This window comes from uncultured Erythrobacter sp. (assembly GCF_947502395.1).
Taxonomy (GTDB): domain Bacteria; phylum Pseudomonadota; class Alphaproteobacteria; order Sphingomonadales; family Sphingomonadaceae; genus Erythrobacter.
Map to the genome: position 1 here is coordinate 1 of NZ_CANMZM010000003.1, position 57671 is coordinate 57671.

The following is a 57671-nucleotide window of genomic DNA, read 5'->3' on the forward strand; positions in this document are numbered from 1 at the left end:
GCCTCTTCATGGAGTCTGGAAGGCCGCCGTGAGTCGATTCAACCTGCGATGCCGAGTCATTCGTGATGCCACCGCTACTTCAGTCCCATCTCCATCCAAAAAAAGCATCCAAAAGCGCCAATGAGAAAGGCAAGTCCGGGCACACTGGCCCATCCATATCTTGCAAGCGCGGGGCGCTCAGATCCGCCAACGAGCCGCCAGACACGCCTCCCGTCTGGCACATCCTCCGTAAACATGGGACCACGGAACTCTGATAATCATTGGGTGCGTTCATCCATCCGCTCCAACAGCTCATCGCGCCGGGCAATGCCGTTGAGCTAGCTTACCAATCGAGCATTCTCACTATTCCTGTTTGCGACACGGCTCGGCAGACGCGCTCCTGATCGTTACTAGACAAACCAGCAAAGGCGCATTTTAGCTCGCTAAGGCACTTCCCCTGATAGCGGAATACGGGCTGGCTAAAGATACCGCCGTAGATATGCGCGTCAAAGCGTTCTTCTCGGCGGTCCATCGCGGCCGCATTGGCTGTCATGTAAGGAGCGTAAGTGTTGCCGATTTCGAGGAGAAGCGGCCTTAATCGCTCCGCCACCGTTTCCAGGTCAATCCAGGCATCGACGGGCTCGAACCCTGAAAGATCATCCGTGAAATCAGTCCACGCACGAAGTCGGGGCGAGACGGCATCCGCAAGCGCTTTGGAAGCATGGTCGATACCGACGAGCTGAGATAATTGTCCCTGAATCGCAAAGTCGGCGCTTGAGGGGCGCTCGCCAAACAGAAACAGTCCAGTCTCCAAGACCAAGTCGAAAACACGCAGGAATTCGCGGTAGCTGCGCTCGATTGTGGGCGTATTGGCGGAAGAGGCACCTACGAGCGGCATTCTTGCAATCTGCCGCTCTGCGAACGATTTTGCACGACCTCGCCCCTCATCGGACGGTAGGGCGGGGTTATCCCAATATGTCAGAAGGCCTGATATCCAGTCGACGTGCTCATCATACGACCAGCGAAAATGAAAGACGGGCTTCGCGAGCCATTCATCCGCATAGTCTTCGATGAGGTCGTTGAGGAATGCCAGTGCCGGATCTGGAGGAATAACGGATCGACCCTCGAAAAGGTTTTCGGTCCGCCGAACGATTGGCGTTGAATCGATTGCGGGAGAGTTGGCCTCGCCAGGATCGAAATAGACGATTGGCAAAAGCGGAACTTTCGGCAGCACCCTGCCCGTTTGGCGAGCGGCCGGGTCGATCCAACGCACGCGATGCGGAACGCGCCGATAGCGCAAAACCGAGATAAGCTTGCGTGTGTAGGGCGAGCCCGGCGTGCCGGCCACCAGCATCGTGTCCACCTCGGCGTCGGTCGACGTGCTCTCGGATGCATCTGTCATGGCAATTCCAAACCGTTCATTGGCACTGAATACAGGAATTATCTACAAATGCGACTCTTTGATGCTTTAAGCCTTGCCATGGCTCTGGCAGCCATCTAAAGCGACATCATGTTGCATTAAACTGCGGAGGGTTAATTGGCGAAGGCCGAACTGACATCGAGAGCGAACCGGACCTTGTCGGACATTGACCGGCAGTCCTTTCTGCACCCCTTCAGTTCGATTGCGGATCAGAAGGTGAAGGGCGCACATGTCCTGGCCCGCGGCTCGGGAGCGACGGTAACGGGCGCGGACGGTCGGCGTTTTCTCGACGGTGCGTCTGGCCTGTGGTGCGTAAATGTGGGGCATGGTCAGGAAAGCATCATTGAGGCAATGACCAAGCAGGCCCGCGAACTGGCCTTCTTCCATAATTTCAATGGCAGCGCGACGGAATCCGTTATTCGTCTGGCGGACAAGATCATCGATCTTGCACCCGACAACATTGCACGTGTGTTCTTTGGCAATTCCGGGTCCGATGCAAACGACACCAATATAAAGCTGATCTGGCTCTATAATAACCTTTTGGGCCGGCCGCAGAAGAAGAAGATAATCGCTCGTCGGCGCGGTTATCACGGCGTCACGGTCGTGGCGGGCAGTTGCACGGGGCTGGCCAATGTTCACGCCCGCTTTGATCTGCCCATTCCGGGCATATTCCATGTGTCCGAGGCCGATTGCTATCACAATGTCGATGCCGGTGATGAAAACAGCGAAGCGCAATATCTTTCGAAGCTGCTCAGCGAACTCGAAGATCTGATCGAGCGCGAAGGGCCAGAGACAATAGCAGCGTTTATTGCTGAACCCGTCATGGGGACGGGCGGGGTGCTCATCCCACCGACGGACTATTTCCCGCAGGTCAAAAGGTTGCTCGATAAACACGATATTCTTCTTGTGCTGGACGAGGTCATCTCCGCCTTCGGTCGGCTTGGAGACTGGTTCGGTGCAGATCGTTTCGGAGTTGAGGCCGATCTGATCACGACTGCAAAGGGCTTGACGAGCGGCTATGTGCCAATGTCGGCTTCGCTGATCGGCGAGAAGATCTGGAACGTATTCGACGAGGCGGCGGACGAGCTAGGCGCTCTAGGGCACGGCTTTACCTATTCGGGGCATCCCGTCGCAGCGGCGGCCGCGCTGGCCAATCTGGAGCTGATTGAGACACATAATCTCGTGGACGCGGCTCGTATCCAGGGCGACAGGATGCTCCGGACGTTGCAAAGTTCAATCGCAGGCCATCCCCTGGTTGGCGACGTCCGGGGGGCTGGGCTGATGATCGGGGTCGAACTCGTCGCCGACAAGTGCTCACGTCGCAATTTCGAACCTGCGCTAGGCGTCGCGAAGCGCGTGCAACTGGCCTGCCTCGAGCACGGTCTTCTGGCAAGAGCTCTGCCCACGAACGATGTGTTGGGTTTTTCCCCGCCATTCATCGTATCGGATGCCGAAATCGACGAAATGACTGAGGCTCTCAAGCAGGGCCTCGATATTGTCGCGTCCGATCTTGTCGCAGAGGGGGCTTTGTAACATGGCGGATCGGCTCAGTGGAAAAGTTGCGGTCGTCACCGGCGGCTCGCAGAACATCGGCGCAGCATTTTCCAGGCGACTGGCGGATGAGGGTGCGCGCGTTATCATCGCAAATAGAACGCGGTCGTCGGCGCTTCGGATCCTCGAAGAGATCGAGGCGGTCGGCGGTGAAGCGCACTCGGTCGAGTGCGATGTCTCCGATCCGGAGGCCATCGAACGGGCGGCGGCGGACATTGAGGCGCGGTTCGGCGGGATCGACATCCTCGTCAACAATGCCGGGATCTATCTTCACGATCACCTCAATGACGTGACGGTCGAACAGTGGAGGACGCAGGCCGACATCAATTTGGCGGGCGTGTTGTTCTTCAGCAAGGCGGCCGCTGATCAAATGAAGCGAAAGGGTCGCGGTCGAATCATCAACATCGGCTCCGCTTTCGGGCAGGACGGGTTTCAGGGTGCGAGCATCTATGCGGCAACGAAGGCAGGGGTCGCGCAGATGACCAAAGTGCTGTGCCTGGAGCTTCGCGATTTCGGCATCACCGTAAACTGCATAGCGCCGGGCTGGATCGCCACCGACATGAATGCCGCCATGCGCGCGGATCCCGAAGGGGAGTTTTCCCGCCGCGCCCGTGAGCGTTTCGGAGGCGACGGAGTGTGGATGGAGCCTGAGGAGTTGGCTGGCGCACTGGTATTTCTCGCGTCGGACGACGCCGCTTCGGTCAACGGAGTGGTCTTGCCGGTCGACAAAGGTTGGGCGGCGTACTGACGATGCGGCTTGCGACCGATACCGGAGGCACGTTCACCGATCTGGCGGTAGAGGAAAGTTCGGGCGATGTTCGGCTTTTCAAAGCCCCGACAACGCCTGATAATCCCGCCCGCGGGGTCATCGATGTGCTGGGCAAAGCGGCGGAGAGTTTCGACTGTTCGCTTGCCGCTTTGCTGGCGAATACCAAGTCCTTCGTGCATGGAACGACCCATGCGCTCAACGCGCTTGTTACGGGCAACACCGCGCGAACCGCTCTTATCGTTACGAAGGGCCATCCGGACATCCTGACTTTGCGCGAGGGTGGCCGGAGTGACCCATTCGACTTCTCGATCGCTTATCCCCGCCCGTTCATACCTCGATCGCTGACATTCGAAATCGCCGAACGCATCGGGCCGACCGGAGACATCGTGGGGCCCCTCGATCTGGATCACGCCCGCGCGACTATCAAAGAATTGTCGGGCCGCGACGTCGAAGCGGTCGCGGTTTGCTTCCTTTGGTCGGTCGCCAACGGAAGCCATGAATGCGCTGTCGAGAGCATGTTAGCGGAGCAACTTCCGGGCATTCCAGTGTCGCTTTCGCACCGGGTGAATCCCATTTTGCGCGAATATAGACGCGCAGTCGCAACAGCTATCGACGCGTCACTCAAACCCGTGATGTCGACCTATCTTGGAGACCTTGAGAGCGCACTAATTGAGGCCGGCTATCACGGGCCGATCCACGTTCTGACCTCGCAGGGAGCGATGACGGATATCGGGGAGATGGTCAGCACCCCGATCCTTTCGGTCAATTCGGGTCCTTCTATGGCTCCAGTGGGAGCGCGGGCGGTCATCGCCACGGAGTATCCAGATCAAGAAGGCGACACGGTCATCTTCGACACAGGCGGGACCACCTGCGATGTGAGCCTGATCCGATCGGGGAGAATTCCGCGGACTCAGGAATGCTGGCTCGGGTCGCCCTTCCGCAGCGACATGACCGGGTTCCCTTCGGTCGATGTAAGGAGCGTCGGGTCCGGTGGCGGATCTATTGCCAGTGTTGACGGCGGTGGCGTGCTTCGCGTCGGTCCGCAGAGCGCCGGCGCAATCCCTGGTCCAGCCTGCTACGGGCTCGGCGGCGAGAATGTCACGGTGACCGATGCCGCCCTGCTTCTAGGTTATATTGACCCCGCCAATTTTCTCGGCGGCGCTCGGGCGCTCGATATCGCCGCGGCGACGACCGCCTTGGAGGAGAAGGTTGCGCGCCCGCTGGGTCTTGACAATGACGCTGCTGCCTTTGCCATTCTGGAGGTTGCGACCGAACATATGGTTCAGGCCATCAACGACATTACGACTAAACAGGGAATCGATCCGTCCAAAGCGATATGTGTTGGTGGCGGTGGTGCGGCGGGACTGAACGCCGGGGCAATCGCGCGCCGTCTGGGCTGTCGCCGGTTGGTCCTCCCGATGGCTGGCGCGGCGCTCAGTGCGTTCGGCGCAATTGAGGCGAGGGTATCAAAGGAGTTTCGCCGCGTCTGGCGCGCGCACACGAGAAACTTTGACCAAGCGACTGCGTCGGTGCTTCTTGCCGATCTGAAAGGGGCGTGCATTTCGTTCGTCGACAAAGCGAGTCCGGGTGCAAAGCCCGACATCTCTTTCAACGTGCAGGCGCGATATCCCAACCAGATTTGGGAAATCGATGTCGAGATTGATGCGGATTCTATTTCATCGGGCTCGATCGATCAATTCAAGTCAGCCTTCCACGAAGAGCACGAGCGTCTCTTCGCCTATTGCGAACCCGAATCTCACATCGAAATCCTGTCATGGAGCGCCCTTGCTGAGATCCCGAATGATCGTGCCGACAGCGACACATCGCTTGCTTCAAGTCAGCCGCAGATGCAGCGGCGTTCGGTTTTCATCCCGGAATCCGGCCGCACCCTCATTCCGGTTTTAGCGATGACGGCGCTTCCCCCGCAGGAAACAATCGAGGGTCCCGCGATCGTCGAGACCGACCTCACGTCGATCTATATCGAACCTGGCACTTCCTATTTCCGCTCTGCGGCGGGGAACCTTGTCGTATCGCCGTTCGGTTTGCAGGATACCGTTTGATGACCGCTAGTCCCGTAGAGCTACACGGAGCACAGCTGGCGGTGCTCATTGCGCGCCTCGAAGGCATAGCGCGCAAGATGACCAACACCCTGTTCCGCACCGGACGCTCGGGCGTGTTGAACCGAGCCCGCGATTTTTCATGCTGCATAGTGACGGCCAATCATGAGTTGATCGCATCCGCCGACGCGCTGCCGATCCATGTCTTGATCGGTCCGGACATGATGTCCGTGGCGACCAAGGAGTTTCATCCGAATTTGGTGCGCGGCGACGCCTTTCTGAACAATTCTCCGTATCACGGTTGCTCGCATGCAGCCGATCACACCATCTTGGTACCGGTTTTTGACGACACCGAAACGCATCGGTTCACCGTACTCGTGAAAGCGCACCAGGCCGATATCGGTAATGCCGCGCCTACCACTTACCGGGGTGATGCCCGGGACATATACGAAGAAGGCGCGCTCATCTTCCCATCGGTGAAAGTTCAGTCTGGCTATGAGGACATAGACGACATCGTCCGCATGTGCCGGATGCGCATCAGAGTGCCGGATCAGTGGCATGGCGATTTCCGGGCAATGATGGGTGCCGCGCGCATCGGCGAGCGCGAAGTTGAGGCTATGGGACGCGACGTTGGATGGTCCGTCCTGCAAGCGTTCGCCGAACAATGGCTCGATTACAGCGAAACGCTCATGAGCGAGGCTATTGCGCGTTTGCCGGCGGCGGAAAGCACTGGTGCCAGCCGACATGACCCGATGCCCGGAACGCCTCCCGAAGGTGTGGAGATAAAAGCGCGGGTGGCTATCGATCCGGCTGAGCGTCGCATCGCCGTCGACCTTCGCGAGAATCCCGATTGCTTGCCTTGCGGACTGAATCTCAGTGAAGCTTGCTCCAGAACGTCGGCTTTGGTCGGCATCTTCAACTCTATCGGCGGCGGTGTCCCACGCAATGCGGGAAGCTTTCGGCGTGTCGACATTCAGTTGCGAGAGAATTGTGTCACCGGGATCCCGCTTCATCCGACAAGTTGCTCGGTGGCAACGACCAATATTGCGGATCGCGTGACGCACGCTGTGGAGTTAGCGATTGCGAGGGTCGCCGAGGGTCATGGGCAAGCCGAGTGCGGCGCCGCCCAGCCTCCGTCTTGCGCGGTCGTGTCTGGGACCGACCCCAGAACCGGCACAGCGTTCATCAACCAGCTTTTTCTCGGCTGCACTGTCGGCGCCGGTACCCCCTGGGGCGATGCTTGGCTCACATACACGCATGTAGGCAACGGTGGCATGAGCTTCATCGACAGTGTCGAGATCGACGAGCTTCATCACCCCATCTGCGTGTTCGAACGTCGCTTGATGCCTGATACGGAAGGTGCGGGTACCTTTATTGGCGCGCAAAGCCTGAAGGTCGCCTTTGGTCCCGTCGGGTGCGATCTGGAGGTCAGCTATGTGAGCGACGGCGTCCACAACCCTCCCATGGGGGCAAGAGGCGGTGGAACGGGAGGCGCGGCTGGCCAATACCGGATCGACGCCAACGGGAACCGGCATGAATTGGACGGCTGCGCTAGCGTCGTTCTGGGTGACGGCGAGCAGATCGTCTCGATTAGCGCGGGAGGCGGGGGATATGGCGACCCGCGCCGACGGGAGACGGGCCTTGTTGAGCGCGATGTCGAAGAGGGGCTTCTCAGCCCAGAACGGGCGCGCCGAGTCTATGGCTTCTGCATCGATGACGCCTCGACGGCCTCAACCCCTGCTGCAGCTCATGAAATTTCGGGGGAGAATCAGGAACAAGGTGGCGGAAATGTATGAGAAGTTCGGGTTGTATATCGCCGGCGAGTGGCGACAGACTGTCGAGTCATTCGAGGTGTTCGATCCTGCCACCGAAGAAGCTCTTGGCACCGTCCCTTCCGCGTCCGAACAGGATATCGAAGCGGCGATAACGGGTGCCGTGTCGGCAGCCAGCAGCTGGCGAGCGACCGCTCCCCGGGAGCGGAGCGCACTTCTTCGCAATGCCGCAGGGTTGGTCCGCGCAAGGCTTGACGACTATGCAAGGATCATGACGTTGGAATCGGGCAAGCCGCTCGATCAGTCGAAAGCAGAATTCGCCGGCGCCGCCGACTATTTTGATTGGTATGCCGAAGAAGCAAGGCGGATCTATGGGCAAGTGATCGATCTCGGCGCTGGCAACGCTCGCGTCTCGGTCCGATACGAACCGGTTGGTCTCGTCGCGGCGTTCACCGCCTGGAATTTCCCCGCACTCCTGCCGGTCCGCAAGATCGCAGCCGCTCTTGCTGCCGGGTGTCCGGTCATCCTGAAGCCGGCGTCGGAATGTCCTGGGTCGGCCATGGCATTGGTTGAGGCGCTCCACGAGGCGGGATGTCCGCCAGGGGTGGTGGGTCTTCTAGCGGGATCGTCCGCCCTTATTTCGGGAAAGTTGATTGACGACCCGCGGGTTCGCAAGATTTCGTTCACCGGTTCCACCGAGGTAGGCAAATCGATCCTCAAGCGGGCCGCCGGAACCGTGAAGAAGGTTTCGATGGAACTCGGCGGACACGCGCCGGTTATCGTCTGCAGTGACGCGGATCCCGAGTTCGCAGGGCGGATGGCCGCGCAGGTGAAATTTCGCAATGCAGGCCAGGTCTGCATTTCACCTAGCCGATTTTACGTACATGGCTCGCTGCACGAGAGGTTCAGCCGCTCGTTCGCCGACTATGCGCGCGGTCTTGTCCTCGGGCCGGGTATGCAGGATGGCGCTGAAATGGGTCCGCTCGCCAGCAAACGGGGTCTAGCCCATGCCGAGCGGCTGGTCGACGACGCGGTTTCGGGTGGCGCTGATCTCCTTGCGGGTGGTGGACGGCCGGCGCGCTTCAACAAGGGTTGGTATTTCGAGCCAACGGTTCTGGACAACGTGCCGGACGATGCGGCGGTCATGCGGGAGGAGCCCTTCGCTCCCGTCGCACCGATCGCTCCCTTTTCGGACCTCGACGAAGCCTTGGCTCGTGCGAACGATACACCTTACGGACTGGCCGCATATGTCTTCACGCAATCGCTCTCAACGGCCAATCGGGTATCGGAGGAACTGCAGGCTGGCATGGTCGGCGTGAACGACCTCTTATTGAGCACCCCCGAGGCGCCTTTTGGCGGGATCAAGGAGAGCGGTATTGGCCGCGAAGGCGGCGCACTTGGAATCTATGATTACCTCGAACCCAAATATGTGAAGACGGCTTTGTGAGATGACCACACCCACTGCACCGCAAGGTATCGATGGCGGACTGACCGATTACGGTGACAAGGAATTTTCGAGATATCTGAGGCGGTCTTTCGCCAAATCGATGGGCTATTCGAACGAAATGCTCGATCGCCCGATTGTCGGCATCGCGAACACCGAGAGCGGTTTCAACAGCTGCCACCGGCACTTCCCTGAACTGCTCAAGGCTGTCGAACGCGGGGTGCTCGCTGCGGGCGGACTACCGATCGTGTTTCCAACCATCTCCTTAGGGGAAATGTACCTCGCTCCGACCAGTATGCTCTATCGAAACCTCATGGCGATGGACACCGAAGAGATGATACGCGCAAGTCCGATGGACAGCGTGGTGTTGATGGGTGGGTGTGACAAGACTGTCCCGGCCCAGGTGATGGGAGCAATCTCTGCCGGGAAACCGGCGATCCAGCTCGTAGCTGGCCCAATGTCTACTGGCCGTCATCGTGGGGAACGCTTGGGCGCGTGCACGGACTGCCGCCGGTTTTGGGCGCGATACAGAGCGGGAGATATTACTGCAGAGGAAATCGACCAGGTCGAAGGGCGGTTGGCGACAACACCCGGAACCTGCGCGGTAATGGGAACGGCCAGCACGATGGCTTGCCTTGTCGAAACTCTGGGTCTTATGCCCGCCGGCAGTGCATCCATCCCAGCGGTACATACCGATCGACTGCGTGTCGCCGAGGAGACCGGGCGCCTTGCAGTGGGTCTAACCGAAAGTGGTGTACCGTTCAGAGACCTCATTACCGACGCTTCGATAGAAAATGCCTTGACAGTCCTGCTCGCGATCGGCGGGTCCACGAATGCGATCATCCATCTCACGGCAATCGCGCGCCGCGCTGGATGCGAAATCTCGCTGAAGCGTTTCAATGAGCTGTCCGAGACCACCCCCGTACTCGTCGATCTCAAGCCGTCAGGCGATCATTATATGGAGGACTTTTTCGCGGGTGGAGGTGTTGGAGCAGTTCTGCGAGAGCTCGAACCGCTTCTCAATCTCGAGTGCCGAAATGTGTTCGGCGAAACGCTCGGTGATCGCATAGAACGCGAAAAAGACAATTATGTTGATCGTCGCATGGTCCGCGCGTTCGACGATCCGATCTCGCATGTAGGCGGGTTAATCGCTCTTTTCGGTTCTCTTGCTCCCGATGGCGCTATCATCAAACGCGCTGCCGCCGATCCAACGCTTTTCGAGATCGAAGCGCGAGCATGCGTGTTTTCGTCGCTCGAGGATCTCGCGGATCGGATCGACGATCCGAATCTGGATGTGCGGCCCGATGATGTCCTGATCTTGCAGAATGCCGGCCCCAAGAGCGCCGCCGCCATGCCCGAAGCGGGATGCCTTCCGATACCGGCAAAGCTTGCTGCCTCCGGTGTCAAGGACATGGTCCGAATCTCGGATGCGCGCATGAGCGGCACGGCATACGGCACCGTCGTCCTCCATGTATCGCCCGAGGCGGCGGTTGGCGGGCCTTTGGCGCTGGTTAAGTCGGGTGATCGTATAGCCATGAGCGTCGAGAAGCGGCGTCTCGACCTGCTGGTCGACGAGCGAACCCTTGCGGTTCGGCGGGATGCATTGGCACGCTCGTCCGCGCTCGAAGCAACCGAGGAATTCGGGTATCGAACGCTTTATCGGCAAAAGGTGCAGCAGGCCCATCTGGGTTGCGATTTCGACCTTTGGTAACGATGTTCTCGCGACCAAATGGTGCGCAGGATGTGGCTCGTTTTCCGAGTGTCTCGGCAAATACTCTCGCTATCGAAGCCACATTGGCTGAACGTTAGAGATCACGGCTGCCGCCCGGCGTGTTTCCCATGCAATTGGGGCCGGGCGAGCAGCCGAGACGGACCTCAGAATCGATAGCTCAAACTAGCGCCGTAGGTGGGCGGGTCATTGACGAAGGTATTGAACGATCCTGGCTGCAGCGGGGAATCGAAGATGACGTTGAAGATCTCTTCGTCGGTGATGTTTTTGCCCCAGACCGCGATATCCCAGCCATTCGCATCGCTGAGCAAAGTGATACTGGCGTTGAGAACGAAGCTGTCTCCCTGACGGGTGTTCGGGTCGAGGTTCTGGCCGATCAGATAATCGTCGCGGAATCTGTAGTCGGACCGAAATACGAGTTCCAGATCATTTCCAACCGGCTGCACATACTCGATCGTGCCGGTCACTGTCACATCGTTGGCAAAGTTCAGGCTTCGTCCAGTGAGGTCCTGAGTAATCGCGCCGGCCTGGGCCTGCTCCAGGGTTGGCTCTGCCGTCGTGAAGGATCCATAGGTGATGTCCTGGAGCGTAAGCCCTCCGGAAAATGTCAGTCTTTCCGTCGGGCGAAAGATATATTCGAACTCCATGCCGATGCCCTCGACCTCGGCGGCGTTGCGGATCGTGAAAAAGATCCCATCGAAACTGTTCGCCTGAAAATTTTCAAGCTCCTGATAGAATGCAGCCACGTTGAGAACGAGACGGTTGTCGAAAAACTGGCCTTTCAACCCCGCCTCGTAGGAGTCCACCGTTTCAGGTTCGAAAACGGCGAGCGAAGGGTCTGAAACGGGATTGGTCGCTGTCTGCCCTCCGGCGGTTTGGCTGAGATTGATGCCGCCCGATTTGTAGCCCCGGGCGTAACGCAGATAGGCGCTGGCATCGTCGCTGATTTCATAGGAGAGGTTGGCGGTTCCTGTGACAACATCATCATCGAATGCGGCCGTGTAGGGCGTACCGGGCGGAAAAACCTGAAAGCCGGCGAGCGGCGCGAAGGGCGCCAGTGGACCCGCGAGCGGTACGGTTGCGAACGTATCCGAGGAGGCAGGATCGGTATCAGACGACTTGCTTTCGTTCGTGTATCGCAGACCGCCAGTTACACTCAACTGCTCAGTGATATTCCATGTCGCCTGCCCGAAAAATGCGAAGCTTTCGGAAGAATAATCGTAGGTGGAGAGATCACCTTGTCCGTCGCCGAAAAAGGTTCCCGGCGGCGTCCCGGTCACGAATTCGAGGATATCCAGATTACCTTCAGAAAGAACGTCCGCGTAGGCGCGGAAGTCAGAACCGAAGAAGCCCGGGTTGGAGGCGTCGATCGACTGATCGAAATAATAAAAGCCCATGAGCCAGTCGATCGTTTGTCGCCCGGTGCTTGCCAGCCGGAGTTCAACAGAAGTTTCTTCGATGTCCTGGGTCTGGCCAAAATTACGTAAGAGATCGAGTTGCCCGAAATCAGCGTCTACGTCAGGCGTCGTGTCGAATTCGCGATGGGCAAGGATTGCGTTGAATTCGACGTTGTCGAAATCCCATTGCAGGTCCGCAGAGATCCCCCAATCAGTGAAGCTGTTGTCATATCCTTGACCAGGCGTGACGGCGACTTCGCGCTCGAAAGGATCCGTGATCCCGTTGGTATTGGGTTGCAGGGTTCCGCCGAGCGCCTCGATGATCCCGGCGGTAGGGCCGTACAGCGCATAGGGCGCGGCGCAACAAGACTCGTTCGCCTCGGCATAGTCGCCGATCAGCCGCAGACTGACGTCCTGCGAAATATCCCAAAGCAGCTGCCCGCGAACCGTCACGCGATCGAGATCGTTAAAGTCCTGACCGGTAACGAAGTCTTCTATGAAGCCGTCGCGTGCCTGATATTGGGCGGCGATGGAGCCTGCCAAAACATCCTCAACGATAGGACCTGTAAGTCGGCCGCGGACCTGGACCAGATCATCGGAGCCATAGGTCAGTGAGAGCAGGCCGCCAAAATCATGACTCGGCTCATTGGTCCGTATCGAAACAACTCCCGCCGAGGTGTTCTTGCCGAACAGAGTGCTCTGCGGGCCGCGTAGAATCTCGATCTGTTCGACGTCGAGGAGATCAACGAATGCGGAACCGATGCGACCTCGCGCCACGCCGTCGATTACTACGCCGACCGATTGTTCGAGACCACTGTTTTGGCCAGCGGTCCCGATCCCGCGAATGGTGAGAATCTGCTGACTGCTACCGGTTGTGCCGTTAACGAGGAGAGAGGGGGACAATTGCTCGAGATCGCGGAGGTCGCGCACCTGAGCGGCTTCGATATCTGCCCCAGAGATCACCGAGACTGCAACAGGAACGTCGATAAGGCTCTCGGAGCGCTTCTGAGCGGTTACAACGATGGTGTTCTCGGGAGAGATTTCATCTTCGTTTGCGCTTTGAGCCCATACAGCGGACGGCATTGCCGCACTTGCCAGCAGCGCGCCTGCCAGCGATTTGTAAATCGTCTTTTCCATTGGTCCTACCCTCTGTTTGTTTCGTCTGCTGATTGGTGATTTGGCATCACGCGGTCATTTGAGATGGCTTAGAATTGCGGCGACGCAGTCATCGGCCGCGTCAAACTGCACGAAGTGGCCTCCGCCATCGATTCGATCCAAGGTCGCGTGCGGGATCATGGCGGCCCAGGTTTCCGCCCACTCCCAAGGATAAACCTCGTCCGCGTCGCCGAAGATCAAGTGGACCGGGCAGGACTGCCATAATTTTAGTGTTTCGAAGATGCGGTTGTGGTCTGAACCGGTTTCCGCGTTTTCTCGCAGTCCGAAGGGAATCAGGTATGGGAAAGCTTGTGCGCCAGCCTTCGATTCAGGCGTGGTAAACGGAGCGTCGAAAGCGCTGCTGACCAGCGCGGGATCATGGCCGCCTCGCTTCATCGCAGCGAAAACGATCTGGCCGACCGGCATGTCATGTCCGAACGATTCAGGATCGTCGCATTTCTTCATCCATTCCCACAGGCGAGGGGAGTAGGTCACTCCTTCATGCCACACTGTCGTATTAAAGATGAACAGGCGCGCGAATCTTTCGGGTTGGTCGACCGCTTGTCGCAGGCCGATGGCGCCACCCCAATCCTGCACTACGAGATGGATGTCGCGCAGGTCGAGCGCGTCAATGACGGCGCGCAGCGCACCGCAATGGCGTTCATAAGTATACCAGTCTCGGGATGTAGGCTTGTCGCTCTTGCCGAAGCCAGGCAAATCAACCGCAATGCAGCGATATCCCGCTTCGTTCAGCGGCCCTATCCAGTCTCTGTAAAGATACGACCAGCTCGGCTCGCCGTGACCAAGCAGGAAGGTGCCCTTGGGGTTCTCAGGGCCTTCATCGACATAATGTATCGAAACGCCATCGTATTCGATGAAATTCGGCTGAAATGGGAAGTCGCGTATCTCCGCGAATTGCGTTGCATCGGCCTTTATTACGTTCATTACTTCCCCATCCCCTAATCAGCATCAAAGAGCATTAAAACAACATTTGTCGCTTTTGTGGTTAGGGCAAGCGATATTGGTTCTCTGCGTAGGTCGAGAATCATTGGCTAATCTCTGCTTCGAAAGACCGTGCCGGGCCCTAAATGGACTTGCGTGGACGAATTCCGATAGCCCCCGACCGGTATCGGGAGCCGATCATGAGTCGTAGAGCCCCTCAGGGGCACTCGGCTCGATTCGGCCATGATGATAGAAGCGTCCATACTCAAGGGTTAGCACCTTCCATCTCCTAACGCAACATAATGTCGCATTAAAGGCGATAGTCTAGCACAAATGTGGCGCCAGCGCCCGATCGACGAGCTGTTCGACCTCAGTTTTAGATGGCCCGGCTCCTGTGCGCAGGGACAGCAGGTAGAAGGGGCCAAAAGTCTGATCGATCAGTCCGTCGAGATTGTCGATCGGAGTGAGTTCCTTGCGCTCAATCCCACGCTTCAGGATTTCGCGGGTGAACTCGAAACGTTGTTCCCAAAAGTCGCGCACTGCTTCGCCGACTTCAGGGTCCTTGCGGGCCTCAACACCCATGACCTGCATAAAACTCGCCGATAGGGGCGTTTCCATGAAATCGCTGAGTTCGGTCATTAGTTCGACGAGATCGGTCTGAACGCTGCCGGTATTGGGAGTAGGGGCGTTGACATGCATGAATTCAAGCATGGCAGATGCGACCAAGCGGGGTTTCGACTGCCAGCGTCGATACAAAGTCGCCCGATTGACACCCGCGCGATCGGCAATTTTTTCGAATGTGATATCCGCGTAGCCGGTTTCGCGTAGAAGCTCGAGCGTTGCCTTCGCGACCGCTTTGCCGACACGCTCGCTTCGCCCAAGCGGACGTTCCATCGGGGTCGCTTCAAGTTTGTGCAGTGCATTCTTGCTCATCCGCCTCTTTTACGCGGTGCCATCAAAGATGTCTGCCCGTAATTTCTACTGCCCTGGCAGCGAGACTTGCGGGCACAAAGACCCCGACAGATTCATAAGTAAAGCTTTAAAGCAACAACATGTTGCATTAGCATGATTGGGATGATAGCGATGGCAACGTCGTCCGGCATGAGCGTTGCGCTGACGCGGAGAACAGGACGGCCGACGATCGGAGGGGTAATCAAGGAATGCTTATCGACCCGCGAGGATATCGCCAGTTTCACAACGATGACGGGCTCAACTACATGTTGAATCGGCTTGCCTGGGTCATACCGGTCGAAGATCTGCACGACGTCGCGTCCCGCATCGAAACGCTCGAGGATTGGGTTCGCGAAATGACACGGGAGGCGCTCCGCGCGGAAGCCGACGGCCGCAATGCAATCGCTTCCAAATATTATCAGGGCGCCGAATTCTACATGGCGCAACAGACACCGGGCAAGCTCGAAGCTTACGAGAAGTTCGTCGAGCTCCACGATCTTGCCTACCCGGAAATTGCTGCGCTTCGGGCGTCGGTTCCTTTTGGCGATGGTGCGTTGCCTGCGCTGGACAGGCCGGCCGAGGGGCAGGAGCGCGGCGTAATTCTCGCTCACAGTGGCTATGATGGGCTGGTTGAGGAAATGTATCCCACCCTCGAACCGCTTGCAAAAGCGGGCTATAGGGTCATCGCCTTCGAAGGGCCGGGACAGGGCGGCGCGCTCCGCCGGCATCATTTGAAAATGACCCGTGATTGGCACCGCCCCGTGGGCGCTGTCCTGGATCATTTCGGACTTTCGGAATGCACCCTTGTCGGCGTGTCGCTTGGCGGGTGTCTCGCGCCTCGCGCGGCGGCCAAAGAGCCAAGAGTGAAGCGTGTCGTTTCCTGGGGCGCGATGTATGATTTTTTCGATACATTCGCGCAGCGAATGGGGCACACGAAACTCGAAATTCTGAGGCAACTGACCCTTCTGGGAGCCGCACCGATTATCAATGCAGCGGTCAAATCAGCCGCGAAATCTGACCAAACGATGCGATGGGGCTCAGCTCATGGCCTGCATGTTACAGGCATGAATTCCCCGTATGAGTTTATGAAGTGGGCGATGGGCATCAACCTGCACGATGTTCACGACCAGATCTGGCAAGATGTCCTGATTATCATGGGGACGGATGATCACATCGTCCCGATTGGCCAGCTTCACGATCAATCCAGCGCGATGATGCAGGCGCGATCCGTCACCACTCGCCTGATGACTGCCGAGGAAAATGGCGCGCAACATTGTCAAGTTGGAAATCCGTTTCTGGCAACGGACGAGATCAGGAGATGGCTTGAAGGCCTGGACCTGCGAAACAGTCAATTACCTAGACTGGCCAACGCCGACGGACCGACTGATCACGAAGATTCACGCACAGCCACCCTACAGGCACCTGCGCCGTTCCCGCCAAACGGCGTGTTGCCGTAGGCCACCTCGCCGCTTCAGCTTAATTTTCCGGAGACCAAAATGCGCGTAGGAGTTCCAAAAGAAGTCAAGGATCAGGAAAACAGGGTTGGACTTACTCCCGGAAGTGTTGAAGCATTTGTCAGCGAAGGTCACACGGTTTTGGTAGAGACCGGTGCTGGCCTGAACCGCCAAACGTCCAGCGCGGTGGCGCGGACATCAACTTATGCCCTCAACAACGCCACACTCCCTTACGCACTCAATCTCGCCAAGTATGGCTGGCAAGAAGCAGCCGCGCGTGATCGCCATCTGGCCGCTGGTGTATGCATCATCCGTGGTGAGCTCGTGAGCAGCGCAAATGGCGGCGCGGTGATGGTGTCAGACTAAAGTGGCAGGAAACGGTGCGGGTCGTTCGTTGCGGCAGCCTCGTCAGACACACTGCGCCTCTTGTGGAATGCGGCTGCGAGGATAGGGCGCACGCATGCCAAAGCGCCGCATACCAGCTAGCCCATTCAAGCGCTTTAACTCATCGCCTGAGGTCATTCGGCTAGTGATGATGATTATGTTCGCTTTTCTCTAAGCTTGCGAAACATTAAGGACCTTCTGGCCGAACGAGCGCTCGACATTTGTCAAGCGCGAGAGGCATTCTACCGAGCACCTGGCCTACGAGGTCATCAAAGAGGCCGGCTCAACAGGCATATTGTGGGAGAAACTATGGCCGCAAGTCCCAAAGCTTTGGCTGATCCGGTGCACTGAGCTGGGTCGAACAATGGCTCAATGGCATAAGCTGGGGCGGATAAAATTTGATGTTTGGGGGCCAAATCGGCGCTCGGCCAGAGATGGAGACCTCATTCGCGTCGCAAGCCTTACCGAACCGAATGCGTAAATTCGGCTGTCACGTTGTGCTGATTGTTGGTGCCGCAAGCGCTGATAGCGCACATTCCGCAATCGGCCCAGCTTGCATCTTAGTCCAATGGCATGGATTGGGGTCGAGCGCGGATCGTCTGATCGTAGCAGGAAACCGTAGCAAGCGGAATGTTTGTCTTGGACAGATTCGATTGGTTGGAATTGCACGGTCCGCGATTGGCCGAGATGGTGTGGTTCGGCCCATAACATCAAGTTCAGTTAAGAGGTGCATAAACGAGCGTGTCATGTGCCAGACCCAACTGCGGCTCGCGAAGCGACAAGCAGGCCTAGCGGTTCGGCGAACAGCGATGGTCATTTGAGTGCGGAAGTACTTGGCAAACCCTCCAGACTGTCATCTCCTCAACTGGGGGTGACGGTCCCCTGGTCCATGTCGCTGCGCACAGCGCTATAGCCTCGCAAAGGATCCGACGATCTTGGAGAAGCCGACCGGATCCTCAAGCTCGGGGAAATGCCCAACATGTTCGAGCCGAACGAGTTCGCAATCCTTCGCCAATGATAGCGACGAGTTCTTATCCGTTTCCACATGCGATTGGTCCTGCTCGCCCCATATTGCGAGCGTCGGTTGCAGAGGTGGCTCGAACGGAGCTTCGCTCGCCGAGAGGTAATTCTGAAACATCGTTGGAAGCGCGAAGGTTGCCCCTTGGTCAAACGCCTGGGCCGTGCAGGTGCAGAAGTGCGCCACCGCAGGCGTGTCGGCCATCGAGTGCTCGTACCACGCGGGCGCTCGCGGTTTCATCATACGTGGAAAGAGGATTTGGCCCAGAAACGGCGTGGACACGATCCCCTTTGGGTCGCGGCGCTTCTTCCAGAGCATTTCTTCGGACCAAGACGGAACCTGGATGGCGACAAGGTGGCTGCACAGCTCGGGGTATCGACTTGCAACATCGATCGCAGCGTAGGTTCCGCCACACGAAAATGCGAGGATAGCCGGCCCTCCCGCAACCGATTGCAAGAACCTAGCAACCCCATCGTTCACCGGCTGGAATCCGAAATCGTAACCAGGCTTGGGTACGGAAAATCCGTTGCCGGGCGCTTCAAAGGCGATGACGGTAAATCGCGATTTCAGGGCGGCGAACAGGGCATCATAGACCTCCAATGTGGCAGGGCCGTCGCATAGAAATACGATAGCCGGGCCGCGACCTGCCAGCTTATATCGTATCAGGCAAGCATCATCTTCGTAGAAATTGATATCGGAGCAGGAGCGAGAGGGAGGACCCGTGCGAGCCCATTGGATGCGCTCCTTCCAATTTCTCGTCTCAAGTCTTGCGGCCAGTTTAGAGAGCAGCATCGCGAATAATCCTTATGCGAAGGGAATGAGTACAGCGGACATTGCCACCCGGCCTATCTCGCCATGCTCATCAAACAATGCGCCTTCACCCAGACCAATTCCCTCCGGCATCCAGGTTGTCTTGGGCCTTATTCCGATATGTTCCCCGCGCGGATGTCGCGCGAGGGCGACCTGAAGATTGATGTTGGGGTCGGCCAGCTTCGGCTCGGAAGGACGAGCGAGGCCGTGGGTCCAATCGGCAGGTCCCAACACACTCGCAAGCGGAGTAGCATCCGGGGTGATCTCGTCCTTCTGGCGGAACCAGATAATTCCATCAGCGCCGGGTCGTATTTCAAAGTTGTCCATCAGCCACGGGCGACCATGTGGAGCGGCTCGTGTGGGAAGAGGATCGATCTTGCCAACATCGATTTCTGATGGGGTCTTCGCAGAGATCGCTAATTCGCCAACAGGATGGATCACGCAGACGGTCGCTGATGCGGTTTGTTTCCCATCTGCCCAGACCTCGTTGGTCAGCACACTTGAACGGCGACCCCGGCGAAGAATCTTGGGATTGGTCTTGAGCGGCATGAGAGGAGTCGGGCGGAGAAACTCCACAGACACAGACATCGCCACTCCCATGCTTTGCTGCGTGGCAATGTTCTCGATCTCCGCGACCATGACAGAAGCGACGCCCCCACCTTGTAGCCCGGTGAATGGTCCTTGCGCCTGTTCACTACCCGTCCAGTGACCGGAATCGTCTTGTTCAAAAATCGCCATCTTCTGCCAAACTTGATTGAGGTTATTTCAACTGATAATAGCGTTATGGCGGAACAATCGCTGGAATAAAGAGAGTTTGATTCATGTTTGATGAAAATAACTCATCTATTTCTTCCATACCTTCGACAAAATCTCTCATGGCGTTTGAGAGAGCTGCCGCGCATCTTTCGTTCATCGATGCCGCAGAGGAATTGGGCAGAACGCCATCGGCGATTTCCCACGCTGTTCGCGCTCTGGAGCAGCAGATCGGCGTAAGCTTGTTTGAGCGCGTGGGCAGAACCGTTCGCTTGACCAATGCGGGTGCGGACTATTGTGAAGCCATACGTTCAGCGCTGCGAGAGCTGGAGTTGGCGACCATCCAGGCTCAACGTGCGCGGCAAACCAATGTGGTGCGGATCAGCGCCTTGCCTTTCTTCACCAGCACCGTCCTTTTGCCCAACCTCGCCCGCTTCGAGGAGAAGAACCCAGGACTAGAGTTGAAGATTGAGACATCCAACGCGTTCGCAGATATTCGGCGTGGAGAGGCCGATATCGCGCTGCGGTTTGGCGGCGACCACAGTCAAGGTCTGGCCTGCAAATCGCTCGTTTCGGTAAGTGGTCTCCCGGTTGCTTCGCCGCAATATTTGCGGGATGCGCCTCCCCTCAAACACCCAAGGGAGATCTTAGACCACGCACTGATCCACGTGCGCGCAAGTCCAGCGGCTTGGCAAGACTGGCTGACAGCAGCCGGATGCGAGACAGACAAAAGCGAGCCTGGTCTCGCGTTCGATTCAATTCTTGGCGCGCTGGATGCCGCTGAAAACGGGCACGGGATCGCGCTGGCGATGGATCCGCTTATCCGCCGACATCCCTCATTCGGAACCCGGCTGACGGCACCCCTAAATGAAGTGAACGCCGAAACTCAGGACTACAATTTCTTATGTCAGGAATCGCAATGGCTCTCGCCAAACATTCAGAAAACCTACCGCTGGTTGCAGGATTGCGTTGCTGAATTCGCCGATGCTTGATCGCTCACACCGATTTAAATCCTGAGTTGCCGATCGCACCTTGATACCGTTTCGAAATTGGAGAAAATGAAGATGGGAAAAGTCATTCTGATCACCGGTGCCTCATCCGGCATTGGCGCGCATTGCGCCCGATAGGCGGTCACGTCAGGGCACAAGGTCGCGCTTGCTGCTCGTTCCAAATCGAAATTGGACAGCCTTGTCGATGAGCTTGGACCTTCGAGCGCCTTTGCGGTCGAGTGCGATGTGACCTCCCCCAGTTCACAAGAAGCGATGGTCGAGGCAGCTGTGGGCCACTTCGGCAGATTGGACGTCGCCTTCGCCAATGCCGGATTGGGTGCAACCGCGACCGGCACCGAGCACGGCAATATCGAGAACTTCAAGGAGATGATCCTCGTCAACAATTTTGGCGTCACCCTGACCTGCAAATTCGCCATCCCGCATCTTCGAAAGAGCAAAGGACATCTCGTGCTGATCGGTTCTCAGGCCGGGCATGTGGCGTTGTCGGGCTCTGTCTATAGCGCGACCAAATGGTTCATTCGGGGCTATGCGAAGAACCTCTCCAACGAGCTCACCCCTCATGGCGTGAGGGTGACAAGCATCGATCCGGGGATGGTGGACACGCCATTCTTCGATGAAGAGAAGCCGAATGCACTCAGGCCCGACGATATCTCAAACGCATTTCTCTACGCGATAGAGGCACCGTCGCACGCCCGCATTGCCGAGATTGAGATCAATCCGATGGTCGGCGCGCATCACTCTTGAGGCGAATTGTAGGACGAGTGATTTAGACCGAACAGCGTTGATCGTTGTCGATCCCTACAACGATTTCCTGTCTGTGGGTGGGTGAGCTTGGCTGTTGAACCGCGCGACGCTCAAGCGCCTCAGCACGAATGCGAACCTGGTGCGTGTGCTTTCCCATGCCCGCGCACCCGGTCTGAAAGTGTGCTATGCGCCGCATGCGCGCTATTGCAAGGGACTGTTCGACCATCGCCAGTTCCTGAACCCATCGATCTATCTTGCGCGGTTCTTCCGGACATTCAGCGCCGCGGGTTGGGGTGGCAGGTTTCGAAAGGGCCTTGAGCCGCGCCCAGGTGAGTTTGTCGCAAGCGAGCACCTTGTTTCAAGTGGCTTCGTCGGCACCGACCTGCACGAAAATCTGTCCAGAGCGAACATCACCCATGTCGTCCTGTGTGGCTGTCTGTCGAACACCTGCATCGAATCCACTGCACGCAGCGCAATCGAACTAGGTTATCGGGTAACGATCGTGTCCGACGCGCTGGCTGCGATGTCAGTTGCGGATCACGATGCGGCGATTGAAACTGGTTTTCCGATGTGCACGCATGCGGTGATCTCGACCGAGGATTGGATCGGGGAGATGAGCTAATGATTGCCAAACTCGTAGATCGGTTTGGCCGGGTGCTGACGAATCGCCACGCTAAAGGATATGGGCCGTTCGAGGCCCGTCAGACTGCGGTCTTGGTACTGACCCCGCAAAATGACGCGGTTATCGAAGGCGGCGGATTAGCCGGACTTTGCGAAGTTCCGGTTGATCGTCAAAAGCTGAGCAATTTCTTGCAGCACTGTCGCGATCGTGAATGGGCAATCTATCATTCTCCAATGTCATGGTCAGACGACCAGCTCCAAATCCTGATCGACTCTACAAAGCACATGGATGCGCTGCGGAAAAATAACCTGCTGCGGAAGGGCTCTACAGGTGCGGACCTGGCAGAAGACCTTGCACTTGAGGGCGACCATGTTCTGCCAGAAAGACGCGGCTTCAATGCTTTTGTCGACACTGATTCCTCTGCCAGAATGGCGGTCGAGTACGATTTCTATGTGACCGTGGTTCGGGATCTGCTTGCCGCTTACCGGCAGATTGATCTCGTGAACACCATGATCATCACTTTGCCGCGGATCGTAGCCCGCGTTGTGACCAGCCAGCAGTCGGCACCTTGAGAGGAAAGTCGATCGAGCAACTCTCGTGATCGACTACCCGGCAAACTGGGCGATGGCTGCGATCAGGCTGATGATCGCTTGAGCGGCGTCCATGGCGAAGATGAAGAACATCGGTCCGGACAACACGTACCAATAGCTTTCACCTTGCCGCTCCCCGTTTCGAAGGATGGGGACGTTGAATATGAATTGCGAGAAATGCGCTGCTGCAAGCACAAGCAGCAACAGGCCGCGCTCAATTGAATTCGAGAACAGCGTAGATTCCGTCGCCCACAGCACCACCAACATCAAGGACAGGAGAGCGAGCGCGGCATTCATTCCGCCGAGAAACCGCGCCAATGCTGCGGTTGTCAAAAACACAGGAGAATGTCTTGCTGATTTCGGGACAAGCACCTTGGCTGCGGCCAGTTGCTGAAAGCTGAAATACCGAAACGCGGCGCTGAACCATAGCGCGCTCGCAATGAGGGCAAGTGGATATGCAATTTCTGCGATCATGATACCAAGGCTTCCCGATTAGCTTCGTCATGCTTGAAACCTCGATTGCAATTAGCTGCCGGCGAGTTTAGTTCAAGGCTGGACTTTCATTAATTCAAGATTGAACTAAATGCAATGGCTCATACTTTCCGCGCTTATCACAGCCTGCATCAAGCTCACTCAGCGGTCTTTCGGGCTGCGGATAAAGCACTAAAGAAACAGGAGGGTATTCAGACCGCGCATCAATTTATCTTGTTCGTCCTGTATGTCGAAGACGGGCTCCCCAGTGCCCTCGTCGCGTCACGCGCTGGAATGTCAAAGTCTCGTCTGACCGGCCTTACCAACACGCTGGAAGACAAAGGCCTCATTCGTAAGCAGCGGGGCGAGAAAGATGCGCGTCAGCAAGTCCTCTATATCGCACCAGAGGGTCGCGCACTGATTGAACGGACGAAGGATTGGGTTTCCGAGATGAACGCCGATCTACTGGCCGATTTTGATGAAAGAGAAAGAATGGCGATTGAGAAGTTCTTGCGCCGAGCGGCCTCGTCTCGGTGACTGAGCCACGACGATTCTGCTCAACGCAGGATGATCGCACTATGACAGGGAGGCGTAATACCTCTTCCAGCATTCAATGCCGAGCGCATTGTAAGCTTTCATATCGTCGACAACCTGTTGGAAGTCAGAGCGATCAATCAGCTCTGTCGGCAAGAGTGGGTCGAAATTGATCAGCCGGATGACTGATTGACCGACCAGCAGTGTTTCCTTTGCCGCTTCGGCGTCGCTCATTCTCGCCACCTTTTGAGAGCTTTGCGCCATCGCTTGGATGGCAGCGCTGTAAGATGCTGCGATTTCCTCTGCCGACCACAGTCCGGTCCAGTCTTCCCCCTCCATCACCGCAAGCTCCGTGACGACCAAAAACTTTGCCTCTTGGTCCAGACCCAAATCGACCAGAGAACTTCGTGTGGCGGCGAGTGAAGCTGCGAGATTGTTCGGGCGCACCCATAGTGCACCGTCGGTCTCTGCGAAGCCGCTGAGACGCAGCGCACGTTCTCGCGATCGCAGCCGGGTCTTGTCGGTTCGCCCCAAATGGCTCGTATGCACAATAAGCCAGTCACCCGACCAAGGACGAACCTTTTCCATGGCCGATTTCCAGCTTGTCACCTGACGCTGCATCGCTTGGCCGTTTGGCCCGATCTTGTAACTTCCGCGCTCTATCACCTCCAACGTGCCGTCTTTTGTAAGTCGTGTAATAGCCATACGCATTGCTGCAGGCTCAATGTTGAACAAGGCGCCCGCCGCAACCAGATTGGCGGCTGACTGTCGCTCGCTATCGGTCACACTCAAAAGCGACAGAGCCAGTTTCTTTGCGGACATATCCGCCTGGATAGGAAGATCAGAATATAACTTCATTTGACTCATTATTTCACATATTGTTATATTGAGCCAAGGTCAAACAAACCGGAGTTGACGATGGCGACCAGTTTGAAGTTATCCGATTGCATCTCCAACGACGAGCTAAGAGAATTGCGGCGTCCGTCGAACTGGCGAGCAATCTTTTCCCTGATTTTCAACTGGGCAGTAATCGCATCTGCGCTTGCAATCGCGATTATCTGGCCAAATCCGATCACAATTGTTCTTGGCATTCTGATCCTGGGCGGCCGGCAATTGGGGCTTGGTATCCTTAATCACGATTGCGCTCATGGGGCGTTCTTCACACGCCGGAAGATGAACGATTTCGTTGGGCATTGGCTGTGTGGCGCACCGCTCAATACCTCACTTTACGCCTATCGCGAATACCATTTGAAGCATCACAAATATGCCGGCACCAAAGACGATCCAGATCTCAGGTTCGTTGAAAAATATCCGGTAAGTCGGGCCAGTTTGAAGCGGAAACTCATCCGCGACATCACGGGACGCACGGGCCTGCGTGACACTCTTGGCAAGATCAAGCGTTTCCGCCTTGCTGACAACTATCCATGGCTGATGTTCCATGTCTTGCTGCTTGCGGTCCTGACAATTGTCGGCGCGCCGTGGGCCTATCTGATGTGGTGGGCTGCCGAGATTTTGGTGTACCCATTTATCATGCGCCTACGACAGATCGGTGAGCATGGCGTTGCCTCGAACAGATCCAGCAGCGACCCTCGGGAGAACACATCGACGACGCTCGTATCCTGGTGGGAGGCGCTGTTGGTGGCCCCCAACCACGTCAATTATCATCTGGAGCACCATCAATTTGCAGCGGTGCCGGGATATCATCTGTCCAAGCTTCACAAGCGGCTTGCAGAGCGGGGATATTATGACGGCTTCGACTGCATCTCGAATGGGTATGTTGATGTGTTGCGCCGTGCGGTTCGCCCGGATGAGCCGCGATCCGCAACACAAGGTTGAGTCAGGGAAAGGACCAAAGACATGCCGACAGTCGTCTACGAGAAGGACGGACGCATCGGGCGTATCACGCTTAACCGCCCGGAAGTCATGAATGCTATCAACACAGATCTTCCCCGTGAACTCGAAGCTTGTGTCGAGCAGGCGAATGACGACAAGGACGTGCATGTCATTGTCTTGAGCGGTGCGGGTGATGCATTTTGCGCAGGGTATGACCTCACGGCTTATGCCCAGAACACCAGCGGAAAGTCGCAATACGGCGAGGGTCCATGGGACCCGATGCAAGACTATGCATTTATGATGGGAAACACCCAGAAGTTCATGTCGCTTTGGCGCAGCTACAAGCCCGTCATCGCGAAGGTTCACGGATTTGCGGTCGCCGGCGGTTCAGACATCGCCCTCTGCTGCGATCTGGTTGTGATGGCTGACACGGCCAAGATCGGTTACATGCCGGCGCGGGTTTGGGGCTGCCCCACAACGGCGATGTGGGTCTATCGCCTTGGAGCAGAGCAGGCGAAACGCATGCTGTTGACTGGCGACAAGATCGATGGGCGCGAGGCAGAGCGGATTGGTCTCATCCACAAGGCAGTTCCAGAGGCCGATCTCGACGTCGAGGTTGAGCGTTTGGCCGAACGCATGTGCACTGTCCCCATCAATCAGTTGATGATGCAAAAGCTCATGATCAATCAGGCCCTAGACTCAATGGGACTGCAGAACACTCAGATGATCGCGACCCTGTTTGACGGGATCACTCGGCATTCTCCCGAAGGGGTGAACTTCAAGCGCAGGTCGGAGGAGATGGGCTGGAAACAAGCGGTGCGCGAGCGTGACCTTGGAACCTTCGATTGGACCGAGAACCGTTCGATCAACTCAGCGAAGTAGCCGGCTCAATACGATACATCACGCGGGTCGATCTCGATTTGGCAATGCCCGCAAACGCAAACTGTCCTGACATCGGCGCCGCATGGTTTGTGAACGAGTTCGGCCCAAGGTTTGTCAGCTTTGGGTGCCCAATCAAGCGCCCACGTTCGCATGACCAACACCGGGTCGAGGATCGCCAAACCTGCATCGGTCGCGCGATAGGCGGCGTTTTTGCTCGAATGAGTGCGCTGGAGAATTCCCTGTCGAGCAAGGTGTTTGAGCCGGTCACTAAGGATCGTGTCAGCAACGCCAAGAGTTTTCTGCGCATCGCGAAATCGAAACTGCGTCTGCAGCGCGCCGTAAACGATCAGCATGGACCAGCGGTCCCCGACAGCTTTCAGCATGTCGACCGCCGGATCGGGACGATCCGAGATGTCGTCGAATGAAGCCATCTTGCGCCACCCGCGCACGCTTCCAGTTCCGGGCGTCGATCGTTTGAGAGCGCCGATCCGAGGCCATACAAGGTCCTGACTGCGGATCTGCTGACGGCAATTGGTGCACACAGTCCTGATGCTTAGCGGCTTTCCGCAAGCCTTGTGGATCAACTTGGAGGCACCGGGTTCGGATCGCCATTCCTCGCCCCATGCGATCATAGATAGAGCGATTGGATAGACCGCGCGCCCCTTTGCAGTGAAGCGATATTCGAAGCGCGGCGGTGCCTCGTTGTATTGGTGCCGCTCAAATATCCCGGTCTCGATCAGATGCTTGAGTCGCTCGGTCAAGCGAGCTCGTGAAATGTTCAGTCTGTCACAGAAATCCTGGAATCGCGCCGCGCCGAAGAATGCTTCTCGCGTGATCAGAAACGTCCAGGCGTCTCCTAGAGCGTCGACAGCAGCAAAATAGGCATCTTTCCCGGTTGGGTTTTTGGCATCCATCGGAAGGTCCTAGCAACATTGCTCAAGCAGCACCAGAATTCACTAGCATATTGAAACTCGCTCTGATAGAGTTCCACTATGCTAGTAACGAAAAGCACCAATGCGATTAGCGGCCTCCCATCGGCGCGACCGCAGGAATCCGTGCCGATCTGCTCACCTGTTTCACTGAAGACAGCAGACGGTGTGGGTTTGCATCTGGATCACATTCGTCCGGTCGAGATCACGGGTGCAGCGATACTCATTACGCCTGCGATGGGGGCACCCGCGCGAGCCTATCGGCGATTGGGCCATGCGCTCGCGGACAGAGGGCATGCGGTCGGAATACTCGATCCGCGAGGTATCGGCGAAAGCGACCTTACCCCGTCGCGCAACGTTGACTTTGGTGTGCGGGAGTTTCTCGAACAAGACTGGCAAACCGCCGTCGAATGGCTTCGCACAACCCATCCGTCGACCAAGACAATCCTTCTCGGACACAGCTTCGGCGGACAGCTGAACTCGATCTACGCTGGTAAGCATCCTGAACAAGTCGATGCTCTGATCAATCTATGCGCTGTCTGGCTGCATTTTCGCGAGATGGGGTCGATCGCACAACAAGCAAAAGGCCTGATTTTCTTCAGCCTCATGCGAGCATGTGCGGAAGTCATCGGATTTGGCCCCGGCGACAAGCTTGGCTGGGGCGCACGGTTCGCCAAACAACATGTTCGCGACTGGTCATCCTGGGGTCTCGACGGAAAGTACATGTATCACGGAGGCGACGCGCGCGAATGTCTGCGTCAGGTCACGCAGCCAACTCTGGCGGTGTCCTTCACTGACGATGACACACTCGGACCTGGCCCGGCCTGGACCCGCTTCTGCGATGAGATGGCGGCATCAGAAATGACACGATGGCGCTTGCGCCCTGAGGATATCGGAAAATCAAAAGCTGGGCATTTTGGCGCGCTCAAGGATGCCGACCCACTCTGGGAAAAGATCGATGCCTGGATCAGGGCCTCGGTCCTTGATGGATGAGCCTTGAGCAAAAGGAGAATGACATGACGGACGACCGACAGGAAAAAGCGCGTGCAATTGTCGAGCAGCTCTGGGGGAAAGGGGCGGCATCGGGCAGCGACGGCAACGACGGCAACGATGATCCATTTCGCGGCGTTGCTCTGGAACATTTGTTCGGAGAAATTTGGCCAAGACCAGGCCTTGCGATCCGGGACCGGTCCCTGATCACTGTCGCCGCTCTGCTGGTTCTTGGCCGCGAGAAGCAATTTGCGCTGCATCTGCGCGGCGCACTCAATGTCGGCGTCACCCCCGAAGAGATCGAAGAGATGATGGTCCACCTCGCCTATTATGGCGGGTTTCCCGTCTCCGCCTCTGCTCGCGACATTGCGCACACAATCTTGCCGAACGCAGGCGACAAGAACTAATCACAAGGGAGAGTTTAGGATGAGCAAAACACCACACGGATACAACCGCAGCACAGCCACGCGACCCGAAACCGAACACCTCATCTATGAGGAAGATGGTGACGTCGCGACCATCACGTTGAACCGTCCCGAAGTTATGAATGCGCTTTCCATCGATTTGTCGCGCGAATTCACTGAAACGCTCGAATACATCCGCGATCAAGAGCACCTTCACATCGTCGTACTGAAAGGTGCTGGCGGAAATTTTTGCACCGGCGATGATCTGACAGAAATGGCCGCCGGCAAATGGGGGCACCCCAATCAGGTGTTCCGCCGAGTGCGCTACTACCAATACATGGCGAATACGTTGGAGGAGCTCGACAAAATCACCATAGCCTCTGTCGACGGCAATTGCGTTGGCGGCGGACTTGAAGTCACTATGGCATGCGACTTCGTTATCTGCACCGAGCGAGCTCGCTGGGGCATGCCCGAAGTGGACTGGGGCATCACACCCGGTTGGGGCGGGACGACCCGAATGGTCCGACTGATCGGTCGCCGCATGACGAAGGAGATCAATCTTCTAGGCGCGCTGCATCCTGCAAAACGCGGCATTGATCTGGGCTTGTTCAACCGCGTTGTTGGAAACGACGAACTCGAAGCGGCGACACAGGAACTGGTCGAGCTGCTTCAGATGAAAAACCATCAGGGGCTCCGCCAATTGAAGTTCATCATCAACAAGAATGTCGAGGCCGACCTCAACACGGCGCAAGGCTTCGAAGCGCTCCAGACTGCGTATACCAGCTCGGTCAATCAAACGGGCGCAGTTGCCGACGCGGATGATCGCCATGGCTGGGCCTCATACGTCAAGAAAGACCCGGAAAGTCCGATCGCGAAGCGGCGCACCACCTCAATCGATTTCTGGGTGGACTGAAATATGAACCGCGAGGAGACACAGGCGGTGCTGGACGTATACTACAACGCGTTCAACACCATGGATAAGGACGGCGTGCTTGCCGTCTTTACCGAAGATGCCGACTTTATCGACTTCACCATGGGCCGTAATATGAAGGGGCGCGACGAGCTTGCCGCCTTTATCGACGAGACATGGCGCCTCAGTCCGTATTTCCGTCTCGAGCCGGAGATCATCGTCATCGACGACAGTCAGGTCGCGGTTCAACTCTACATGTCAGGTGCCAAGAAGGTTGATGCAGCTGGCAGGCCCAAGCCCGGTGAGTTGTGGCGCATTCCGTCCACGTCGTTCTTCAAGTTTCGCGGTGAGCAAATCCACTGGAAAGCGGATTGCTGGAATGCGCTGGCGATCCCCAAACAGATCGGTTGGCTGAAGACAGTCCCCATGATGATGCGATCCAACGGTAAGTCGGCGAGATAACGATGCGATATCTTCTGGACCGCAACCAGACAGTTTGTTTCCATCCTTGCCGTCGCGGTTGTAGTCATCCCAATCTAAAGGACAGCCCTCGGTAGCGGCCCCACCTGCTTGGCCGCCCGCACGTCGCCAAGCTTCTTACTCCAGCAATTTTACGTCTTCTGACCAACGGGTTTCGCCGATTGTGCATTCTTCGATGGGGTAAAACATGGTGGTCATCAGTGTGCCCCGTCATGCGCGAGTAACTCGACCGGAGTTCGGTCCATAAGCAAAAACAATTGCACCGGCGCACCACGCTTCTTGCGCGGCGCTCTGTGGAATTAGGCGAGCTTAGGGTGCAAATGGACTTTTCCTGAGTTCGTACGGTCGATGTACGAGCCATGCGCATCCATCCCCATGAGCAATTCCTTGCCAGCGGTATAAGGATAGCTGGACCCGAAACCGACCACCTTAAGAAGCTTCGAACATTCTTCGGCATAGGGATGCAAGTCGCCTGTCAGTTTCGCATCACTGTCGGACCCTTCGAGTTCGACCGGCGATCTAAGTAGCAAGGTCAGCTTGAATTTCGGCGTTTAGAAGGCATCGGTTTGAAGTCGAATGACCGCAATTGGTACACAAAGCGGTCACTCGACTTCAAACCTCCTGCAGTTCACGCTTAGCCAAAATACTACTCGGTATCAGTTAGGGCTGGAGTTATGCCCGGGCAAGTGGGCTTTTTCGCGGGCCATTCGGAAAGGTCACGGAAATTAATGCAATGCAAGCAATAACTTAAGCCGTAAGTGCGATGCTTCTTCTGCACCATTTGTTCTTCTCACGTTCTCCCAAATAGTCTATGAAAACCGCAGAAATCCAAGGGATTCCGCCCCTGGATCGTCTCGGAATGTTCCGCCCAATCTCGGCCGTTCCCCACATGTCTTTGAGCATTACGCGACTCAAATCTCTGAAGCCCAAAGCCGGGCAATTCACGGACAAAGCCAAGCGCTGCCAGCCCGCTTTTTGCGATGAGGTGCCGCTGAGCCTACAGTTCGTATTTGAGTCAATTGCGCACGATGTTCTAGCCAAAGTCGTAGCGGGGGATTGTTTGTTGGGCAAAGAGTCAGCGCATCACCCCCAATTGAAACAATCGACATCGCGAGAAAAACACTAAACAAAAACCGTGCCGGCCGGATTGACTCATAGGGCCCGGTAACTGCCGGCCCTGGAATCTGATTTTCGGAGTGTTAGATGACGGCGATTTTCACAGGTCTCGGTGCAGGCCTTGAGCGTGGTTCAGCAAATATCTTAGGCGGTGCGGGCCAAATCGGTGGGAAAGCCCTTGGGCGTGCAGGTGAGAATGTCTCTGTTAATGCTGCGACCGGCAATCTTGTCATCAACCGCCGCGATGAATTCCTGACCGGGCGCGGGCTCGATCTTGGCGTCTCGCGCACATACAATTCGATCATCGACGCCCATGATGGCGACAATGGCGATCAATGGCAGCAGAGCACGCATCGCCGCATCTTCGATATCACTGGCCAGCAGAACCAGTCTGGAAGCACGATCAAGCGCCAGGGGGCCGATGGCTCGGTTATCACCTATAGCTGGAACTCTTCCTATGGCGCCTATGTCTCCACCGATGGCAGCGGTGCTTTCGACACGATCCAAAAGGTCGGTAGCAATTGGGTTTGGCGTGATGGCGCGACCAAGGTCAAGGAAACCTATGCAGCCTCAGGCACAAACAACTGGCGGATAATCAGCCAGCGCGACTCCGACGGTCATGGTCTTACCTTCTCCTATGTCGGTACAAAGCTCGACAAGGTGACCACAGCCAATGGCGAGTGGATCAAGTATCACTACGAGGGTGCTAATGTCCGCCGGATCGAAACCGGCTACAAGGATGGCAGCACCGACAAGACCCTCTCGCGCGTTTGGTACAATTATGACAGCCTGAACCGGCTGGAGAGTGTGACCACTGATCTGACGCCCGAAGATTCAAGCGGCTCGGATGGTAATGTCTACATCGTCAACTATGGCTACCACGGAAACACAAATCGTGTCGCGACTATTGGGCAGACCGATGGCGCGCATCTGGCGATCACCTACAATTCAGACGGGAAAGTAACCCACCTAAACCAGACAGCGGCGAGCGGTGAAATCCGGCAGACACGGATCGATTACGGACCTGGCTGGGCCTCGATCACCCATCCTGATGGCACGACGAACAACCTTTATTACGACAGTAAGGGGCAGTTGGGGCAGATCAACTTTGTCGGTCCGCAATCGGGCGATCCGGTGACCACGAATTACTTCACCTATGATGCGGATGGGAATGTTCTGACGGTTCGAGATCAGAACCTGAAGACGACCAAATACACCTATGACGACCGCGGTCAGCGCACCAGTTCGACCGATCCGCTGGGCCGGACGATTGTCTATCAATATGATGATCAAGGCAATCTGGTGCGCGAGTCTGAGCTGTTTTCGGATTTGCTCGCTCACCCACGCGAGTTTCTAACGCAGTCGTCTAACGGTTCACCTGAAGCAGCATCGGCTCTTCATGGTGACTGGGCGCTGCAAAATGGCATCGCCACCCAGGCCACCGATGGATACATTTGGGCAGGCATCACCGCCAAGTCAGTGATTACAGCGCAAACGGGTCACACCTACACGGTCACTGCCGAGGTGAAGATCGATGGCGGCACCTATGATCCTTCGCAGGGATCGCCTTTCGGCTTAGGCTTCATAACGCTGGATAGTGGCTATGGCCGAGTTGCGCACAAAGCGAACTGGCCAAGCCCAGCATCAGTCAGTAGCACGATCCTGGACAATGGCTGGGTGCGTTTTGACTACACCTACAAAGCCACAGCGGCTGACACATATCTTCGCCCCCATTTCTATCGTCGTCCCTCACTTGGCGGTAACGGTACCCTTTCGGTACGCAATTTTAGCCTCAGTTCGGGCAATGACGAGAACACACTCGCGCGCAACTGGGACCGGTTTGCGGATATTACCTCGAAGCCTACCACCAATCTCAGCCACGGCACCGAGGGACAGTCTCCCTCCGAAGCCTGGCAGCTTGGCAGCTATTGGACGTTTCAGGATGGCGTCGCGAGTAAAGCAACAGGCACCGATCAATGGGGCGGAATTGGCACTCGCGAACTGATCGTTGGAGAGGTCGGGAAAACCTATAAGATCTACGCCGATGTCAAGATTGAGGGCGGGACTTATGACTCCTCGAAGAGTGTTCCGCTGGCAATGGGTTTCGTCACCCTTGATGGAGATTACAATCGGGTTTCCCATCGTAACTATGCAGCATCCGCAAGCGACGTCTTCAATAAAGGCTGGGTACGCATTGAGTACACCTACACAGCCACTGAGTCAGAAAAGTTTCTCCGTCCGTATATCTATCAACGCCACTCGCTGGGCGGCAACGGCACGCTCTCGATCCGCAATTTCCACGCAGAGCCTGCGCATGATGTCGCAATAGGCCGAGAACTGGAGCAGACGCGCTACGTCTACGACAGCGAAAACCACTTGCGCTATGTCATCAACGGCGGCGGTGAAGTGACGGAGTATCGCTACAACAGCGATGGCACTCTCTACTACAAGTCCGAATACCCGGAGCACACCTATTCAACTGGCACCGGGATCCCGACGCTTGCTGAAATGGATACCTGGCGCAATGGCTTGGCGGATCGCCAGTCGGCGCGCGGAATCAAATACACCTATGACGCGCGCGGAAATCTGAAGGAAACGCTCGACTACGGCTACGCCGCTTCAAATGGCGGCGGCACAACAACCGAAGACTACACGCGCAAATATCTCACCTACGATCAAGCGGGCCGGTTGCTGCGCAGCAATTACTATGGCGAGATCGGCGAGACCTACATCTACGACGGCATGGGCCGCGTCATCGCCTCAACCGACGGTGCGGGTGAGACGACAAACTTTGTCTTCGAGGATGCTCAGACCAGAACAGTCATCTCCAACACTCTGGGTGCGGTCACCACCAACACCTACAACAAGGCTGGCGAGCTGATCAGCCAGACCAATAGTGGGTCTTATGACCACACGGGCACGTCATCGTATAAGTACGACAAAATGGGCCGTCTCCGGATGGAGACCGATGAAACAGGCAACGAGAAATACTACCTGTATGACAAGCTCGGCCGCAAGATTGCCGACGTCAATGAAAACCGCGAGATTGCCAGATATCGTTATGACAAGACCGGGCGGCTTGTTACAACTGTCAGGTATTATGAGGCGGTAAGTGAAGCCAATCTCACAACACTAAGAAACCCCAACAACACACTTGAGATCGATGATATCCGGCCTGGTGGTCACATTGACGATATCTGGAGCTGGAATGTCTATGATGCCAAGGGCCGCGTCATCCAGACCATAAGCGGTGAAGGAGGGGTGAGCCGGCTTGAGTACGATCACGCCGATCGCCTCGTCAAAACAACCAATTATTACAATAAGCTTTCCCAGACACAGATTGACGGCTTCAAAAGTGCCGCGCCCACATCACTGGTGCTTCCTTCGACGCATAACAATGACACAACCTCGCGCGTCTTCTATGATCGCGCTGGCCGCGTTGTCGGCGCTTTGGACGGTGAAGGCTATCTCACTGAAACCCGCTATGATGAAGCCGGGCAAAAGATCGAAGAGATCGCCTATGCCAAGCGCACCGATAGCGCGCATTGGGTCTCCGGCACATTCGGCGAGCTGCGCGAAAGTGCTGCACCTCATTCTGCGTCCAATCGGCGGATGCACTATGTCTATGACGGCCGCGTACTGCGTTATCAGATCGACCATGACGGGCGCGCGACCAGCTTCAAATACAACCGCGCGGGCAAGGTTACCGAGACGATCGTCTACGCCGCAGCAATCAACACCGGCGACACGACCTTTGACAGTGTAAAAGCGAAGCTGGCTACGGTTGCCAACTCAGCAAATGACCGCAAGAGCACAAACGTTTATACCAATCGGGGCCAGGTATCTTACAGCACCGATCCGGCAGGTCTCCGCACCACCTACACTTATGACGCACGCGGACAGGTGATCAAAACGGTGGTTGGAACGGATGCCAATGCGCGAACCACGCGCCATTGGTACACAAGCCAAGGAGCACTCAAATTTACTGTCGATCCCGAAGGCTACATAAAGCGCTTCGAATATGATCGGGAAGAACGGCTTACCGGCGTCAGAAGCGGGGCTAACAGGGTAAGCCCAGCCGACAATGCCAGCCTCAATCACATGAGTAGCCTCCTGAACAACTCATCTGCTCAATCGGTTTATGAGAGTTATACTTATGATGCTGTCGGTCGTCGAAGCTCTGTAAGCAATGGAGAAGGCGACAAGACCGCAATCAAGTACAACCGCGCTGGGCTTCTTATCCACGAAGAGCATGGCGATGGTACTGTCGATGAAAACCAATCAATCACGGTCTACAATAATGACGGAACCGTTAGATATCAGTCTTATGCGCGCGGTACCTCTGATCGTGTGGATACTCATTACTATTACGACGGCATTGGCAACGTCACCTCGGTCAAAGACCCTAACGGAAAGACAACCACCTATACCTACGACAAGCTTGGCCGCGTTCTTACAGAAACGAACCCTGAAGGCGGCGTAACCCGGTACGAGTACAACGCTTTTGGTGAAGTGGTGAAGACCACCGATCCGCGCGGCAACTCCAGCTACACCTATTACGATAACTTGGGCCGCGTCACGAAGACGCGCGATGCTGAGAATTACGTCACCGAGACCACCTATACGGTGTTTGGTGAGATCAAGAGCGTTACGCGGCGCTATAACAAGACCAGTAGCGCTGTGAGTACGACAACGCCGCCCAGCGTCTCTGCCCACAGCCTCGATGCGACGACGACGTTCGAATATGACAAGCGCGGACTCGTCACGAAGACCATCGATGCCGAAGGCCACTTCGAAACCTTCATCTACGACATCTACGGCAACCGTACGTCGGCGCGGGCCAAGTCTTGGAAGGAGGACAAGGTCCAAGGCTACGCAACCACATACACTTACGACAAGCGGGGCCTGCTGCTCTCCGAAACGCTGCCGATCTCTTCCTGGCGCAATGACGGAATTCAGGTCTCGGGCAACGTCACCAATCGCTACGAATATGATGCCCGCGGCAACCGCACCAAGATGATTGAGGCTTCAGGCCTCGTTGAACAGCGGGTCACCGAGTACAAATTCGACAAGGCCGATCGCCTTATCGAAACGATCTCGCCCACATTCCAGGGCACGTTGAACGAGCACATCAAATATGACGCTCGCGGCAACATTACCGAGACGATCGATGCAGCCGGTGCACGCACGTTGTTCTTCTACGATGACCTTAATCGCAAGGTTGTCGAGATCAACGCTGTTGGGACATACACCCGCTACACTTATGACAAGAACTCCAATGTCACCAAAATCGAAGTCTTCGAGAACACAGTAGGTTTGCCCTCAAATGGCGGTGCCCTGAGCGAGGCACCGAACGCCCCTTCCGGCAGCGCCCGCGTCACGACCTTCACCTATGACGGTCTCAACCGGATGAAAACCAGCTCGATCGCTGGGGTGCGGACCGGATATTGGAACGGGTCCACCTCCAGTCCAAGCTGGACCACCACAACGGCTGCGATCACGACGAGCTACCAATACGATGCCAATGGCAATGTGATTAAGCTGACCGATCCCAATGGCAACACGACCTGGAGCTATTACGACAAGCTTGGGCGCAAGACAGCGCAGGTTGATGGCGAACGCTATCGCACCGATTGGAGTTACAACTCAGAAGGCAACGTAACACGCGAAACCCGCTATTCAAATCTCACTGCGACGCCGAACAGTACGACCGCCCCGCCGTCGGTAAGCGCGAATGGCACCAACGATCGCGTCACCAAGTTTGGCTATGACAGGAACGGAAACCGTCTGTTTGAGCAACGTCTCTATGTACTTGTCCATGACGGCAATGGCAGTCAAACCAGTGTGCACTCGACGGTGAACTATCTCTACAACGGCCTTGGCCAAGTCGTTCGAAAGACCGAGGCGACGGGCGATCAGGTTAACTACCGCTATGATGCCGGTGGACGGCTGGTCGAAGAGAAGCATGCGAGCTTCGCTTCTTACAATGGCACCGTTACCCCTGAGGTAGATTACTACTACAACGGTGTAGGTGATCTCTCCTTAACTATCGCGAGGGGGCAGAGTGGTGCCGCAGACCGGTGGACAAAATATGGCTATCAGAATGGCAAGCTACGTTGGGTTGATGACCCACATGGGTTCCGCACGCTCTTTTGGTACGACAGCGCTGGCCGCCAGACGAATGAATATTATGCCCGTGTGACGTCCAACGGATCGCTAGCTGCAGCGAACGATGGAAAACGGATGTTTTACGACAAGCTCGGCCGAGTGACGCTGAGTTTTGAGGCGACTTATAACGGTTCGACCTGGGGCGATGCAGGCCCACGGACCGTTACCACATACAACGCCTTTGGCGATGTGGAATCCATCGCCGTTGGTGGTCGCACTCAGACGGAGAACCAATACGATCTTGCAGGTCGCTTGACCGCCACAACAGCCGGTGACGGCGTGTGGAAGCATTTTGGCTATGACAAGAACGGCAATCAGACGGTTGCCATCACGTCCGCAGGCTACAACACAGCTGGCAAGAGCTTTGACCATATGCGCGGACAGATCGGCCGCAGCGATGTCAACGCCACCTATACGCAATATGACAAGCGCGGCATGGCGACTAAGGTCGTCGAAGAAGGTCGTCAGCTTGGCGCTTCGACCGCAACGCTAACCAGTACCCGTGCCTACAACGCCTTTGGCGAGGTGATAAATGAGTTCGACGCCAGAGGCGCCAAGATAGACTACGAATACAACACCATGGGCCGGATGACCAAGACCATCAACCCAACCGCCTCGATCACCAACGCAAATGGTTCGGTCCAGTCGGTTCATCCGACCGAACACTATTTCTATGACAAGTCCGGCCGCCTCGTTGCATCCAAAGATGCCAATGGCAATCTGACCAGGCTCACTCTGCTCGCAGGCAGCGGCTATGACGGTTCCGAAGCCTTGGTCACACAGACCCGGTATGAAGACGACGGCATCGTCCGAACTGAGTTCGACGTTCACGGCGATGCGCGCAAGATCATCGATCAGGTTGGACGCACAACGACCCAAACCTTCGACAAAATGGGCCGGGTCAAACAGATCAGTCACGCTGGTGGTTTGATCGAATACATCACTTACGACGGTCTTGGCCAAGAGGTCTATCGCACCAATAATCACTATGGCTCTTCTGAAAAGCAGACCACGGATTACGATACGCAAGGCCGGGTGATCTCTACCCGCAGCTATGGCGGCGATGTCACCACCCACACCTACAGCTGGCAAAACAGCCTTGCGACCTCCGGTATGGGGACGTTCGGTGGATGGCAGAAGGTCACACGCTACCTCAGCAACAACCGCACTCTGACAGAGCGAACCGATCTATTTGGCCGGCTTGTTTACAAGAATGACCTTGGCGGGCGCACGACTACCTATGCCTATGACAAGGCAGGAAGGCAGACGTCGAGTTCGATTGGCGGATCGACCGCGACTTACACCTATTTCAACACCGGCCAGATTGCCACCAACACCAACCTTAACGGCGTTGCCACTTACCAGTATGATAAAGCGGGCAACCGCACGCTTGAGCAGCTGCGCCAAGCCGGCGTGCTGGTGAAGAACCAGACCGCAAGCTACGATTTGCTGGGCCGCCTCACAAATTGGCGCGAGCACGGTACAAGCAAATCACCCGCAGCCCATGAAAACCACTATTACGACGCCAATGGCAATATCCGCCGTACGCAGTCTAGTTTTTATAGGCTGACAGCGACCGGCGCTACATTAGGCGCGGCTCAAACCAGAGACGACTGGTTCGCTTATGACAGCATGAACCGCCTCGTTGTCGTGAATGGTATTCAATCGGGCAACAATGTCATCGCTCGGCGGATCAATGTTGGGAATGCCAACTCCCCAACCTCGGGCATCCCTAGCGGTGCCAGCTTGACCATTATGTACAACAAGGCGGGCGAGCGGGTCTCTCAATCGATCAAGACCACGCGGACTGTGTCTGAGTTTGTCGACATCTATGACGCCCAAGGCAATGGGCAGTGGCTGTATTACGATGTCAATGAGACGCATAGGGAAAGCTACGTTTACAACTCTGCGGGACAGCTGGCTGAGATATGGAACCATGTGACAACGGACAGCACCACGTGGCAAAATCCGCCGTCACCTCCTCCTCCGCCCCCACCGCCGCCACCTCCTCCGGCGCCGACACCGGCACCACCCCCACCACCGCCTCCGCCTCCTCCCCCGCCACCACCGGGCGGCGGTGGCGGCGGCGGAGGCGGTGGTGGGGGTGGTACAGATCCCAACATCAGCCTGCACAGCATCGGCGGTCCGGCTTTGATCGGGATTGCCGGCCTCGATACGAGCGTCGACGATTTCGAACCCACGCAGCCAAGCCTGACGGCACCTTCCACCACCACACCGGGCTCAGGCGGAAGCACGCAGCCATCGGTGCCCCCGGTCACAATCACTTCAGTCGCTCCAACGCAGCAGTCTTCAAACCCGCCGGGCAGCCGGGTCTCGTCATTCACCTATGACAAGATGGGCCGCCAGATCCGTCACCGGGACTTTAAAGGAAGCGGTTCGGTTTTCGACAAGCAGACCTTCTACAACACCAAGGGACAGGTCATTGAAGAGGATAGCAGCACCACCAACGCCTCAAATGACACCAATCGCCGCATCACGCGCTATGACTATGGCGTGGGCAGCAATTACGCGCTGGGCCAGGTCGTCCAGTCGGTCACCGATGGTTACAAGAATGGCGACGATTCCAGCCGATTGGATAGCGCGACCAAATACTTTTACCAATGGTATGACAGCGCAGTTCAGACGACGATCCAACACGACAAGCGCTACTCCAACCATTATCAGCACTCCATTGTTGGCAATGGCAGCGCGCGCGGCATGACGCAGGGTGCCAACCTCAACTCCTACCGCGGCTTCGATGTCGACTATACGACTACCAATACGCTGAATGCCTTCGGCCAGATTACCTATTCCCGGATCCGTGACGGCATTGCGAAAGACGTCAATTTCACCCTTGATGAGGCAGGGCAGGTCTTCCGCCGTCAGGAAAGCGAGCTCAGCCCCAGCGTTAGCCAGGTCGGCGCACCGGTCGAAGTGTGGTACCGCTATGGCGGGACTGAGATGGGCCGGACCAGCAACAATGGCACCGGCAATGTCTCCACTGTAAACTCGATCAGTGAGCGCACCGCGCGTCCGCATCACGAGGATTACACTGGAACCTTCCGTGGCGGCAAGAACAGCGGCAGCGGATACATCGACAGCACCGGCTTTGACCGCCTGAATTCTTACAATCAGGGCTCTGGCGCAGGCACCTACACCGTGCGCGGAGGGGAGAACCTCAGCCAGATTGCGGCCAGCATCTATGGCGACAGCAATCTGTGGTACAAGATCGCCCAAGCCAATGGCCTATCGGGCAATGAAGCCCTGCCAGCAGGTCGCGAGCTCCGCCTACCCGCAGGCGTGGTCAAATCGACCCACAATGCGAACAGCTTCAAGCCCTACGATGCGGGCGAGGCGATTGGCGATCTCTCGCCGACAACACCGAAGCCATCGAAGAGCGCGAAATGCGGTGTCTTTGGGCAGATCTTGCTGGTGGCGATTGCCGTTGCAGTCACGATTGCAACGAAGGGCGCGTTCGCCAAATTTGCAGGCAGCCAAATCCTTGGTGGAGCGCTCGCAGGAGCGGCTGGTAGCGTTGCGAGCCAAGGCTTTGGGGTTGCTAGCGGGATCCAGGACAAATTCTCCTTCAAGAGCGTTGCCATGGCCGCCATCGGTGGCGGTGTCGGCGGCGCACTTGGCGAAGGTGGACTGTTCGAGAAGGGTGTCTTCGGCAACGTCGGAAGCAATGCCCTCAAAGCAGGCCTGACCGCTGCGGCAGGCAGCGCCATCACTCAAGGCATTGGCGTGGCGACTGGCCTCCAAAGCAAGTTTAGTTTCGCAGGCGTGGCTGCGGCAGGTGTTGGAGTAGGCATTGCTAGCGCCGTTGGCGGAGCAATCGGCGGGGGAGCTGAGTACAACAGTGCTGGCGAGCTCACAAAAGCTGCAACTTTTGGTCACCAATTTGTGACAAACGCTGCCAGCGGGATCGCCAATGCGGCTACACGTTCGGCAATCACAGGCAATAGCTTTGGTGACAGCCTGATTGTCGCAATTCCTGACATTATTGGGCAAGCCGTTGGAGGAACGCTGGGCGAGGCAGCTACTGTCCGCCCAACAATTGCTTACGACACTAGTGGGCTGCTGGGCGGGGACACGAGTGTCACTGGTCAAGCAAAGCGCTCTGCGAATGCCAGCGTCGAAGCATCCACTCAGCAGATCGCTGTGAACAATGCACAAGTAACTGAATCGCCAACCGCAAATGTCAATGCGCCAAGAGGCGCAATGATAGAAGAATTTATCGCGTCGCGTGGCGACATCAGCACTCAAGAAGCTGACCTGATCCGCAGATCTCTTTCGAATGTGGATAATCCACAATTGGTGAACTCAGAGAATCGATACAAATCTGAGACCATCCCACCAGAGATGGCCCAACAACTAGGGACATACTTCACCAATAACACCAATTTGGGAGAGGAATTTCTCACATTTGCCAATGGCTTGCATGGCGAATTCGGGTTGTACGGGAATGGCTGGAATTCAGGTGATCTAGAGCAATGGAATAGCTTCGCTGCTGCCTATCGTGCGGATAGCGAGTCAGTCGGTTGGTCCTACCGCTATGAAGCCAGTGATATTGAGATCGCTTTTGGCGACTTTTTCGGAACGCCAGAGGGCATTGTAGTTGCCGGCGCAGTAGCCGAATACACCGGCGCTGATATGTTCGATTCAGACGGTGTCCTCGATGCAGTACGAGCACAGAATCCAGAACTCTATGATACCGGCCGGGCAGCAGGCTTTGCCGGTTCATTAATCGGCCCCAATGCGGCGCGTAGGGTTGGTCGAGAGATTGTTACCGAGGGTGCTGAGGCTGTCGGCAGAAGGAATGTCGACGATGCCTTGACTGGTGGGACAAGAGCCGCTCGCAGAGCGTGCTTCGCCGGCGGTACTCTCGTCCATACAAAGACAGGTTTGAAACCAATCGAGACAGTGCAGGTCGGCGATCTTGTATGGTCACGGTCAGAACACGACGTCGGTGCCCCAGCTTGGCGCCGAGTCATCGAGCATGGAATGACCGGTCAAAAGGAGATTTACGAAGTAGAGGTCTCGACTCCGAATGGCCGCGTCGAAACCTATCGGACCACCGAACTCCACCCATTCTGGGTCGAGGGATCAGGCGACGATGAGGGACGGTTTGTCGCTGCGGCTGATCTGAACACCGGAGACAGGCTGAGGCTCGCCGACGGCTCATCTGCATTTGTAGACGGAGTGAACAGAAGTTCAGATATCGAGCCGGTATACAACTTCTCAGTTGACGGCTGGCATACCTATCACGTTGGCGAACTTGGCGTTTGGGTCCACAACGTTTGCTGGGACGATCTCCCCGTCCAGGTCAGAGACGATCTCGCGTTACTGGGCGTAAAACGAGAAGGATTCAGACCACAAGGTTCCGCGGTCACACTCAATATTCGTATGATTGGTGAGCAAGACAGAACCCGCGTTAGCGCAATCAGAAGAACTATTCGTCATTTTAGTGGTAGTGACAGCGGAGTGGATCTTGTAACGGTTCGCTCGGGTCCAATCATCAATCCGCGCATAGCCGACCGACTGCAGAATCATGTGGCAGACGGCTCTCAATATCTTGGGTTCAATGTGACGAGAACCGCGCCACAGCACTTGAATGGTAGAGATTACCCGTCATACATGCTGCAATGGTTCAGGACGAATTGAGAATGATAAGAGGCATCGATCAAACTGAAAGATCTCGACGGCATACGTTCTTGATGCAGAAATTCGACGAACTTTGTCTTGGACAGTTTAACATGATGGCGGCAACAAGCGAAAACGAAGCCAATATTGTCACGGCAATTAGTGAGGTTATCGAAGAACCAATAGGCATCTATAGTTCAACCAACAAAGATGAATGGTTATCACTCAGCTGCACGCAAATTGCGGCAAAGTCAGGTGTCAGATTTATGTCGATTCCTCTCGACGAGGCGGCTTCCAAGGTGATCTTCACAGTTGATGGAAACGTCATCCTTCAGACCGATGAATTTCGTTTGAAACCTATGGTCGCCGACAACCTTAAAGGACTATTTTTCGAGTTCGTAACGCTTGTTGATGACTAGCTCTTGAAGATCAATTGTGGTGCGGGCGTCAATCGACGAACTAGGGAGAAAAAGGAATTGGTGCTTGAACAATTGAGTACCACTCATTTTCCTACACTTCCCAGCCCTGCTACCCAGCAGCGATGAGCTGTCACCTCCCCACACCCACTCAATCGCTTTTTCCGATAAAAACACCCCGTACTGATCGAGAGGATTTTAACCCTTAGACAGTGTCTCAAGTGTCTCAAACGGCACCATCGGCATTCCGCGCGCGCAATGTTAATCTTTCGCGCGCATCAACAAATCTGTGTCGCCGCGCCGTCTTGTGGCGGGCTCATCATAGAGCGAATAGGCAAGCGTGGTGCCCTTCATGACAATAGTCTCTATCCCAGCATCTTCGAAGGCATCGATGACCTTGGCTAGTTCATGATGATGGGTGGTCTCTCAAAGGGCAGTCACCCTGGCTTCTTCGGCGATGCGGTCTTTCAGTTCATTCGGCCCTGTCCCAAACGTCTTGCCAATCTGTTGCCTCTGCGACGGTCCACGGTGAATCCAATCCCGAGCGAATGTTGTGCAGGCAGCCGGCAAGAAAGTCACCGAGAGACGCAATTTCGCTCATTGGATTGGCAAGATTGACCCCCTTATTTGCCAGCCTGCCCCCGTAGGCGTTACATACTCATGCGATAAAACAGATGCATTTTCCAGCGCTAGCGAAGGGATGTGTCACAAGAAAACGTTAAACCTTGACCCCTCACAAGCATGCTGCAAAGCCCAATGGGAGCTCGAGGGGTGGGGAAAATTAGGGCTGATATCGTGACGAAATCGCGTAAGGGGATCATCCTCGCAGGAGGTACGGGCACGCGATTGTTTCCGTTGACAAAAGCATTGTCGAAGCAGCTGATGCCCATATTCGACAAGCCCATGATTTATTATCCGCTTAGCACGCTGATGCTGGCGGGGATCCAAGACATCCTGATCATCACCACGCCAGAGGATGCGGCGCAATTCCAACGTGTGCTCGGCGATGGATCAAGTTTCGGAGTCAACCTGTCCTACGCAGAGCAGCCGCGACCTGAGGGGTTGGCGCAGGCTTTTCATATTGGCGCGGATTTTGTGGCTGGCGGTCCAAGCGCGCTGATTTTGGGAGATAATATTTTTTATGGACATGGCCTTCCCGATATTCTGAGAAACGCCAATGCCCACGAAGGAGGTGCAACCATTTTCGCTTACCGCGTCACCGATCCAGGAAGCTTTGGCGTGGTTGAGTTTGACAGCGCGAGCAAGGCGATCTCAATTGAAGAAAAGCCAGCCGTGCCAAAGTCGAATTATGCAGTAACGGGCCTCTATTTCTACGATGATACAGTGATTGACCGCGCGCGCGAATTGCGACCTTCTGCCCGCGGCGAGTTTGAGATTACCGACCTCAACCAGCTGTACCTTCAGGAAGGCTCCCTGTCGGTTGAGATTATGGGCCGCGGATTTGCCTGGCTTGACACGGGAACGCATGCTTCGCTCCTTGATGCAGCGACCTATGTACGTATCACCGAAGAGCGACAGGGGCTTAAGATCGCTTGCCCCGAAGAGATTGCCTGGCGCCAGGGCTTTATCACGGATGCTCAGCTTGAAGAGTTGGCTGAACCCTTACGCAAATCAGGTTACGGCGAGTATCTTCTCGCTCTACTGGAAAAGCGACCCCTGCCGTGAAACTCATCGAAACCGATATCGAAGGTCTGTTGGTCATTGAACCGTATGTATTGTCTGATGAACGCGGCTTTTTATTTGAAGCCTGGAACGATAGCGCTTTTCGTGAAGCTGGGCTCGATCTGACATTTGTGCAGGACAATCACAGCCGTTCAAGAAAGGGCGTGCTACGAGGCCTGCATTTTCAGAATCCGGTCTCACAGGGCAAACTTGTGCGTGTCATCAACGGCGCGGTGTTCGATGTTGCGGTGGACCTTCGAGAGGGATCGAGCACCTTTGGCAAATGGGCGGGTGTGGAGCTTTCTGCTGAGAACAAATGCATGCTCTGGGTGCCTGATGGCTTTGCGCATGGGTTTCTAACCCTCAGCGAGAATGCTGATTTCCTCTACAAATGCACTGCCCCCTATTCCCCGGAGTTCGAGTACACACTGGCATGGGACGATCCAGCTATCGGGATCGATTGGCCGATCGTTGGCCTCGATCCGATCATCTCGGCGAAAGACTCCAGGGGTCTCACGCTGGCAGAAGTGCCGGTGTTCTCATGAAAGTCCTTATCACAGGGGCAGGCGGTCAACTGGGCAAGGCGTTGCTAAAAACTGCGCCCGAAACAGCTGAGATTAGTGACATCGACGTTGAGGATGTAGATCTATCTGACAGTGCCATGCTGCGGGCACGCCTCGCCGTCGAGGCGCCGGAGGTTATCATCAACGCTGCCGCCTATACCGCAGTGGACAAGGCCGAGGTAGAGGAAGAGCTCGCTCTTGCGATCAATTCAGACGCTCTGAAAGTGATGGTCGAAGCTGTTGAGCAGACGGGCGGGAAGTTGGTTCATATTTCGACCGATTTCGTCTTTGATGGCACTGCCACAGACGCTTACCAACCCGATGATACTCGTGCTCCGATCAACGCATACGGTCGAACGAAGTTGGCGGGTGAGGAACATGTTCGACCAAGCGACATCATTTTGCGCACATCTTGGCTATACGCGGCAGGCGGGACGAATTTTGTCCGCACAATGATCCGCCTTATGAATGAGCGTGAAGAACTGAGTATAGTGTCTGACCAAGTAAGCGCTCCCACTTGGGCCACAGGTTTGGCTCAGACAGTTTGGGGCCTTCTGGACAAAGGGGCCTTCGGTGCTTTCCACCATAGCGATGCAGGTCAGGCAAGCTGGTATGACTTTGCAGTGGCGATCGCGGAAGAAGCCCATGCGCTGGGGCTGATTAAGCGAATCCCAACGATCAAACCCATCGCCACATCTGATTACCCTAGTCCCGCAAGGCGCCCAGCCTTCTCCCTTCTCGACAGCAGTGCGACGCGTGCAGTTTTGGGAGACTTGCATACTCCGTGGCGCGAAAATCTGCGCGCGATGCTTCGAGAGGAAAAAGCTTTTGGCTAACATCCTTGTGACCGGTGGGGCCGGATTTATTGGTGGCAATTTTGTGCACTACTGGAATGCACGGCATCCGGCTGATCAAGTCATCGTACTTGATGCTCTGACTTACGCGGGCAACCGCTCTACGATCAAAGATGCGCCGGCAGCCGAGATCGTCGTTGGCGACATTCGCGATACGGCACTCGTTGAGAAGCTTTTGAGCGAACGTGAGATCAAGAAGATTGTCCACTTCGCTGCAGAGAGTCACGTTGATCGTTCGATTGCAGGTCCTGATGCTTTTATTGACACCAATATCCTTGGCACCAACTCACTGCTCAAAGCCGCGCGTTCAGTCTGGTTGAGGGGCGACGGTCGGGAGCACCGGTTTCACCATATCTCCACGGATGAGGTTTATGGCTCCCTCCGCGCCAAGGATCCCGCTTTCAGCGAGACTACGCCCTATGCGCCAAATTCTCCTTATTCAGCGTCTAAGGCTTCTTCCGATCATTTGGTGCGTGCCTACCACCATACCTATGGATTGAGCGTCACAACCAGCAACTGTTCGAACAATTATGGGCCTTTCCAAAACCCTGAAAAGCTGATCCCGAACTTCTTTCTCAGCGCGTTGTTTGGGAAAAGTTTGCCGATCTATGGAGACGGCATGAACGTGCGCGATTGGCTTCATGTGGAAGATCATTGTCGCGGCATCGAGGCGTGCCTTGAAAAGGGCGAGCCGGGTCATTCTTACAATATCGGAGGAGGGGCAGAGCTACCGAACCTTGAGGCTGTCGATGCGATCTGCCGGGAAGTCGACCTAGCGTTTGTAGAGGTTCAGGGCCTCGCCGATCGGTTTCCAAATGCGCCAGCCGCCAATGGCCACAAGAGCGAGACACTCAAAACCTTCGTCACCGATCGCCCGGGTCATGACCGTCGCTACGCCATTGACGTAACCAAAGCTCACGAGATGCTTGGGTTTGAGGCCTTGCGTGGTTTCGAGGAAGGCTTGCGCCAAACCTTGCGCTGGTATCTCGACAATGAAGCGTGGTGGCGGCCATTGGTATCGCCAGGTCACCGGAAATGCTAAGGCCTCCTGGGGGCCCTGTTGACTAACTTAGAATCAAAACAAGAAGCGCCGAAAAAGATAGCTTTTGTCGGGACATTTGACGTCGCAAACTATGGGGATTGCTTGTTTCCAGTTGTGTACAAGCACCTGCTTGAAGAGCGGTTGAGCGGGCTGGAGTTCGGCTATTACTCGCCTACGTCGAAGCCAGCCGAAATCATGGACTATGGGCCGATCAAGGCACTTCCAGAAACGGTCGAAAGTGTGGAATTTGAAGAGGATGCGTTGATCCTTTGCGGTGGCGAAGCCCTATGGATTGGACACAGCAGCGGTACATACAATTTCCCGAGATCAACGCTTAGCGCTTTTGCGCGTCTCTGGCTTGGACCCACCGTTGCCGCATCGCGCGGGAGTATCGATTTCTTCGTTCACAGCGCGGGTGCGCCGCACGCTCGGCTTGAAGTGCCAGCCGGGGTTGTCGGGGCGCTTTCCTCGGCAACCGGGGTTAGCGTGCGCGATGAGGTAACAGCACGTCGCTTGGGAAACCGTTTTTCCGTCCAAGTAGATCCAATATTCGCGCTATCGACTATTTTGACACCGCAGCAATGGGAACGCGAAGTACAAAAATGGTTGCCCGAAGGGTTCGCTGCGAACCGCTATCTGGCCGCACATGTCTCAGCACCCTATCTTATGAATGATCTGCGTGACTGGTGTGAGCAAGTGGCAGATGTGGCCAAAAACCATAAGATGCCGATCCTGATGGTGCCTGTGTGCCACTTCATGGATGATCACTATACTCTGGAGACCGCACGCCAGATTCTGATCGCTACAGGTGTTGATGCACGACAGATCCAATCGCCGCCTGATCAAAGCAGAAGCGTTATCGCGACTGCCGCCCTTTTGGGAATGAGTGGCGGCGTTATCACAAGTTCTCTGCACGCTTGTGTTACGGCTGCTGCGTTCGGCACACCTTTTGCGGTTTATGCCGGAAAAGACCAAGAGGATGGGAAGCACCGGCAGACGCTATTGGCGGCGGGTATCGACTATGGGATAGCTCGAGATATGCTGAGCATCGCGACCACTTTTGCGAACTCCGTTCGGCGGAACCGCGAAGCGGTTAGGCAAAAGGCTTCGGCGCTTGCATTGCAAGGCATTGATCAATTGGCTGATAAGCTGGCTATCCGGCACGAACAGGCGCGTAGTCTTTCCCAAGAAGCAATCGACGCTGTGCTCCTTCATGACACTGCACCCACCCGGCAATTGCATTGGGAGACGAAGAGAACGATCCTCAGGTGGTTACAGAAGTCGGATTTTCTCGCTAAGTTGCTGGTTTCGAGGCATCGTGCGCGCCTGCGGCGGGGTGTCTTTTGAGGGGCAGGCAGCAAGAGACAGATATGAGAGCCCCAAATGACCTAAGGCTTATACCGCTGGCAAGGCCAATGCGGCCACAAGAGTCTTTTGCCAGAGGGCGGATAAATCCCACGCTGCGGGTTCTGCCTGTAGTCTTGCTGCTATATTCTTTCCTGCTTTTCCCGATCGAAGTGAAGCTTGTTGTAGGCGGCTTGAACTTTTACGCATTTCGGATTGCGATCATTGTTGGTTTGCCGCTGGTAATTTTCCTCTCTCCTCGGGTCGCTGGCAAGTTCACCATGGTCGATGCGCTTGTTGCAGTGGGATGCAGCTGGATCGTGATCTCATTCGTGGGATTATATGGTTCAAAAACCGGGATTATTCGCTCGCTTGCAGTCGTTCTCGACACGTTTGGGGCATATGTTATCGCTCGCGGGTCTATCTCAAACCTGAATGATCTTCGCAGGGTGCTGATTCTGATCCTTCCGGGATTGATGTTCGCTGCAGCTTTCTTTGCAATCGAGAGTTTGTCCCGACAGCTCCTAATACGGCCACTTTACGCATCGTTGTTCGGGGATGCAGTTAACTACGAGGCGGGCGTTGCTCGCGGAAATCTGGCCCTTCTCTATGAGATTCGTCTTGGGTTGAGACGAGCTTACAGCGTCTTTTCCTTCCCTATCTTGGGTGCCGTTATCTTGACTTCATTGCTTCCGCTCTACTTGATGAGCGGCATTCGCATGCGCGCTTTGGTCATCGGCTCTATAGCTTGCGGAGCTGCTTTCTTTTCTATCTCATCCGCAGCTTTCATAGCGATCGTGCTTGCTTTGGGGATGGTTGGTTTCGATCGGTTTCTGCCCTACCTTCGCCCCCTTCGCTGGCCTTATGTTGCGGTAGGTCTCGTGTTCTACGGAGTTCTGGCCGAGATTGCTTTGAAAGGCGGTGTTGTGGGCGCAATCGGTCGATTTACCTTGAACCCAGCAACTGCATATATTCGACGCATGCAATGGAAATATGGTGGAGAGACGGTCATGGAGAATCCACTGTTTGGAATTGGGTACTCCATACACAATAAGCCCGCTTGGTTGACAGATGCCATTGACGCGCACTTTTTGTCATTGGCTCTTCGCAACGGTCTGATGACTCCGGTGCTTTTCGCTATCGCGGTGATCGTATTGATGTTCTCTCTTGGTCGCGTGGCATCCTATCTTCCCCAGACAGATCGCAGCCTTGTTATTGGCCTGAATATAATGCTGACGATTCTGATCTTCAGTTCGATGACGGTCACATTCTTTTCGGAAGCCAATGTCTTTTTCATGATTGCGTTGGGCGTCTCAACATCCTGCATGGTGGCCACTATGCAGTCGAGCGGGCGGCAGATTCCAATCATCAGTACTATGGTACGACAAACGCAAACTCAGTTCCAATTGAATAACCGCTGATAAGTAACCTGGCTTCGCTGACATTCATGATTGCTCGGAACAGCCTATTCTCGATTACAGGAAGCATCGTTCCCGTGCTGGTCACGATTGTGACATTGCCATTCCTTTTGGGACTAATCGGCGCTGAGCGATATGGAGCCTTGGCACTTTGCTGGTTGATATTGATCTATTCTGCGCAAGTCCTCGATGGGGTTGGAACAGCAATTACTCATGCAGTTGCTCGCGCTCGAGGAGATCAACAATCGGCGCGAGATTCGATGGCAACAGGCCTTGTGACGGCCTTGTTGATCAGCCCGATCACAGCCATTTTCGCAAGTGTGATCGCCTTTGTCTTTTTTGGGCAGTTTTTTGAAGTGAGTGACACAGTCAGGAATGAGCTGGTTGCTTCAATCTGGCTCATCGGCGCCTCCAGTTTTGTAAGTGGCGTTTCACGGGCTGTCTATGGCGCGCTGGTCGGCAAAGAGCGTTTCCCGAGTGCCTCCTTGGCGACTATGGTGAGCAACAGCGGCTTACCGGTGCTGGCATTGCTTTTTGCGAACGTGTTTGGGGTAAGCTTGGTTGTTCTGATGTGGGCAAGCCTTTCAGCATATTGCTTGGGTCTCGCTTTGCTCTCGTTCAATCTCTGGCGCTCTGAGCTTCGTGGGCAGCCGGCGTATGTGACTTGGGACAAATCCAAGGCTTTGCTCCAATTTGGAGTTTGGATCATGGTCGCATCAAGCGTCGCCCCGCTGCTTCTGACGATGGACCGGATGGTGATAGGCGTACAGCTAGGTGCAGTTGCCGTCGCTGCGTACACGATTCCTTTTCAGATTATCAGCCGGCTGCAATTGCTGCCTCAATCGCTCGTTAGAGTTCTGTTCCCGCGCTTGTCGATGTCTGATGGTACAAAAGCGTATGAGTTGGGGTTTCACTACTCTATCGCCATGTCTGCTTGTTTTGCCCCAATGGTTATCGGGATGATTTATCTGATTGAACCACTTCTTCGGCTTTGGCTGGGCGACAAATTGGACCCCAGTTCGGTGCAAGTGGGAACCTGGCTTCTGTGCGCATTCTATCTGAGTGCAATAGTGCAGACCAAGGCAGTTTACCTACAGTCGCAAGGCAAGGGGGCTCGTTTTGCAAAATTCCAGATAGGATTAATCCTGCCCTACCTGGTCATATTGTTTCATTCCGCACAAGCCTTTGGGATAATGGGTGTCGTAGTTGCATTTCTTTTGAGACGAATGGCTGAGGCCCTGTTTCTTGTCGCAAAATCGAACTTTGGGAACCGAACTTATTGGACCACCCAAGCCCCGGCGATTGCCGGGTTGTTGATGGCTATGGCGACCGTCGAGTTTTTACCAAACCCCGAATTCAAGTTGGCTGCAGGGGTGGTAGTAGCATCAGCCGTCTTCATAGGCGCTATTTTTATCGCTCCTGCCGAATTGAAAACCATGATCCTAGAGGAAGTCCGCAAGCGTTTTTCGCTCTAGGATCACGGCAAGTTGGTTCAAAAAGGCGGCTGCAAGATGTCCTAGCCCGGCTCGAACAATACAAGTGCGCTGACCGATCTTCCGGTTACATTGTTTGTCACAGTTAAGGGCCCACTTTCAGCCATCGTCCAGCCAAGCTGAATACCGTCACCGTAAGAAAACAGGTTCTCGACTTGCATTGCCCCCGTCATGGACGCTCCGCTAGTGGCTGTGCTCGAGCCAAGGGCCGCTAGGACAAGAGTGCCATCGGCGACCGCAGCTCCAGTGACATTGGCCGCTCGTTCAAACTCGATGACTGGTACTTTAGGCGCGTTCGTCAAAGATCCTGCAACAATGCCAACTTTATCTGGCACATTTGCACCTGCGGCGGTTGCTACAAGCTCATACGGTCCTTCGCCGGGCAGATTTGTCTCTTCAATGATAAAACCGGCAAAGGCTTCGAGCGAAGTGGTCGGGTCGACGTTCTGTGTGCCTACAAAGAACACGCGAGTCATTGCGACGGTTCCTCCGGTTCCGACGATCGAGCAGGAGATGTCATTCACTGCATCGCTTGTTCCTGCGCCAACCATGGCGAAGATTTGACGGTGATCACCAGTGGCGACGAGATTTGATGCGGTGGCAGACCCGGCAGACCCGGCACCTTGGACACTGTCAATGAGCATAGGTTCTTGGGTGGGAGAAGGACTGAAAATGACCGGGCCGATTTCCGGACTCACAGCGGAGTTTGCCCCACCAGGGCCAGTTGCTTCTACGGCAAATGTGATAAGCGAATTCTCATCAGCGGCAACCAATGTGTAAGCTGTGCCGACCGCGCCAGAGATAGCGAAGCCGTTGCGAAGCCATTGTTGACCATTTATCATGCCATTGGCCACTGACCCATCATCGCCGGTCAAGGTTTGTCCGATTTCGGGAATACCAGTGATCGAAGGGGCAACGCTCCACGAGGGTGGGGGATCACCTGAACTTGGCGTGGCAGATGCAGCGATGGCACCTTTAGTTGAGAGATCTGGGAATTCAGTTCCATGAAGGTCACTTGCTATTGATGGAGCAACACCGTTGCCAAGCAGGAGACCAGAGGGAGTGAAGTTGCCGTTTATCGCGTCGATAAACAATGATGTGCTGTCACCGCCGCTTGACGTTCCGTTGCTTCCCGCCGGCAGGCCGACACTCTGTACGAGATGGTTGTCGTTTACGGACAAGGCAGGCGAAATTGAATCGCCGTTTCTAACAGTCATGCGGAGGACCATATTGTTTGCAATTAGAGAGTAGCCATCGCCGCCTTGCCCATCGGCTGGGATTGACACTCGCTGGGTCGCCATTGTGTTGTGTGCGAATACGCCATGGCTGATCATACCGCCAAGATCGGATCGTAACTCTTCGTCGGCGGTACCCAAATTGTTGTACAGGGCATTCCCGATTACAACGCAGTCCAGCACGCCTGGGCTCGCCTGAACAAAAAAGTTCTGAGCATCAATCTGCCACATGCGGTTAAAGGCAAAGACTGTGTTTTCGCGGAAATCGGGAAGATTCGGGAGCTGGTATATATCCGAGTGAATGTCGAAATGGGTGGGCAGCGTTGTTGGTACTGCGATATCTTCGACCGCGAAGCCATTCGTTGTGCCCGGCGGAGAAAGCGATGTGCCTAACCTTGTGTCATCCAGTAGCATGGCTGACCAATTTGGTTGTGAATTGATCCAGTCAGTCGCACTCGCCACCCTGTAGTTTGTGTCATCCCGAAATGCTTGCTCACTTCCATCAAAGACAAAACTTCCAGCATCAGAGCCATCGACCCTTAAGACTAAGCTGCGTGGCGAGTTCCGGATAGAGACTGTTGCATTGCCTGGACCAACATATGAAATGCTGATCGCGTCGACGTTGGTATAGTAAGCTGCACTTGAATGATCGAAGACCTCGTTGGCAACAAAGCAAAGTGAATCTTGAGCCAGATCAGCCCATGTGGCTGAGGTTTTGCATCCACGTACAAGAGGTGCTTTGTCGAACACATCGTTCACATCCGAAATGCTGCAGTCGGTAAACCAAGCTCCATGCCTAAACAGTGCTGGAATGAAATTGCGCGGTGCCAAACGCCAAAGGTCTTCGCGCCCGCGGCTCTGAATAATGTTGATGCCATCAAGCCAGTGCTGACCTTCCTCAAGCTCGGTGTAGAACTCCAAAGAATTAGCGAAATCGACGGTGATCTCCGAGCCCTTGAAGTGGAGTCTGTCCATGCCAGGTCGTATCCTGGCAAAATCGCCTTCTAAAGCCGGAGGTGCTTGCATGAATTTTACCGGAGCAGTCGCCTCGATCCTGCACCAGCCAGCAGGAGTATGGCTATTGGCATTCCCAAGCTCGTAGTCGCCAGCTTCCAATACTTGGACGCGTGGATGCTGGGCATTTTGAGTGCGCAGGTGGGTAAATGCGTCTTCCATAGTGAAAAAGTCTGCACCACCACCAGCGGCGACTGATACGTCAAAGTCAAATTCGGAGGATGCCATAACAAAGCTGTAAGGGCCGCACATGCGTGATTGCATCGATCCATCGCTCGGCACCGCTTCGACATAGACATCCGCAATCCCCTCTTTGCCAGAAGGCTTGCTCAAAGTGACCCACCAGCCGAGCAGATCGTAAGTCGATCCATCTGCACGCTCGAAAGTTCGAAAGGTGGGAGCATCCACCCGGCTCACATTGCCTTCACAGTGAAAGTCCACATGCGAAAGGCCAAGATTTGGGATTAGCGACCCGCCATTGTTGGCAGCAGCAAAGGCGCCAATGACAGTTGCTGTCCTGACTGTTTGGCGGGGAGGGGTGAGCAATCGACAAACAGGCTTTGCAGTGGCGCGGGCAGGGTCGGCGGGCACGCTTGAAAATCCGCTTGTGGGCGAGCCATCCCAAATGCTGCTTGGCCTTAAGCTCTGATTGACCGGTTGATTGGACGCAAACTGCGCAAAGCGCGACAATCCGTTGCCAAATCCGGTTCCAAAACCGAATCCGACCATTAAATCAGCCCCACCAAATCCGTTGCCGTGGTGCCTGTTTCACGAACCGCAACGGGTCGGATATCCAGTACAGCGCCACTTGGCACGTTGCGAAAGATCACCTCGCTGTTGGAGCTCGCGCTGGACACCACAAGGTCGCCGCCAGTACCAATAAAGATTGCTTTTGGAACAAAGCTAAGGTCTGCATTGTCGCTCGGCGCGATGTCAAACCAATCGCGTGAAGGGGAAGTTACACTATCAGTGGTTGAGAAAAGGTCTTGGGGCATTGGTGTTCTCCTTAGTTTAGTCATGGAACATAAAAAGAACATTTGATGTAGGAAAGTGCTGGTTTGCTTGGTTGCCTAAGTGGACCAAGTCGTACGAAGGTACTTCAATCGCTCGAGACTGTCTGAGAATCCTTGCTTAATGATATAGTCAGGAGCAAAAGTACGACATCGCGAACAGGTCCACTGCCCAAAAATGCTTGCATCATCTCAAAGCGCTGAAGTGACAGTCATTATAGTGAGCTGGAATACGCGCGAATTGACCTTGAAGGCGATCGAAACCTTACTTGAGAATGCTGGGAATGTGCGAATGCAGGTGGTTGTTTGGGACAACGCCTCAATAGATGCCTCTGCCGAGGCGGTTGCACAGCGCTTTCCAGAGATTGAGCTCATAGCGCATGACGAAAACATCGGCTTTGCTGCGGCAAACAACCGCGTGGCGAAAGTAGCGAAGACCGAGTGGTTACTGTTGCTCAACCCTGACACAGAAACTCATCCTAAGGCGATTGAGAACCTGCTGCAGTTCGGGAAAGCGAACCCACAGGCAGGGATCGTTGGAGGGCGGACGGTGTTTCCTGATGGCACGCTAAATCCTGCGTCATGCCGCAAAAAGCCTTCACCATGGAGCTTAATCTGTAGCGCTTTTGGATTCAGCCGCTTGTTTCCAAATTCGTCTTTTTGGAACCCGGAGGCGATTGGGGGCTGGAATCGCGACAGCGTGCGCGAAGTCGATATCGTGGTGGGCTGCTTCTTCCTTTTGAAACGCGAACTTTGGGAGCGACTGGGGGGATTTGACAGCAAGTACTTTATGTATGGCGAAGAGGCCGACATGTGCCTTCGGGCCGCCAAACTGGGTTATTCTCCCATGATAACGCCTGAAGCGCAGATCATGCATCTGCTCGGTGCATCAACCAAGCTGCGCAGCGAGAAGCAGATAAGTCTGATGCGAGCTCGGGCCAGCCTGATAGAAGACCATTGGCCCGCTGCACTTGTTCCGATTGGCCGTGTGCTGATGTGGTTCTGGATTGCAAATCGCAGGCTTGCATCTGGAATACAATCTAGCTTTCTCGGAAAATCTGAGGCCGCCGTTGAATGGGAGAAAATCTGGAATGCCCGCAAGGATTGGATGAAGGGCTACTGAGCGGGAGTCTTTCTTCAGTATGCTACGGCACTTCCTAGGGCCCTTGCATACCTTTCGGCGATTCTTGCGCGAGTAAAGAACTGAGCCGCACCAGACCTTTGCCATTCAGTAAGAGCTTTCTTCATTTTTCTTTCTTCGCGGATCGCGCGATTGATTGCTTCTGCAATCGCTTTCGGACTGCTCGCGTCAACTCCTTGGGCAAAAGGCTGATCGCCAAAATAGCCGTCAATGGCAGTGTTTTTGGGGTAAATGATTGGCAGACCAGCGAAGAGCGCCTCAATAAAGACCAATCCAAAGGATTCGTCATGCGAAGGAAGCACAAGAGCGCAAGCTTCATTCATCGTGGATTGCATAGCGTCGCGCTCAATTGGCCCCGCGAAATCGATTTGCATTGCTTTTGCAGTTAGAAGCTTGCAGCGAGCGAGTTCAGCGTGGCTGCCTCCGCCGATGATTGTGATCCTTCGCTCGGCTTCCTCGCCCACAAGTTGTGCGGCCGCGTCGGCGAGACCCTTGAGGTTTTTCACTTCATGGTTTTTGAGATGAAAGACCGAGATGACGTTGCCGTTCGTGTCCTGCGGCTCAACAATACCATCAAGTTCGGTAGGACAAGGGATGAGCTCAATGCCGTCTGGCCGTGTACCAAGCATTCCTTCGATCGCAACTTTCGCAACGGGCGTGAATGTGGAGACTGCTCTCGCCCCCTGGTATATTGAACGAAAGAGCCCGCGCAGATCTGGCCGAGCATCAAGGATCCGCCTGTCGGTGTTGCCTTGGATCGTGAGGGCGTAGGGAATGCCGGTTATGTGTGCAGCCTTGGCAACCACAATACCTTCAATCGTGAGTTTGTGCCCAACGATCAGGTCGATCGGCGATTCTCGCGCATCGATTATGTTAGCAAGGTGCCTGCCCACGCGATCAAGCATGGTCCGATGAAGAATGCCTCCCCCCGGTGCGTTGTACTCCAGGCATCGACCAAACTCGAACAATTGCTCATTCTGAATCAATGCACCATCGCCAGACAGGTTTAACAGCAGGGAAGCAAGCCTGAGCAAGCTGGGTGTCACTCGATTAAGCGAGATAACCTCATGCTGAAAGGTGTCGGCGGTTAACTCCAGAAGACTCTTGATGACGGGTGTTTTGAACGCCTCAATCGGATCAGGAAAATCTCCGCTCACATGAAGAATTCGGCTCGTCATTTCGAACGCTGAGGCAGATCGGGTTGGAGTTGAGCGCGCGATTCAGCGGGAGAGAGAAACGGTGTCGTTCTTGGAGACGCCAATGGTCCAATCCCTACTCGTTGCTTTCGCCGTATTGGTAGTAGCTGTATTGGTAACTGTAATCCTGTCCTGCCTCCAAGGCGCGGTATTTGGTGAGGATTACGCCTAGCATCTTAGCGCCATTAGCTTGCAATCTGCTTTTGGCCGTTTTGGCCTTGCCAAACTGGATCCGGTTAGCCTCCATTACGAAGATCGTCCCATCAACAACGCGCGACAACATCGGAGCATCAGCAAGGCCCATGACTGGGCTGGAGTCGAAGATGATCAGAGAATAATCATTGCGGTGCT

Annotated in this window: 42 protein-coding genes and 4 pseudogenes (1 of these 46 running past the window's edge); 30 read left to right on the forward strand and 16 right to left on the reverse strand. The window is 55.6% G+C overall.

The window, feature by feature from the left end; translation table 11 throughout:
• Nucleotides 1-322 precede the first annotated feature (322 nt).
• Nucleotides 323-1381: a glutathione S-transferase family protein gene (locus tag Q0778_RS11340; protein ID WP_298336193.1), complete on the reverse strand. Its 1059-nt coding sequence runs from the start codon at nucleotides 1379-1381 to the stop codon at nucleotides 323-325.
• A gap of 135 nt (nucleotides 1382-1516) precedes the next feature.
• On the opposite strand from Q0778_RS11340, the gene Q0778_RS11345 reads away from it, so the two are divergent.
• The 6 genes from Q0778_RS11345 to Q0778_RS11370 are packed head-to-tail and all read left to right on the forward strand — an operon-like array spanning nucleotide 1517 to nucleotide 10703.
• Nucleotides 1517-2932 (forward strand): aminotransferase, encoded by a 1416-nt coding sequence (locus Q0778_RS11345; RefSeq protein WP_298336195.1) that lies wholly within the window; start codon nucleotides 1517-1519, stop codon nucleotides 2930-2932.
• Nucleotide 2933: 1 nt separating this feature from the next.
• Nucleotides 2934-3698 (forward strand): SDR family NAD(P)-dependent oxidoreductase, encoded by a 765-nt coding sequence (locus Q0778_RS11350; protein ID WP_298336197.1) that lies wholly within the window; start codon nucleotides 2934-2936, stop codon nucleotides 3696-3698.
• A 2-nt stretch (nucleotides 3699-3700) separates the two neighbouring features.
• A complete protein-coding gene (locus Q0778_RS11355; protein WP_298336199.1) occupies nucleotides 3701-5779 on the forward strand; it encodes a hydantoinase/oxoprolinase family protein in 2079 nt (692 codons plus the stop codon).
• A complete protein-coding gene (locus tag Q0778_RS11360) occupies nucleotides 5779-7572 on the forward strand; it encodes a hydantoinase B/oxoprolinase family protein (protein WP_298336201.1) in 1794 nt (597 codons plus the stop codon). Before Q0778_RS11355 ends, Q0778_RS11360 begins: the two co-directional genes overlap by 1 nt.
• Nucleotides 7565-8995: an NAD-dependent succinate-semialdehyde dehydrogenase gene (locus tag Q0778_RS11365; RefSeq protein WP_298336202.1), complete on the forward strand. Its 1431-nt coding sequence runs from the start codon at nucleotides 7565-7567 to the stop codon at nucleotides 8993-8995. Before Q0778_RS11360 ends, Q0778_RS11365 begins: the two co-directional genes overlap by 8 nt.
• Before the next feature lies 1 nt (nucleotide 8996).
• Complete coding sequence (locus tag Q0778_RS11370; protein WP_298336204.1) at nucleotides 8997-10703, forward strand: dihydroxy-acid dehydratase; 1707 nt, start codon at nucleotides 8997-8999, stop codon at nucleotides 10701-10703.
• Between the two features lie 164 nt (nucleotides 10704-10867).
• Here Q0778_RS11370 and Q0778_RS11375 read toward each other — a convergent pair whose 3' ends face one another.
• From Q0778_RS11375 to Q0778_RS11385, 3 genes are all read right to left on the reverse strand, one after another.
• Nucleotides 10868-13255 (reverse strand): TonB-dependent receptor, encoded by a 2388-nt coding sequence (locus Q0778_RS11375; protein ID WP_298336207.1) that lies wholly within the window; start codon nucleotides 13253-13255, stop codon nucleotides 10868-10870.
• 54 nt (nucleotides 13256-13309) lie between these two features.
• A complete protein-coding gene (locus Q0778_RS11380) occupies nucleotides 13310-14218 on the reverse strand; it encodes an alpha/beta fold hydrolase (protein WP_298336209.1) in 909 nt (302 codons plus the stop codon).
• Nucleotides 14219-14539: 321 nt separating this feature from the next.
• Nucleotides 14540-15148 carry a TetR/AcrR family transcriptional regulator gene (locus Q0778_RS11385; RefSeq protein WP_298300594.1) on the reverse strand — a complete coding sequence of 203 codons (609 nt, stop codon included), beginning with the start codon at nucleotides 15146-15148 and terminating at the stop codon, nucleotides 14540-14542.
• Between the two features lie 227 nt (nucleotides 15149-15375).
• On the opposite strand from Q0778_RS11385, the gene Q0778_RS11390 reads away from it, so the two are divergent.
• The 3 genes and pseudogenes from Q0778_RS11390 to Q0778_RS11400 form a co-directional block, all read left to right on the forward strand.
• On the forward strand, nucleotides 15376-16623 hold the full coding sequence (locus Q0778_RS11390; protein ID WP_298336211.1) for an alpha/beta fold hydrolase: 1248 nt from the start codon (nucleotides 15376-15378) through the stop codon (nucleotides 16621-16623).
• Between the two features lie 39 nt (nucleotides 16624-16662).
• Nucleotides 16663-16791: pseudogene (locus Q0778_RS11395) on the forward strand (alanine dehydrogenase); the annotation flags it as partial.
• Between the two features lie 15 nt (nucleotides 16792-16806).
• Nucleotides 16807-16986, forward strand: a pseudogene (locus Q0778_RS11400) (alanine dehydrogenase); the annotation flags it as partial.
• Between the two features lie 925 nt (nucleotides 16987-17911).
• Here the strand turns inward: Q0778_RS11400 and Q0778_RS11405 are convergent.
• Complete coding sequence (locus Q0778_RS11405; RefSeq protein WP_298336213.1) at nucleotides 17912-18814, reverse strand: alpha/beta hydrolase; 903 nt, start codon at nucleotides 18812-18814, stop codon at nucleotides 17912-17914.
• A 12-nt stretch (nucleotides 18815-18826) separates the two neighbouring features.
• The gene (locus Q0778_RS11410) at nucleotides 18827-19570 is read right to left on the reverse strand and encodes an acyl-CoA thioesterase domain-containing protein (protein WP_298336216.1); all 744 of its coding nucleotides are present in this window, start codon (nucleotides 19568-19570) and stop codon (nucleotides 18827-18829) included.
• Nucleotides 19571-19707: 137 nt separating this feature from the next.
• Here Q0778_RS11410 and Q0778_RS11415 point away from each other — a divergent pair, with 137 nt between their 5' ends.
• The 4 genes and pseudogenes from Q0778_RS11415 (at nucleotide 19708) to Q0778_RS11430 (ending at nucleotide 22533) form a co-directional block, all read left to right on the forward strand.
• Nucleotides 19708-20577 (forward strand): LysR substrate-binding domain-containing protein, encoded by an 870-nt coding sequence (locus Q0778_RS11415; protein ID WP_298336217.1) that lies wholly within the window; start codon nucleotides 19708-19710, stop codon nucleotides 20575-20577.
• Nucleotides 20578-20727: 150 nt separating this feature from the next.
• Nucleotides 20728-21339 (forward strand): annotated as a pseudogene (locus Q0778_RS11420) (SDR family NAD(P)-dependent oxidoreductase); the annotation flags it as partial.
• A 94-nt stretch (nucleotides 21340-21433) separates the two neighbouring features.
• The gene (locus tag Q0778_RS11425; RefSeq protein ID WP_298300612.1) at nucleotides 21434-21961 is read left to right on the forward strand and encodes a cysteine hydrolase; all 528 of its coding nucleotides are present in this window, start codon (nucleotides 21434-21436) and stop codon (nucleotides 21959-21961) included.
• Nucleotides 21961-22533 (forward strand): isochorismatase family protein, encoded by a 573-nt coding sequence (locus Q0778_RS11430; protein WP_298336219.1) that lies wholly within the window; start codon nucleotides 21961-21963, stop codon nucleotides 22531-22533. Before Q0778_RS11425 ends, Q0778_RS11430 begins: the two co-directional genes overlap by 1 nt.
• A 33-nt stretch (nucleotides 22534-22566) precedes the next feature.
• Here Q0778_RS11430 and Q0778_RS11435 read toward each other — a convergent pair whose 3' ends face one another.
• A complete protein-coding gene (locus tag Q0778_RS11435) occupies nucleotides 22567-23025 on the reverse strand; it encodes a hypothetical protein (protein ID WP_298336220.1) in 459 nt (152 codons plus the stop codon).
• A 114-nt stretch (nucleotides 23026-23139) separates the two neighbouring features.
• Between Q0778_RS11435 and Q0778_RS11440 the strand changes: the two genes are divergently transcribed.
• Nucleotides 23140-23559: a MarR family transcriptional regulator gene (locus Q0778_RS11440; protein ID WP_298336222.1), complete on the forward strand. Its 420-nt coding sequence runs from the start codon at nucleotides 23140-23142 to the stop codon at nucleotides 23557-23559.
• 39 nt (nucleotides 23560-23598) lie between these two features.
• On the opposite strand, the gene Q0778_RS11445 is transcribed toward Q0778_RS11440, so the two are convergent.
• Both Q0778_RS11445 and Q0778_RS11450 read right to left on the reverse strand, forming a co-directional pair.
• Nucleotides 23599-24414, reverse strand: coding sequence for a hypothetical protein (locus Q0778_RS11445; protein ID WP_298336224.1), 816 nt, complete (start codon nucleotides 24412-24414; stop codon nucleotides 23599-23601).
• 23 nt (nucleotides 24415-24437) lie between these two features.
• On the reverse strand, nucleotides 24438-24647 hold the full coding sequence (locus Q0778_RS11450; protein WP_298337738.1) for a hypothetical protein: 210 nt from the start codon (nucleotides 24645-24647) through the stop codon (nucleotides 24438-24440).
• A 22-nt stretch (nucleotides 24648-24669) separates the two neighbouring features.
• Here Q0778_RS11450 and Q0778_RS11455 point away from each other — a divergent pair, with 22 nt between their 5' ends.
• Nucleotides 24670-25392 carry a fatty acid desaturase family protein gene (locus tag Q0778_RS11455; protein WP_298337624.1) on the forward strand — a complete coding sequence of 241 codons (723 nt, stop codon included), beginning with the start codon at nucleotides 24670-24672 and terminating at the stop codon, nucleotides 25390-25392.
• Nucleotides 25393-25413: 21 nt separating this feature from the next.
• Nucleotides 25414-26271, forward strand: coding sequence for a crotonase/enoyl-CoA hydratase family protein (locus tag Q0778_RS11460; protein ID WP_298336226.1), 858 nt, complete (start codon nucleotides 25414-25416; stop codon nucleotides 26269-26271).
• A gap of 5 nt (nucleotides 26272-26276) precedes the next feature.
• Here the strand turns inward: Q0778_RS11460 and Q0778_RS11465 are convergent, their stop codons facing one another.
• Nucleotides 26277-27185, reverse strand: coding sequence for a winged helix-turn-helix transcriptional regulator (locus Q0778_RS11465; RefSeq protein ID WP_298336229.1), 909 nt, complete (start codon nucleotides 27183-27185; stop codon nucleotides 26277-26279).
• A gap of 78 nt (nucleotides 27186-27263) precedes the next feature.
• On the opposite strand from Q0778_RS11465, the gene Q0778_RS11470 reads away from it, so the two are divergent.
• From Q0778_RS11470 to Q0778_RS11485, 4 genes are read left to right on the forward strand one after another with little or no spacing between them, the layout of a single operon-like run.
• Nucleotides 27264-28193 carry an alpha/beta fold hydrolase gene (locus Q0778_RS11470; RefSeq protein ID WP_298336231.1) on the forward strand — a complete coding sequence of 310 codons (930 nt, stop codon included), beginning with the start codon at nucleotides 27264-27266 and terminating at the stop codon, nucleotides 28191-28193.
• A 23-nt stretch (nucleotides 28194-28216) separates the two neighbouring features.
• Nucleotides 28217-28597, forward strand: coding sequence for a carboxymuconolactone decarboxylase family protein (locus Q0778_RS11475; RefSeq protein WP_298336233.1), 381 nt, complete (start codon nucleotides 28217-28219; stop codon nucleotides 28595-28597).
• A gap of 19 nt (nucleotides 28598-28616) precedes the next feature.
• Entirely contained in the window at nucleotides 28617-29507 is an 891-nt protein-coding gene (locus Q0778_RS11480) for an enoyl-CoA hydratase/isomerase family protein (RefSeq protein WP_298336235.1), read from the forward strand.
• A 3-nt stretch (nucleotides 29508-29510) separates the two neighbouring features.
• Nucleotides 29511-29966 carry a nuclear transport factor 2 family protein gene (locus tag Q0778_RS11485; protein WP_298300650.1) on the forward strand — a complete coding sequence of 152 codons (456 nt, stop codon included), beginning with the start codon at nucleotides 29511-29513 and terminating at the stop codon, nucleotides 29964-29966.
• 317 nt (nucleotides 29967-30283) lie between these two features.
• Here Q0778_RS11485 and Q0778_RS11490 read toward each other — a convergent pair whose 3' ends face one another.
• On the reverse strand, nucleotides 30284-30514 hold the full coding sequence (locus tag Q0778_RS11490) for a hypothetical protein (protein WP_298336237.1): 231 nt from the start codon (nucleotides 30512-30514) through the stop codon (nucleotides 30284-30286).
• A gap of 673 nt (nucleotides 30515-31187) precedes the next feature.
• Here Q0778_RS11490 and Q0778_RS11495 point away from each other — a divergent pair.
• Nucleotides 31188-42932, forward strand: coding sequence for a polymorphic toxin-type HINT domain-containing protein (locus Q0778_RS11495; protein ID WP_298336239.1), 11745 nt, complete (start codon nucleotides 31188-31190; stop codon nucleotides 42930-42932).
• Nucleotides 42933-42985: 53 nt separating this feature from the next.
• Complete coding sequence (locus tag Q0778_RS11500) at nucleotides 42986-43330, forward strand: hypothetical protein (RefSeq protein ID WP_298300656.1); 345 nt, start codon at nucleotides 42986-42988, stop codon at nucleotides 43328-43330.
• Between the two features lie 258 nt (nucleotides 43331-43588).
• Here Q0778_RS11500 and Q0778_RS11505 read toward each other — a convergent pair.
• Nucleotides 43589-43738: pseudogene (locus Q0778_RS11505) on the reverse strand (nucleotidyltransferase family protein); the annotation flags it as partial.
• 345 nt (nucleotides 43739-44083) lie between these two features.
• On the opposite strand from Q0778_RS11505, the gene rfbA reads away from it, so the two are divergent.
• From rfbA to Q0778_RS11540, 7 genes are all read left to right on the forward strand, one after another.
• Entirely contained in the window at nucleotides 44084-45013 is a 930-nt protein-coding gene (gene rfbA, locus Q0778_RS11510; protein ID WP_298336241.1) for a glucose-1-phosphate thymidylyltransferase RfbA, read from the forward strand.
• Nucleotides 45010-45555, forward strand: coding sequence for a dTDP-4-dehydrorhamnose 3,5-epimerase (rfbC, locus tag Q0778_RS11515; protein ID WP_298300660.1), 546 nt, complete (start codon nucleotides 45010-45012; stop codon nucleotides 45553-45555). The genes rfbA and rfbC overlap by 4 nt, the downstream gene beginning before the upstream one ends.
• A complete protein-coding gene (gene rfbD / locus Q0778_RS11520; RefSeq protein WP_298300663.1) occupies nucleotides 45552-46409 on the forward strand; it encodes a dTDP-4-dehydrorhamnose reductase in 858 nt (285 codons plus the stop codon). Before rfbC ends, rfbD begins: the two co-directional genes overlap by 4 nt.
• Complete coding sequence (rfbB, locus tag Q0778_RS11525) at nucleotides 46402-47469, forward strand: dTDP-glucose 4,6-dehydratase (RefSeq protein ID WP_298300667.1); 1068 nt, start codon at nucleotides 46402-46404, stop codon at nucleotides 47467-47469. The genes rfbD and rfbB overlap by 8 nt, the downstream gene beginning before the upstream one ends.
• Before the next feature lie 114 nt (nucleotides 47470-47583).
• A complete protein-coding gene (locus Q0778_RS11530; protein WP_366519545.1) occupies nucleotides 47584-48816 on the forward strand; it encodes a polysaccharide pyruvyl transferase family protein in 1233 nt (410 codons plus the stop codon).
• 278 nt (nucleotides 48817-49094) lie between these two features.
• Nucleotides 49095-50234: a hypothetical protein gene (locus tag Q0778_RS11535; protein WP_298336245.1), complete on the forward strand. Its 1140-nt coding sequence runs from the start codon at nucleotides 49095-49097 to the stop codon at nucleotides 50232-50234.
• A gap of 26 nt (nucleotides 50235-50260) precedes the next feature.
• Nucleotides 50261-51706, forward strand: coding sequence for an oligosaccharide flippase family protein (locus Q0778_RS11540; RefSeq protein WP_298336247.1), 1446 nt, complete (start codon nucleotides 50261-50263; stop codon nucleotides 51704-51706).
• Between the two features lie 41 nt (nucleotides 51707-51747).
• Here the strand turns inward: Q0778_RS11540 and Q0778_RS11545 are convergent, their stop codons facing one another.
• Nucleotides 51748-54702 (reverse strand): hypothetical protein, encoded by a 2955-nt coding sequence (locus Q0778_RS11545; RefSeq protein WP_298336249.1) that lies wholly within the window; start codon nucleotides 54700-54702, stop codon nucleotides 51748-51750.
• Nucleotides 54702-54968, reverse strand: coding sequence for a hypothetical protein (locus Q0778_RS11550; protein WP_298336251.1), 267 nt, complete (start codon nucleotides 54966-54968; stop codon nucleotides 54702-54704). Before Q0778_RS11550 ends, Q0778_RS11545 begins: the two co-directional genes overlap by 1 nt.
• 193 nt (nucleotides 54969-55161) lie before the next feature.
• Here Q0778_RS11550 and Q0778_RS11555 point away from each other — a divergent pair, with 193 nt between their 5' ends.
• Nucleotides 55162-56106 (forward strand): glycosyltransferase family 2 protein, encoded by a 945-nt coding sequence (locus tag Q0778_RS11555; protein WP_298336253.1) that lies wholly within the window; start codon nucleotides 55162-55164, stop codon nucleotides 56104-56106.
• Between the two features lie 14 nt (nucleotides 56107-56120).
• Here the strand turns inward: Q0778_RS11555 and Q0778_RS11560 are convergent, their stop codons facing one another.
• Both Q0778_RS11560 and Q0778_RS11565 read right to left on the reverse strand, forming a co-directional pair.
• Nucleotides 56121-57302 (reverse strand): glycosyltransferase, encoded by a 1182-nt coding sequence (locus Q0778_RS11560; protein ID WP_298336254.1) that lies wholly within the window; start codon nucleotides 57300-57302, stop codon nucleotides 56121-56123.
• Nucleotides 57303-57396: 94 nt separating this feature from the next.
• Nucleotides 57397-57671 carry the 3' end of a polysaccharide biosynthesis tyrosine autokinase gene (locus Q0778_RS11565; protein ID WP_298336256.1) on the reverse strand. Its footprint extends 1927 nt past the window's final position, so the window shows 275 of its 2202 coding nt (coding positions 1928-2202); its start codon lies off the right edge, out of view; the stop codon is at nucleotides 57397-57399.

Coding starts and splice junctions, on each gene's coding strand:
- Q0778_RS11350 (WP_298336197.1), top strand. CDS start 2,934: ATGGCGGATCGGCTCAGTGGAAAAGTTGCGGTCGTCACCGGCGGCTCG.
- Q0778_RS11355 (WP_298336199.1), top strand. CDS start 3,701: ATGCGGCTTGCGACCGATACCGGAGGCACGTTCACCGATCTGGCGGTA.
- Q0778_RS11540 (WP_298336247.1), top strand. CDS start 50,261: ATGATTGCTCGGAACAGCCTATTCTCGATTACAGGAAGCATCGTTCCC.
- Q0778_RS11375 (WP_298336207.1), bottom strand. CDS start 13,255: ATGGAAAAGACGATTTACAAATCGCTGGCAGGCGCGCTGCTGGCAAGT.
- Q0778_RS11405 (WP_298336213.1), bottom strand. CDS start 18,814: ATGCTGCTCTCTAAACTGGCCGCAAGACTTGAGACGAGAAATTGGAAG.
- Q0778_RS11560 (WP_298336254.1), bottom strand. CDS start 57,302: ATGACGAGCCGAATTCTTCATGTGAGCGGAGATTTTCCTGATCCGATT.
- Q0778_RS11435 (WP_298336220.1), bottom strand. CDS start 23,025: ATGATCGCAGAAATTGCATATCCACTTGCCCTCATTGCGAGCGCGCTA.
- Q0778_RS11545 (WP_298336249.1), bottom strand. CDS start 54,702: ATGGTCGGATTCGGTTTTGGAACCGGATTTGGCAACGGATTGTCGCGC.
- Q0778_RS11440 (WP_298336222.1), top strand. CDS start 23,140: ATGGCTCATACTTTCCGCGCTTATCACAGCCTGCATCAAGCTCACTCA.
- Q0778_RS11385 (WP_298300594.1), bottom strand. CDS start 15,148: ATGAGCAAGAATGCACTGCACAAACTTGAAGCGACCCCGATGGAACGT.
- Q0778_RS11460 (WP_298336226.1), top strand. CDS start 25,414: ATGCCGACAGTCGTCTACGAGAAGGACGGACGCATCGGGCGTATCACG.
- Q0778_RS11555 (WP_298336253.1), top strand. CDS start 55,162: ATGCTTGCATCATCTCAAAGCGCTGAAGTGACAGTCATTATAGTGAGC.
- Q0778_RS11410 (WP_298336216.1), bottom strand. CDS start 19,570: ATGGCGATTTTTGAACAAGACGATTCCGGTCACTGGACGGGTAGTGAA.
- Q0778_RS11445 (WP_298336224.1), bottom strand. CDS start 24,414: ATGAAGTTATATTCTGATCTTCCTATCCAGGCGGATATGTCCGCAAAG.
- rfbA (WP_298336241.1), top strand. CDS start 44,084: ATGGGAGCTCGAGGGGTGGGGAAAATTAGGGCTGATATCGTGACGAAA.
- Q0778_RS11500 (WP_298300656.1), top strand. CDS start 42,986: ATGCAGAAATTCGACGAACTTTGTCTTGGACAGTTTAACATGATGGCG.
- rfbD (WP_298300663.1), top strand. CDS start 45,552: ATGAAAGTCCTTATCACAGGGGCAGGCGGTCAACTGGGCAAGGCGTTG.
- Q0778_RS11480 (WP_298336235.1), top strand. CDS start 28,617: ATGAGCAAAACACCACACGGATACAACCGCAGCACAGCCACGCGACCC.
- Q0778_RS11365 (WP_298336202.1), top strand. CDS start 7,565: ATGTATGAGAAGTTCGGGTTGTATATCGCCGGCGAGTGGCGACAGACT.
- Q0778_RS11340 (WP_298336193.1), bottom strand. CDS start 1,381: ATGACAGATGCATCCGAGAGCACGTCGACCGACGCCGAGGTGGACACG.
- Q0778_RS11370 (WP_298336204.1), top strand. CDS start 8,997: ATGACCACACCCACTGCACCGCAAGGTATCGATGGCGGACTGACCGAT.
- Q0778_RS11465 (WP_298336229.1), bottom strand. CDS start 27,185: ATGGATGCCAAAAACCCAACCGGGAAAGATGCCTATTTTGCTGCTGTC.
- Q0778_RS11415 (WP_298336217.1), top strand. CDS start 19,708: ATGGCGTTTGAGAGAGCTGCCGCGCATCTTTCGTTCATCGATGCCGCA.
- Q0778_RS11495 (WP_298336239.1), top strand. CDS start 31,188: ATGACGGCGATTTTCACAGGTCTCGGTGCAGGCCTTGAGCGTGGTTCA.
- Q0778_RS11535 (WP_298336245.1), top strand. CDS start 49,095: ATGGTCGATGCGCTTGTTGCAGTGGGATGCAGCTGGATCGTGATCTCA.
- Q0778_RS11475 (WP_298336233.1), top strand. CDS start 28,217: ATGACGGACGACCGACAGGAAAAAGCGCGTGCAATTGTCGAGCAGCTC.
- Q0778_RS11485 (WP_298300650.1), top strand. CDS start 29,511: ATGAACCGCGAGGAGACACAGGCGGTGCTGGACGTATACTACAACGCG.
- Q0778_RS11450 (WP_298337738.1), bottom strand. CDS start 24,647: ATGCCAAGAACAATTGTGATCGGATTTGGCCAGATAATCGCGATTGCA.
- Q0778_RS11390 (WP_298336211.1), top strand. CDS start 15,376: ATGCTTATCGACCCGCGAGGATATCGCCAGTTTCACAACGATGACGGG.
- Q0778_RS11430 (WP_298336219.1), top strand. CDS start 21,961: ATGATTGCCAAACTCGTAGATCGGTTTGGCCGGGTGCTGACGAATCGC.
- Q0778_RS11360 (WP_298336201.1), top strand. CDS start 5,779: ATGACCGCTAGTCCCGTAGAGCTACACGGAGCACAGCTGGCGGTGCTC.
- Q0778_RS11550 (WP_298336251.1), bottom strand. CDS start 54,968: ATGCCCCAAGACCTTTTCTCAACCACTGATAGTGTAACTTCCCCTTCA.
- Q0778_RS11380 (WP_298336209.1), bottom strand. CDS start 14,218: ATGAACGTAATAAAGGCCGATGCAACGCAATTCGCGGAGATACGCGAC.
- Q0778_RS11470 (WP_298336231.1), top strand. CDS start 27,264: ATGCTAGTAACGAAAAGCACCAATGCGATTAGCGGCCTCCCATCGGCG.